The organism is Sediminitomix flava (assembly GCF_003149185.1).
Classification (GTDB): domain Bacteria; phylum Bacteroidota; class Bacteroidia; order Cytophagales; family Flammeovirgaceae; genus Sediminitomix; species Sediminitomix flava.
The window spans coordinates 115,343-167,230 of sequence record NZ_QGDO01000010.1; the positions used below are offsets into that span (position 1 = coordinate 115,343).

A 51,888-nucleotide genomic window follows, 5' to 3' on the forward strand; every position below is an offset into this window, starting at 1 on the left:
ATATCAACGATAGAAACCAGTATAGCTACGAACAATTTACTTCCAATAATAAGAATAAGTTTAAGTTATACTATCAAGCAAGAATCAACTATGCTCGTACTTTTGGAAAGCATGAAGTTTCTGCAATGGGACTTTTCGCTCGTGAAGAGAACACCGTACAAGCATTATTCCCAGTGAAGCTAGAGCAATGGGTTTCTCGTGCTACTTATAATTATGATAAACGTTATTTCTTCGAATTTAACGGAGCATACAATGGTTCTGAAAAATTCGGTCCAGAGTATAAGTTTGACTTTTTCCCTTCTTTCGCCTTAGGATGGAATATTTCTAATGAGAAGTTCTTTGAGCCTGTAAAAGAAGTAATGAACCACTTTAAAATCAGAGGTTCTTATGGTGTAGTTGGTAGTGATAAAGGTATTGACAAAAATTTGTACAGAGCTGTTTGGGATGAAGAGTATAACGTAAGAGGGCAAACAAATGGTTTAGTATTTGGTCAACCAAACCGTCAGCCAAGTCCTTACATCCGTTACACAGAAGGTAACCCAGGTAACTTAGATTTGCATTGGGAAGTTGCAAAGAAAACAAACATTGGTATTGAAACAGGATTTTTCGGTGATCTGATCACTTTGAATACAGATATCTTCTTTGACCGCCGTACCGATATATTTGTTCCTGCTGCTGATATCGTAGCTCCAATTTGGAATGGTGGACAGAATGGTCCTGCCAATCTTGGGGAGACTGAAGTCAGAGGTTTTGAAATCGAACTTAAAGTTCAGAAAAGCTTTACGCCTGATTTATCAGCATGGATGAATGCTAACTATACTTATTCAAGAGATATAATCATCAAGAGAGCAGATGCTCCATTGTTGGAAGAATATAGAAAACAAGCTGGGTATCAGATTGGACAAACACGTACAACACTGAATGATGAAATTATCTCAAACTGGGATGACATGTACACAGGTGTTCAAGGTTTGGCCAATGAGAACAACTTACCAGGTATGTTCAGACGAATTGACTACAATGCCGATGGTGTCATTGATGAAAGAGATATAGTACCTTATGGCTATCCAAACAACCGTCCGCAAAATACCTACAACTTAGCTACAGGTTTGTCATACAAAGGTTTCAGCTTAATGGCTCAATTCTATGGGGTTTACAATATCACTCGTAATATCAATCTTTCTTCTTTCTTCCAAGAGGCAACAATTGTACGTGAACGTGACTTGAACAGATGGACGCCTACAAACACAGATGCTGATTTAGCTCACCTAGGGTTCTTGAACTCAGCTAGTGATGGACAAGCTAATCTTGTAGATGCTTCTTATATCCGTTTGAAGACTTTGGAAGCAGCATACACCATTCAGAATTCACCATTTTTAGATAAGTTAAAAATCAGCAGTGCCAAGATATTTGTAAATGGTAATAACCTTTATTTCTGGTCAAACTTACCTGAAGATAGAGAAGGTGGAAGTTACGAACGTGATAACTATCCATTGGTAGCAAATTACAATATCGGATTCAACTTAAACTTCTAGGGAATGAAAACACTTACAAAATATATTTATTTAGTAGGGCTTCTTATAGGATTTTCTTCTTGTACTGAGTACCTAGAGGAGCCAGATAACTCATTACTGAATGAGGAACTCATTTTTGGTAATTATGCAGGTTATCAAGGTTTTTTAGATGAAGCATATTATCAAATTCCAGATCTATTTGATTGGGGAATTGTAGGTTCACCAAACTGGGCCGATCATACAATAGCTAAGTTAGGTTGGGGAGTACAAGTAGCAATGGGCGACAATGGCTTGTATAGAAATAATGCGAATAGCGCTTCTGCTTCACAGCACAATTTCATGTATTACAACCCAAATAACCGAAGTGAATGGGATGAAAAAAGAGGAGTTTGGTATGGTTCAATTAAAGGAATCCGTGTAGCCAATCTTGCCATTGATAAGATAGACCAATTGGTTGAAGCTACTGAGGAAGAGAAGAACTATATTTTAGGTCAAGCATATTTTTTCCGTGCCTTTTTCCATTTTGAGCTAATGCAATATTATGGTGGTGTACCATACGTTGATAAAGCTTTGACTGCAAGTGACGATCAGTTTTTACCTCGTTTGAGTTTCAAAGAATGTGCTGAAAAAGTAGTTGCAGATTTCGACGAAGCTTTAAAGTTTTTACCTGAAACTCGTCCTGCAAATGAATATGGACGAATTGTAAAGGGAATGGCTTTAGGTTGGAAAGCAAAAACACTTTTGTTTGCGGCTAGTCCTTGGGTACAGCCCGATAAGAAAAGCTATGATTTGGCACTTGCCGAAGAAGCAGCAAAAACTTCATTGGAATTAATTGCATTGGGTCAAAATACAGGAATGTATGGTCTTTTACCTAAAGAAGACTATGAGAAAATCTGGGTTTCACTGGATGGTAACTATCCTCATACCAAAGAGGTAATCTTCTTTTCGCCAAACCATAACACTAATTCTGGACAGGGGTATTTTGCAAACTCAATTGGTAGACGTTTCTTTCCAAACCATATCGCACATGGTAACAGAAATGCAGAATCGCCGACTCAGAACTTGGTAGAAATGTTTGAAACAGCAAATGGTTTGAACATTGAAGATGATCCTTCATGGGATCCAAATTCTGTGGCACGTTGGGAAAATAGAGATCCAAGATTCCATATGAACATCTTGCATCATGGTGTTGAATGGATTGAAAATCCGAATAACTCAAGAAGTAACTTGAAGACTTTAGATTTATGGAATGACGGTTCAACAGGAGGTATTGATTTCTCAATTAGTGACAAATCGGAAACAGGTTACTTGATGCGTAAATTTTGGCCAAAGGGATATAACCGTTTCGATGATGCCAACTATACCAACTATCGTATGATCATGCCGAGACTACGTTTGGCTGAAGTTTACCTTTGGTTTGCTGAAGCAGCTAATCAAGTAGGAGGTCCATCTAAGTCTTATACAGTAGATGGGGTATCACTTACACCAATAGAGGCTGTAAACACAATCAGACGAAGAATTGGTCACGTAGATGTGCATAATTCTTACCTAAATCAAGCTGATTTTACGAAGAAAATTGAGCAAGAACGTTCAGTAGAACTTTGTTTTGAAGGTTTAAGATGGATGGATTTGAGAAGATGGTACAAAGCTCACCTTCCTGAAAATAAGATCTATAGAGGTATCGCCTTTGATCAAGACTTGACAAACTTTAGAGAGGTTGTACATGCTAGGGAAAAAGTATTTGATGAGGGACGTCATTATTGGTTCCCATTCCCAGATGACCAAGTACAAATCTATCCAGGAATGTCACAGAATCCGGGTTGGTAAGAGTTGATCATTTATCAAAAAATGAAGTCATGAAAAAACAATTTAAATATATATTATCCTTGTCACTCTTTTTAGTGACATGGTCTATGACAATCTATTCCTACAGTCAAGACCAAGCGGGTAAAAATACGCTTGATGCTGTAGTGAATACTGAAGATGGACAGCCAGTTACTGGTGCATTAGTGTCCACGCAAGATGGTTATTTATCTACCTATACTGATATTGAGGGTAGATTCAAATTAGAAGTAGGTTCAACAGATTTAATTAGAGTTGAAAAAGAGGGTTATGATGTTATTTATCTTTCTGCAAACGACCTTCTGGCAAATAATAAGGTGACGCTAAAGTCGGTTCCATTTCATACCGCTCAAGAGGATATAGTGAATATGCCTTTTGGGAAAACGAACAAACGTCGTATTGTTGGTGCGGTTTCAAGTGTGAAATCTAGTGATGTTTTAGGTGGTGATGCAAGACAAGGAATTACAGCACACTTAAACGGACGTATCTTGAGTACGAGAGGAATTGGAACACCAATTGTTGTGATCGATGGAATTCCGAGAACGAACATCGGAGACTTGACCATGATGGAAATTGAGGAAGTAACAGTTCTTCAAGATGCCACAGCTAGAGCACTTTATGGCGCTAGAGCAGACGGTGGTGTAATTTTGATCACTACAAAAAGAGGTACAGCTCAAAAAAGAGAGTTGAATGCCTTGGTTGAAACAGGTTTTTCTAAGGCGGTTTCTTTACCTAATTATTTAGATGCACCAACTTATTTGGAATACCTAAATGTAGCTCAAACAAGTTCGGGTTTAGATCCGATCTACACTCCAGAATTCATTAATGGAGTAAGAGATGGTTCAATCTCGTATGTACCAAACGAGGATTACTTCAGTGATCGTTACATCAGAGATAACCTTCCTTTTACATCGATCATCACAGAGATGTCAAGCGGAAATGACAATGCCTCTTTCTACTTAAATACAAGTTACATGAACACAGGTTCGTTGTTGGCAGTAGATGAATTGGGAGATGGTAAAAAAGTAGGAACAGACAAGTTTAAAATACATGCCAATACTGATTTTAAGGTTAATGATAAAATTAGTGGTAGAGTAGATGTTCTTTTTAATCTTGAAAATAAAGTAGGTCCTCAAACAGATTTTTGGGATCAAGCCTCTAAAAGAAATCCTACAGACTCACGTGTTTTTATTCCTTTGTCGTCTCTTCCTGATTCACTTCAAGAATCCGCATATGTAATTGATGGTCAGTATGTACTTGGCGGTTCGGAGCAATTCAGAGATAACCTTTATGGAGATATGTACATCAAAGGTTATGACGAATACTGGTACAGAAACGGTCAAGTGAATGCAGGTTTAGATTTCGATTTGAGTGAGCTTACAGAAGGTTTATCAGCAACAGGTTACATGACTTTTAACCTCAGAAATACAAGTACTATTCGTTCAACAAACCAATATGCAGTGTATGAGGAGAATATGGTGCCTGATGAGTTAACGGGTGAGTCTAGCTTAGAATATACTAAAGTAGGTGAAGATCAGTTTACAAGAACTCAAACAGAGACAAACTTAGCTTTTATTCGTAGAATTGGTTATTACGGCACATTGAACTACGATCGTACTTTTAACGATAGACATGCTGTTTCTGCGACTGGTTTGGCTTATGCAACACGTACAGATTTCAATGGATCGCCTCAAGGCTTGAGAGATGTTCACTTTGCTTTACGTACAAACTATATGTTAGATAACAAGTATGTGGCTGAGCTTAGTGTAACTCGTTTGGCTTCTGTCAACCTTTCTCCTGAAAACCGTTGGGGTACATCATTTGCTGGTGGACTTGGATGGGTTTTATCAGAAGAAAGCTTCTTGAAGAATAACTCAGTAGTGAATTATATGAAGTTGAGAGCTTCTGCAGGATTGCTTAAAACAGACCTGCTCAATGGGGTAAATCAGTACCAAACAATTTTCTCAGAAGGCTTCAAATATAATTATGGACCAGACCAATCAGGTTTTGGTAACAATAAAATAGAAATCGAAAACATTGAGAATCCGAACCTTACTTTCGCTACTAGAAAGGAGTTTAATATAGGTCTTGATGCTTCGCTTTTCAACAATTCTTTATATGTAGATGTAAATTACTTCAATACATCCCTAACAGATATTCCTGTAGCGGTAGACGGAATCTATCCTTCTTATTTGGGCGGATTTACAATCGTACAGAACTATGAAGAATATAACCACTCAGGTCTTGAACTTACACTCAATTATGAAAAGAGTTTGGGAGCAGTGAAGTTAAATGCAGGGGGTACTTTCCGTTACATTCTTCCGAAGAACGTAAAAGTTGATGAGCCAAATTATCCTGAGGAATTGAGTTACTTGAAAAGATCGGGAGAAATTAGAGATGGAATCAGAGGTTTTGTATTTGAGAAGTATTTTGAAACGCAAGAAGAAATCGATAACAGTCCAACACAATTTGGTAGCTTATTACCAGGTGACTTGAAATATAAGGATGTCAATAACGATGGTAAGATTGATAACAATGACAAAGTGGTTATCGGTAATTCTTCACCAAGAACACGTATGGCATTCAACCTAGGAGTAGAATACAAAGGCTTGGAACTACAAGCAATTGGATCTTTACAAATGGGAGGTCAAGCACAATTCAGAAATGGATACATCTACCCATCATTAGGGGATAAGTATTCAGAGTATGTAAAAGATACATGGACTCCTGATAATACTGATGCAAGTCTTCCTAGACTTTCGACAGTGTACAGTAATAACAATAATCAAGTATCATCATTTTGGTTGAAATCTACAGACCATTTCAGATTAGATGTAGTGCAGCTTACTTACCATTTCCCACAAAGCATTGCTCAAAAGCTTAAAATGCAAGGATTTGATGTGTATGCAAGAGCATCGAACCTTCTTGCTGTGGGAGAAAACATTGACTTGATCGATTTGAGAATTGGGTCAGCGCCAAAAACTAGATCTTTTGCCGTAGGTCTGAAAACCTCTTTCTAAATAAAAGCATTGGATGATGAAAAAATATATTAGAAACTTAACTATTGGTGTCGGATTGCTCGCCTTTACAGGAGCCTGTAACGACTTTTTGGAACCTGAGCCAGAGAACACGCTTACTGAAGAGCAGATTCTTAGAGATCCAGCTCTAGCAGAAGGATTGTTATTGAATGCCTACACGGGGCTACCTAGTACGTACAAAGATTTGACGGATTATGGTACTGATGATTTAGTGATTAATCAAGTAGGTCATAACACTACCGCAATGGCAGTAGGAGGGTGGAATGCAAGTGATAATCCACAAGGAAAATGGGAGTCTTATTACAAGCAAATCTTTTATATCAATTACTTCTTAGAAAGATTAGAAAATGTGACTTGGTCATACCTTTCTGAGGATGAAAATACACTATACTTAAAGCGTTTGGAAGGAGAAGCAAAAGGCTTGAGAGCTTGGTATCACTTCGAATTGCTAAAAAGACATGGTGGTATGGGGGTAAACGGAGAGCTACTTGGTGTCCCTTATGTAACTAAAGCCTATGGTGTAAATGATGAATTCCAATTAGCTCGTCCTAGCTACGATGAAACAGTGACTTCAATTGTTAGTGATTTAACGGATGCTCAAGTATTATTGACACCAGAATATGCAGATATTGATCCTGTTACCTCAGTGACATCTATCTTGAATAAAGAAAAAGATGCTTATGAAGGCGAAAAAGGGGCTGCAATGTACGACAAAGCACAAGAACTATCAGATGCTGGAGCGTCATTAGAAGATGATGAAACACTAGCGCAGTTGGTTGATGATTATAATGCTTATGTGAGGGTTTACAATGTAGTTTATGGTGCACGTAATCAACACCGTCTGACAGATATAGGTGTTGATGCCCTTATGTCAAGAGTAACTTTGCACGTGGCTAGTCCGCTTTTCAATACAACAAATGATCAAACGAAATGGACTAAAGCAGCGCAAGAAGCTGGAATTTTGATTTTAAAGAATGGTGGGCTAGATGCAATTTCATCTACAGGACATCGTTTTTATCAAGATAAGGATGATTCTGAAGTGCTTTGGAGACATGAGCTTCCAAATCCAGCCAATACAATTGAGCAATTTCATTATCCTCCATCATTAGCAGGAAGCGGTCGTAGTAACCCTACTCAAAACTTAGTAGATGCATTCCCAATGTCAAATGGTTACCCAATTACTGATGTAAGAAGTGGTTATGATCCGCAAGACCCTTACTCAGGTCGTGACCCTCGTCTGACAGATTATGTTGTTTACAACGGGAATAATCTTGGAAGTAGAACGATCTATACGAATTTGGGCGAGGAAGATGCGAAAGGAGCGATTATTAATGCTTCTTCAATCACAGGTTATTATATGAAAAAGTTGCTCAATGATAACCTTGATTTTACAGGTATTAATGATGAAAAAGGAGAGTATTTTTATGCACTATTCCGTTACACGGAAGTACTTTTAAACTTTGCTGAAGCGGCCAATGAGGTTGGAGGTCCTGATGCAATGATTGATATTCCAAATAAAAATGGAGAGAAATTCAGCTTTACTCCTCGTGAAATTATAGAACGTATTCGTAATAGAGCAGGAGTGTCAAATGCTTATTTAAGTGAGCTTGACCAAGATGGTTTTAGAGCATTGATCCGCAATGAGCGTAGAATTGAGCTTGCATTTGAAGGCTTCCGTTTCTGGGATTTGAGACGTTGGGATCAAGACCTAAATGAGACTGTAAGAGGTATAAATGTAACAGGAAGCTTTGGCAACTATACTTATACAATTGATCCAGAAGTTCAGATTAGAGATTATGCTTCTTATATGAAGTATGGACCTATTCCACTTTCTGAGACTCAAAAGTATCCTATCATACAAAATCAAGGTTGGTAGTCAAGAAACATGAAAAGATTATGAAAAAGATTTTATCAATTATAACGCTTGGATTGGCACTAAGTGCTTGTTACCCTGGGAACCAAGAAAATGAATTTCCTGATTTCGATCAGCAGAATGTTTATTTCCCAATACAATCGCCTGTGAGAACACTAATCTTAGGTGAGGATTATTACGATAACTCTTTGGATCAGGAATACCGTTTTAATGTAGGTGTTGCCATCGGTGGCTTGAGAGAAAATACTAAAGACTGGACTGCAGATTTTCAAGTTGAAAATAGTTTGGTTGACAATCTTATTTTCGCAGAACCAGAAGATGATGCGAGTGACTATACCATGTTTGAGGCTTTACCTGCTTCATACTATGAGTTGGGTGTCACAGATCAAGTAACAATTCCTGCAGGAAGTTTTGTTGGTCTTATTCCAGTTCAGTTGACGGATGCTTTCTTTGAAGATCCAAAAGCAGTAGAAGGACGTTATGTGTTACCTCTAAAATTAACAGGTACATCGGCAGATTCGGTGTTGAGTGGTTTGCCTGCATCTGGGGTTGAAAATCCTGATTTGCGTTTGGATTCAGACTGGACAGTTTCTCCTAAAAACTACACACTTTTTGCAGTGAAATATATTAATGAATTGCATGGTGAATATTTGCGTAGAGGAAAGACAGTAGTAACTGATGAAGCGACAGGCAATGAAATTAGAACAGATGTATACAGAGCTGATTATGTGGTAGAAGATGCCCTTGTTTCAGCATCTACTTCTGGTAGAAGAACAATTGTTCTGAACAGTATGGGTAAGTATGTTGATGCGACTCATCAGCTTGCTGTCGAGTTTCCTTCAAGTGATGCTGAAGGTCAAATGAGCTTATCATTAAGTTCTGTTGAAGGTTCAACACCTGTTGAAGCTGTAGGTACAGCAAATGTATGGGTAAACGATGGCGATCAGTGGGGAGGAACACCTGATAATCCTACAAAAAGAGATGTTATCTATTTGAATTACACTTTTATGGATAACGACGGATATATCAATGAAGTATTCGATACATTAGTTTATCGTAATAATGGTATTGACTACGAAGAGTTCACTATCAGTCTGATGGAAGAGTAATCTTCAAATAACAGACTAATTCAAATTATAAAACCTACCTTGAGAACTGCTCTTAGGGTAGGTTTTTTTATGTTTTATGTTGAGGTTGATAGCATATCAAGTTTTAAATTTCAAGTAAAGATAGTCGTAAGCACCCTCAACAAATAGAGCAAAAGCAATATTTTTGATAACTAGGGATATTTAACTAATTCACCTCACTATTTCATATTCTCATCTTATATTAATTCAAATTTGAATTAATCAACATTTGCAAATGTTTTCTTCATTAAATAATCCTATTTCATTTAAAATTCTTATTAGATGAGGAAACTACTTATTATAATACTTGCCTTTAGTCTAAACTATGTTTTTGCTCAAGACAAGCCAAACATTCTAGTCATCTGGGGGGATGATATAGGCTACTGGAATATAAGTGCCTATAACCAAGGGATGATGGGATACAGAACGCCAAACATTGACCGTATTGGTAAAGAAGGCGGTATATTTACGGACCATTATGCACAACAGAGTTGTACTGCTGGTCGTGCCGCATTCGCAATGGGACAACATCCATTCCGTACTGGTATGCTTACAATTGGAATGCCTGGCTCTGAACATGGTATTCCAGACTGGACTCCAACTATCGCTGACTTATTGAAAGAGCATGGTTATGCCACAGCGCAACATGGTAAAAATCACTTTGGTGACCGAGATAAACACTTACCGACAAATCATGGTTTTGATCAATTTTACGGTAACCTTTACCATCTAAATGCAGAAGAAGAACCTGAAAGCTATTATTACCCTAAAGACCCTGAATTCCGCAAGAAATTTGGTCCAAGAGGGGTGATCAAGTCTACAGCCGATGGTCCAATCCAAGATACGGGGCCCATGACACGTAAACGTATGGAGACTGCTGATAATGAATTTATGGAGGCGACGCTGGAGTTTATGGAAAAAGCTCATGAGGAAGGTAAACCATTCTTTATCTGGCATAACTCAACTCGTATGCATGTTTGGACTCACTTATCTGAAGAGTGGGAAGGTAAATCGGGTATAGGTCTTTATGCCGATGGTATGCTAGATCATGATGATCAAGTAGGAAAGCTTCTTGACAAATTAGACGAATTGGGTATTGCTGAAAATACCATTGTCATTTATTCCACAGACAATGGTGCTGAGAAATTCTCGTGGCCTGATGGTGGTACTTCTCCTTTTTATGGAGAAAAAGGAACAACTAACGAAGGTGGTTTCAGAGTTCCACAACTTGTTCGTTGGCCTGGAGTGATCAAACCGGGTTCTCAATTTAACGAAATTATGTCACACGAAGACTGGATGCCAACAATCATGGCTGCAGTAGGAGATCCTGACATTGTAGAGAAGCTCAAGAAAGGCCATAAAGCAAATGGCAAAGATTTTAAGGTACATCTAGATGGCGCTAATTTCATGCCTTACTTCCTAGGTAAAGTTGAAAAATCACCTCGTGAAACCGTTTTCTATTTTACAGCAAATGGAGAACTGAATGCTGTCCGTTGGAATAACTTTAAAACAACATTTGCGACAATGGACGGAGGTATATCTACGACAACGAGACGAACTCCTAATTGGCCCGTTATTACGCATCTAAAAGCAGATCCTTTCCAAACTGCGGATAAAGAATCGGATATGTATCTAAAATGGTATGCCGATAATATGTGGCTCTTTGTACCTGTTCAGCTTAAGATTAAAGAGTTCTTAGGTACTTTTGAAGGTTACCCTTTTCAAGAAGGTTCATACCTAAGTGCATCTGGTATTTCTGGAAAAGCTATGCAGATGGAAAAAAGATTAAAAATGCTAGAGAAGGAGTAGTTCTGACTTTCTAATTATAGAAAACAAAATTATCTCTCTGCTGTCGCAAGTCTACGTGACAGCTAGTGTGACGGATTGACTTGTGGCATATATCAATTTTAGAACTTTATATATGTCACAAGTATTAGGATTAGGCAAGTGACTCATTGATTGTTGGGTTCCTTTTGCAAAGGATGGATCGTTTATAGGGATACTAATGCTTATTCCTTGCAATAAAGGTTTTCAAAGCTTGAAATATATGAGTGTATTATCGATCTAATCAGTTTAAAATTAATCCAAGAATATAACGATTTCCCAATTCGATCATTGTAGGTGAATTTTCACATATTTAGGTAAATATTCTGTGTTTTGAGTCTCTCGTTAGGTTTTAACTGGAGCTATTTATAGCTTTTAATCCATTTAAAATTTGGATTTAAGTTATGGAAATAGGATTTATAGAAAACATAGATAAGAAGTCAAAACCTAATCAAAATCAATTAGGCTTTGGGCAGCATTTTACAGATTATATGTTCGAAATGGATTACATAGATGGAGAAGGTTGGGTAAATCCAACTATCAAACCGTATGCACCTATTTCATTAGATCCATCAGCAATGGTTTTCCATTATGGACAATCTGTTTTTGAAGGTTTAAAAGCTTATCGAACCAAAGATGATCGTGTTCTACTTTTTAGACCAGAGAAGAACATTGAGCGTTTAAATAAATCAAATGCTCGAATGTGTATTCCAGAGATAGATAAAGAATTGATCTTAAAAGCTATTTCGGAATTGGTTAAAGTGGATAAAGATTGGATTCCTAATCAGAAAGGAACAAGTCTATATATCAGACCCTTTGTTTTTGCAACAGATTACTATGTAGGAGTAAGGCAGTCACATAATTATAAGTTCTTGATCATCTTATCACCGGTAGGAGCGTATTATTCTGAAGGTTTTAATCCTGTAAAGATATTTATTGAACAACAATATGTTCGTGCTGTAAAAGGTGGTGTAGGAGAAGCGAAAACAGCAGGAAATTATGCGGCAAGTATAAAGGCGCAATCAGAAGCAAAAGAAAAAGGCTTTTCTCAAGTGCTATGGCTAGACGGTGCTGAACATAAATATATCGAAGAAGTTGGCGCTATGAATATTTTTATCATGATCGGGGAAGAAATACTTACTCCTGAATTGACAGGAAGTATTTTAGATGGAGTAACAAGACGATCTACGATAGAATTATTAAGGGCTTCAGGTTATCAAGTAACAGAGCGAAAAATTACAATTGATGAAATCATTGAAGCTCAATTCAATGGTCGATTGAAAGAAGTTTTCGGAACGGGTACTGCAGCGGTGATTTCTCCAGTAGGTGAAATGTGGTTTGAAGGGCAGAAAATACTGATCAATGGAGGTGAAGTTGGAAACGTATCGCAAAAACTTTATGACCAGTTAACTGGTATCCAAACAGGGGACGTAGAAGATGAGTTTGGGTGGACAATAGACATTTCAAAATAATATAAAGCATTCATATACTATGTATTAGCCACTCTATTTATATGGAGTGGCTTTTTTATTTTATCATTAAAAAAAGTATGAATCAGGATTGACTTTTGATTTAAATACATCATCTCTAACCATCTGACTTTTAGAAAAAAGAAATCGGTGCTGTGAGCTTACAACACCGATTTATAGGTTTAGATTATCACTTGTTATTTAACACAATATTTGTTTGGGTAAATCTACATGGATCAAGTTGTTAATTTGGGATGATTCATGTTTTCCATAAGGTTTTTTCTTTCCAGATTAATTGTGGTTGTCGATTGGAACCTCCACAACATTGCCACACACTCCAATATTGGCGATAGGATGTTCAGTCTTGATAGAAGAATACTCTAGAAGGTCTTTAGCATCAAATCGGTCGATATGTGTATTTTGATTATAGTGCAAGTATGCAAACTTTTCACTAACACCGAAAGAAACATTCTTGTCAAGCGACCCTCTTAGTTTCACAGAAGCATTAGGAGTAAATGATTCAAAATCATAAACAGTCATGCTGTTTTCTGTAAGAACATAGATATCAGTAAGCATATGGTTGATCTCAAAAAACTTGATTCCTTCCGCATCGATTACTTTTGTGATAGTCCCCTCTACTGCATCAATTTGGAATACACCATGCTTATAATCAACTCCCAATAGTGTTTTAATTTGTGGATCCATAAAATCTTTTTGGAACTTTCTATAGATGAGCTGGTCAAACTTTGTACTGCCTTCTGGGTATTCAATCAAGTGATACTCTAATGAGATGTTAGAATCATCACCTCTATTTAGCAAAAGTCTTAGCAAACCTTTTTCTGTTGAAACTAAGCCATAGTTTTCTGACCAATGCTCACCAGTAAACATATTGGCTGAATAGATTTCTCCGAGATCATTGAAAGTGTGAAGTACCTCTGAAGTTGAAGTATGCATCACTACGATTCCATTATTCTTATTACTTAAAATAAAGAAATTTTCATCCATATATCCAGTACCGATTCTCACAGTATTTACTCCTTCTTTTGGTAAGCTAGAAAGAGAGATTTCTTCAGCAGGTGTACTATTTATGACTCCTTCTGAAGTGGTAGTGAATAGATTCCCATTTTCCTTTGAACGCCATATACCATTAAAGTCAGTCCAATCAGGTCTATCAGTTTGAGGAGTTGAAGTAATAATCTTTACTTCAGGTTCATAAGTATGGTAGTGGTCTCCATGACGATCTAATCCTGTGTATATTTTCGATACAGAGTTTTCACCATAGACAATCGCATTGGCAACTTTTGTACCTACTTCATTAGTAAACTTAGAACCGTTCTCAGCAACATAGAGAGAATCGATACGGTCGCTGTGTGGTTCTCTTAGTTCGACAAGCGGACTATTTTGATAAGTTACTAAGAGTTTTACTCCTTCATACTCTTCAAAAGATGGATCATCCAGATCTGGATCATCCGGTACTTCAGGGATATCCACATCATTGTCCTCGTCTTTTAAAACATCGTCAGAACAAGAAAATAATGCACTGCCCAAAAGCAATGCTAAAAGAAATTGTTTTTTCATTTGTTTGGATTATTTGTTTAGTATTTCTTTTGCACTGTTATTTCTAGTGTCTCTAGCTGTTGCTACCAAGATATATTCACCCTCAGGAAGATCAGAAGGCAATTGGATATGTTCATTGAACTCAATTCTCCTTGCCGAAATCGTACTGAAGTCGTAACCAATAGCCAAAAACTCTTCTCCTTGCTCATCTTTGAGCGTAATGATCAAGTCTTTTAGTGTATAGAAGCCATTGATGGTGAAACTTAGACCTATCTCTTTGCTCGCTTCTATGCTTCCTTCTAGCTCGATTTCATCAAAATAAATGATTGAAACAATTTCTAAAGGCCCTCCGTCAGAGGTTTCATTTCCTAGCTTATCTTTTACAATAAAATCTAACTGATAACTACCTGCTTCAAAATCAGAGGGAATTATGGGGTGCTCATGTACGTATGGGTTTCGGATGCCACGGTATTTTTCTGAATAATCATATTCGATATGCTCGTCTCCTTCCAATGACTGGATCGTAAGTTTAACCTCCTCGGTTAAATGATCTGCTATAATATTAGCTGCCAAGTGAAGATCAACTCCCGCATAACCAATCTGGTTGTTGCCATGTCCGCTACTTCCTTTCCCGTACTCTAGGTTTTGAATACTCAGTTCGAAGTGTTCTTCTTTTTCCTCACAAGAGAATAGAAAAAGAAGAAAGGGTAGATAAATTAGTTTGTTCATCAAAGTTTGTTATTGCAATAGAGTCGCGAATATAGAACGAGCAATGTATTTAAAAAAACATTCCTGAGAGGATTAGAATACGTTAAGAGTATAAGTCTTTTGAAATTAAATAATAAAAGGTTTATAAATAAATAAGTGAAAGTTTTAACCAAACTCTAAATAGTTTTGAGGGCTTTGTTGCAAAGTTTATTCAGACTCTGAAATTTCTTGTTTACTGGGGACTGGTAAATTTCGAATTACTTTTCAATTGACGGATTGATGAATCCTAATTGGACTTACTTGAAATCTCCATCTGACTTTTAGAAAAAAGAAATCGGTGCTGTGAGCTTACAACACCGATTTATAGGTTTAGATTACCCCTTGTTATTTTTTACAATATCTGTTTGGGTAAACTACATGAATCCAATTCTTAAACTCTATCTACTTGTTCATTTGAAACGCTTCTGTTCTTTTTATTTGCTTCTCCAAATCCCACGTTAAAGGATGTCTTCGGCTAGCCAAGAATTCTGCCATTGGAGCAAGCCCTATTTCAGCACGTCTTTTATCTACATTTTTAGGGTCGGCAATAGGCCAAACGTCAAAACTTTTGGTTTGAGGGTAGTATTTTATTTGTCCGCCATAAATTTGAAGCTCTCCACGATCAGTTGCCAATCGATCTTCTGCACGAGCCAATAGTCTTGGTGCTAAACCTTTTTCTGCAACCGCTTTTTTCATCATCGGAATATATTTTTTTCGAACTTCGATGCCTGAGTGTTGAAGCACATTGCAGATGGTCAAGTTGCCGCTCTCACCAATACTATTTACACTTGGCCAACCATGAGTATCCAATAGCTTAAGGATTTTCTTTTCGTTCACATCATGATTTTTATGGTAGATCTCATTCTGCTCATTAAATTCTTCTGACTCATAGCCATATACTCTACCCAATGAATCTCGTAACCTGATAGGTAGTTGTTCTGTTACCCAAATGGTGTCTAGCATAGCAACTAAGGCTTCTTGAGTATAAAGGCTCTCTTTTTGGAGTGATTGACTATCATTTTCAGCTTCTTTTTTAACACAAGAGCTAGAAAAAAATAAGAGGAGGATAAGTAATAGACTTTCGGTTTTCATGATTAATAAAATTTGTTGTTTTAGTTTGGCTTATAGATTTCTACAGCCTTTCGGATCACTTTCATTTGTGTTTGAATACTATTTCTTCTTCTGTAACGGCTTTTTGTTTTAAAAGCCAGAACAACATCTATTTCTGGGTAAACGGTAATGTTTTGCCCCAAAGCTCCTTGAGCAGAATAAGCATTTTTTAGTTTAGAGTCTTGTGTATTTTCTATCAGCCACCACATATAGCCATAGCCAAGGTCTAGCCCATCTTCTTTTAATATAGGAGCATTGTGCTGTGCTTCTGTATACGATGTTCTTTGTGTAATCATTTCTTTTACCCAAGCTTTCGGGATGACTTGTTTGTCGAGCCATTTTCCATTCCGTAACATCAGTAATCCAAGACGAGCCATATCTCTTGTAGAAAACCACATATGATATGCTGGAAATTTCGATACCTCCAAATTTCCATTTTTAAGTTGCAAAGACTTGTTCCAATCTTCCATTTGAAGAGGACTGGCTAACTGATCTTCTATTTCATTGTAGATGTCTTTATTGGTTTCTTGCTCGAAAATGTACCCAGCCAAATTAAAATCCCAATTGCTGTATAGCCAATAACTTCCGGGTTGTACAGAACCTCTTTCAGGAGCTAGTCGTCTGAAGTCTCCTCCGTTAGAACCAGATAAAAAGACACCCGAACGTGCCGCTATTATATCTTTTATCCTTGCCGATTTTTCGATTTCAAGAAAAGGTGAATGATCTTCTATCTTTAAATCTTCAAGTGTTTTGTCTAAATCAATCTGACCATTTTCTACATATTTACCGTAGAGCATAGACAGTACACTTTTTCTACACGAAGCGATGTAACTGTTTTCTTCGATGTCTCCATAGTCGAATACCACCTGACCTTGGTGGACAATTACTAGCCCTGTAATGTTTGTGCTATCAATGATGTATCGCTCAAAATCAGAACAATCTCTATCGTTCCAGCCAATGTCCGAGGCGTTTTCATTCACAAACCAGTTTTTATTTGGGTAAATTTGACATTCCCCAATACCGTGAATAAAAAAAGTAAAAATTAGAAGTACAGCTATAATTCTCATTTAAAAAGCTATGCTGATTGGTTATTGCTTTGCAAGTTAACACAAACGTAAGTTCAAAAATAGAATGAAATTAGCCTCTCTTATAATTTTTATATTTTTCGAATACGCTTTGGATTGAAACCTATATAGAGTTTAAAGATTCTGATCATATGACTATGGTCTGAAAAACCACATCTCAGTGCAATTTCAGTAATACTCATTTCGGTATGAAATAAGTAATACAATGCCCTATGTACTTTTATTCTTCTCATGTAATCTCCAAGTGTACCACGATAGAACTTTTTGAAGTATTTGGAGATAGTGACTGGGTGTATGTTCAGCGTAGCGGCTAGTTCATCCAAAGGGATAAATTCATCCCAACGATCTTCGATAATTTCTTGGAGCCTGTTTAACCAAAGCGGTTTGTTAGAGGATATGTTTTCTTTAATGAATAAGGATTGTAGTAAAGAATCAATTGTATCGATTGAGTATATATCGTTGATTTGAAGTTCGTAATAGACCTTGATCAAGGAAATATATGCTTTTTCATTTTCCCAATTCGAAAGTGTCAAAGCTGAGAAATCAGCCTCGTTTTTACTAAAGAAATCGCTCTTGAATTCAAGATTTAGATTTTTGGAAGGAAAAGCTGTAAATCTATTTCGATGAATTTCGCCTTGGTTATAAGCCATAATTCTCCCAGGACTCACTTGAACATCTTGATTCTTTCGTGACTCTAAATTCCCTCCTTGAAGAATCAGCGACAAATGAATATCCTCATGTGAGTGCCAATCTTCTGAGACAGGTTTTGTGTAGTTTACTAGAGAGATAGCACAATCAGAAACTTGAAACTTTTTATCTGTAGTGCCTAAAAAAATATTTTCTTTTAGCTTCAAAATGAATAGTTTGTCTTTGTTCTATAATGTTTATCGCATAAAAATGAAGGGAATAGGATTAAAGTAAAGAATAAGATTAAATATTTCATATGTTATTTATATTTTAGTTGTTTAACATTAGGAGCTGTACGTTCTCTAAGTGTACTAGATTCTTGGGTGTAGAAGTAAGATTATAGCCACAGAAAAGGTCTATGGAAAATACAAACAAGAGGTTTTGTAGATTAGCATTAGTATTAATTCTTATTATAACTTGTGATTCAAAAAATAATAGGTACCAAAGATATGTTCCAATAAGTGGAAATGTTAAGAAAACAGTCACATATAATAGCCGAAATGGTGCGATAAGACCCGAACAATCGCATTATCATTACAACGAATATGGTGATCTAATTAGTGAGCATGAGCTTTTTGAAAAAGACACTATACTGAGTTTATTTTATATATACGATACTAATAGAAATCCTGTCAATCTCATAGAAAACACCAAACATTATACAATATATGAAAGGTATGTTAATAAAGGTGTTATTGTAAGTGATTCAATGATTAGGAGAAACAACTTTGATCTTCCTGAGGCCTTAGGTTCAACACAAGAACTCTATAATTCAAAAGGCCTTTATATAAGTAGTTCTACAATAGATAGATTAGAAGATACTGTAAAAATATCAACATTTGAATATAATCAACATGATTTTCTCGAGAGAGAGAAGGTGACATACTTTGGTAATCAAAAGGTTTTGACTTTATACGAATATATATATAAATATGATTCCATAGATAACTTTGGAAATTGGGTATTTCGTCAGGAGATTCAGCTTAGTCCGTCGATTGATACTATTCTTCAATATAGATCGATTGAATATTATTCTAATTAATTGTTTAGTAGATACCCAAAAGCAAGAAAAAAACTACTCCCAATAGAGAGTAGCTTAAAAATATGTACTAAAAACAGAATGGTGTTTACTTTTTGATTTAGAGCTATATTGATCTATTTCAATGTAATATTACAGGTAAATTCTGGGTGAATGATAAAGTGTTTTCGATCCAAATGTTTCAGCTGTTGGCCATCAATCACGATGTTTTCAAACTGAATGTTACGGATGGGGTGGAAGCGATCATGCCCCATAATCAAGTTTTCAATTTGAGGTTTTCCATGGTAATAGAAATTCTTGAAGGTAAAATTGCTTAAGCTGCCCTTTTCAGGATTCCATTTTCCCCAACGGTTAGGCCGAGTGACTAAATGAAAAATCCGCCATTTTGAGTTGTCGATACGGATATTGTCAAATTCAAAGTCACTGATATTGGCTTTTCCTCCATGAATGGCGCATATCACCGCGAGGTTTTCATTATCCCAGTGGTGTTCTACCCGAATAATATCAATATCGCTTACCTTACAATTCCCGAAATCTTTAGAGCCATTCCAGCTGATCATGAATGGCGCACCATTTTCCAATTGCCAAATGGTACAACGACGAACCGTAGTACTGCTCTGATAAAGTTTGACCGCATCGTCATTTACTTTAAAGAAACAATCTTCGATCAAGGTGTTTTGTCCTGCTGAAATACCATCGGTACTAAACCACCATCCCATCATTTTCACATTATGGATATAATGATCTTTTCCTCTTAGCACCACCATAAATCGAGGAGAATGAATCATGGTAATGCCTTCGATTTCAATCTTATTAGCATTTTTCAGCTCAATCATATGATGATGCGTTCGGGGGGCATAATCTTCTCCAGACATAATTCCTCTCCCTCTGATGGTCACTTCATGACTCCCTTCAGAAACAAACTGTCCTTTTACGTACGCGCCTCCTTCGAGGTACACCGTTTTGCCTTTCGGAATTACATATTCGTCACCGATTTCATGCAGGCCTTTTCCAAAATAAATCACATTTTCATCTTCGGGACTCGGGATATCCTTCTCAAGTGGATTGGCAAAAATCAGTAGCGGATGTTCGATCAGTAAATCATCTTCAAACTCTACAGAATAATGTCCTGTATGTTCAAGTTCAAATTCAATTGTATTTTGATCAATAATTTTGGTCTCAATGCCTTTTGAAGCAGGTAAAATCTGTGCAAAATCAATCTCCTTGCGCAGGTGTTTGACACGTACTGTTACTTTTCCTTCAAATGAGAAATTGACCCACGAAGTCGTCTTCGAGTTATTGGTGGTGTGCATTGAATTCATACAATACACAAAATCTTCAATGATATGGTCTCCTTGTATTAAGCTGACTTTGTAATGGGGAGACGGAAAAGCAAATTTATTTTCGCTATTGATATGTTCGGCTACAGGGTAGCTGACCAATTGCGCAGAGGCAGAAAACACCCCAAGATACAGGAGAATTAGAAGTACTTTTTTCATCTCAATGCTACTTTTTGTTTTCTTTCTTTTGCTTGAATAATTGTGATTTGGTTACCTGACATCAGCACAGGTTCGATGCAGAGGTAAGGTTCTGAATATTTCTCAGAGCTGTGGTAGGCAATAAAGTAGTTGTCATTTTTCCCTCTGAAAAGTTGATTACTGAAAATGACCTGTGTAGGAGGAGCATAGCCATGAGTAGTTGGGTATGGCATTTTTACTTCCAAATCAGCTTCTGCTTCCAAAAAAGTATACAAAGGGTTGTCTGCTTCCCATTTCCAAGGGCCTAATGGATGTTTGGAAGTCATATGGTTTACTTTCACAACATATCCGCCATAAAACTGTGAGCAAAGCAGATGATAAGTATCTCCTTTTTTTGTGACTTGTGGCGCATCCAAATATTTGTAGTTTTTTGCTAAAGTACTAGGGCCAAGCAGTTCTTTGGGTTCAGCTTTCAATTTGGCATTTTCAATATCCAGTTCCACACTGTAGATTCTGCCATCCATATCATAAAGGATATACACGCTTCCATCGGCTGCTTCTACAAGCGTAGCATTGTTACATTCAAGGAGTGGTGCATCGCTTGTCAAAACTTGGTATAAACCATCAATTTTATCGGCAACGGCAAGGCCAAAGCCATGTTTTTTATAAGGATTGATCGTATTATTTCGTCCGTTAAAACTTAAATAGTACTTCCCTCTAATTTTATGTATTTCGGGTGCTTTCCATTCGTCTTTGTACCAAGCATTAGCGGGTATTTTTGCTTTTTCGATCAGAAGTTTAGCTACTTTCCAAGTATTGAATTGATCAGCTTTGTAAAGCTGAAGCCCCTCAGTGGCTTGGAAAGGGTCTGGGTATTCCGTTCCCACCATATAATAAGACTCGCCTTCTGGATAAATAAAAAAGTCTTTCATCCCATACGGGTTGATGCCTTCCCGAATTGGATTTTCCCAAACGATCTTTTGGTTTTCTTCTTTGTGCAAGGCACAAGATGAAGCTAATACAGCTCCCCAAAGAAGGAATTGGCTAATGTATTGATAAGCTGATTTCATTTTAGAAATACTTCGTGAAAAATACGTTCAAAATGCTCTTCTCTTTTTATTGAAATCTTGAGCATGAATAGCAATGTCTTGGATTTTATAAAGATATGATTGTCAAAAATGTCATTGCTTTAGTCCTAAAATTCAGTTTTTGAAGACGGAGACTTCTCCAAAGAGGAGAATAAACGAATTCGAGCAATGGAAACAAAGGGAAAGTCAAACGGACAATCGCGGCTTTTTACACTCGGCTAAATTGGGCGGAGTAAAGAGATGAAGATTATGAAAGGAAAACGTATTTATTTGTTTATTGCTTTGGTAGTTGGTTTGTTAGGATGGCGACCAGCTAGTGAGAAGCAAAAAGAACAACCAAACATTCTTTGGATTTATATTGAAGACCTAAATCCTGTATTTAGTTGCTATGGTGTTGAAAATAACCCCACACCATTTATTGATCAATTGGCAGATCAAGGGGTACTTTTTAGTAATGCATATACGCCTTCACCTGTATGTTCAGCAGCCCGTTCGGCCATTATCACCTCTACAATGGCAACGAGTTTAGGAACGCACAATCACCATTCGTCAAGAACGGTAGAAGATGCCATATTTTTGCCCGAAGGTGTAAAAACAGTTCCTGAGTTATTTAAAGAGGCAGGGTATTATACTTTCAATCATGGGAAAGACGATTACAATTTTATTTATGATCGGAAGAAATTGTATAGTGACCCGATCAAGCTAGATTATTGGTACACCTTTGCGGGAAAAGGAAATTGGATTGATTCGCTGAGTTCAGATCGTCCGTTCTTTGGGCAAATTCAATTAGCTGGTGGAAAATTAGCTCTTTCGCAAACCTATGGAAATCATGTCGATAAAATCACACCGATTGATCGAAATGCGGTAGAAGTTCCACCTTATTATCCAGACATTCCTTGGGTGAGAGAAGATTGGGCAAGGCATCATGATGCGGCTCGGTTGACCGATTTGGAAGTAGCAGAAATTATCGAGAAACTTCGCAAGAAAGGACTCTTAGACAATACATACATCTTCCTTTTTTCTGATCATGGATACAAAGGCATTCGTCATAAACAGTTTTTGTATGATGGAGGGACCAAGATTCCTCTGATTGTCTCTTATTTTGGCGATGACACTGAGCTGAAAAAAGGGAAAGAACGAAAAGACTTGGTGAATGGCATTGATATAGGAACGAGTTCTTTGCGTTTTGCAGGATTGCCAATACCTACATACATGGAAGGAAAAGACCTTTTTGACCGAAAAAACCAAAGAGATTATGTGATCACGACCAGAGATCGTTGTGATTTTTCGATCGATCGTATTCGAGCTGTGCGCACAGAGAAGTATAAATACATTCGCAATTTTATGCCACATCGTTCTTATACACAGCCTTCTTACCGAGATAAGCGAAAGGAATTTACGCAGATCAAAAAAGCCTTTGAAGAAGGTAAACTAAATGAGGTACAGGCTAAATACTGGCTACCCACAAAACCTGAAGAGGAGTTTTATGATCTGGAAAATGACCCGCATGAAATCCACAATTTAGCAACGGATGAAAGTTTCCAAAAAGAACTCGAAAAGCACCGTTTGATCTTAGAAAATTGGATAGAAGAAACCGATGATAAAGGGCAATATCCTGAAAATCCTTATGCCCTCAAGTTTATTTATGACCGTTGGGGCAAACGTTGTGTGAATGAGGAATATGAGGCGATTAAGAAAATAAAAGTTTGGAATACGCCTAAGAAGAATCTGAAGTTTTAATGACCATCGGATTTGCCGTATTGGTATCGCATTGTGATTCGAATGTATGCGCTTCATTTTTGAACAAAATAGCTGTACAAAAGAGCAAATTATTCATGAATGAAGCCTTTACATTGTTTCTACAAAGCTCAAAGAGAGCCTAAGTTTAGATAGTAGTTAACAAACAATATTTTCAATATGACAAAGCGCACGTACGAGATTTGGTTTGCTACAGGGAGCCAGCATTTATATGGAGAAGAAACCCTAAAGCAAGTGGCGGATCATTCATCACAAATTGTCAATTATTTGGATGCCAGTGAGAATCTATCCGTTAAATTAGTTTATAAACCAATCTTGACAACACCTGATCAGATATATCAGTTATGTCTTGAGGCCAACAATACGGAAGATTGTGTGGGTATTGTGACTTGGATGCATACCTTTTCACCTGCGAAAATGTGGATCAATGGTCTGAGAGCCTTACAAAAACCAATGCTGCATTTGCATACACAATTCAATAGAGATATACCTTGGGGTGATATCGATATGGATTTCATGAACTTAAATCAGTCTGCTCACGGTGATAGAGAGTTTGGTTTTATCAATACACGTTTGCGTTTGAATCGTAAGGTAGTCGTAGGTCATTGGAAAGATGAGCAAGTCATCAAACAAATTGACACTTGGGCAAGGGTAGCTACTGCAAAAGCAGACCTACAAGGTGGAAAGTTTGCTCGTATCGGTGATAATATGCGTTATGTGGCAGTTACAGAAGGTGATAAAGTATCGAGTGAAATCAAGTTTGGTTTCTCAGTGAATGGTTTTGGAATTGAAGATTTAACCGCTCATGTAGATGCGGTTTCAGACGCAAACGTATTGGCTTTGGTAGAACAATACGAAAGCGAATATAACTTAGCACCTAACTTGATGGCAGACGGAGAGATGAGAGCATCTCTGTTGGATGCTGCTCGCATTGAATTGGGCTTGAGAAGTTTCTTGGAAGAAGGGGAATTCCTTGGGTTTACCGATACCTTCGAAAACTTAGGTACACTAAAGCAGTTACCAGGTTTGGCAGTTCAACGTTTGATGGCTGACGGCTATGGTTTTGGGGGTGAAGGAGATTGGAAAACAGCTGCACTTTTGAGAGCTTCTAAAGTGATGGCGAAAGGCTTGAAAGGTGGAACTTCATTTATGGAAGATTATACCTATCATTTCAATCCAGAGAATCCTGCTGTATTGGGGGCGCACATGCTTGAAATTTGTCCATCTATTGCAGATGCAAAACCAAAATGTGAAGTACATCCTTTGGGTATTGGTGGAAAAGAAGACCCTGTTCGTTTGGTCTTCAATTCACCTGCAGGAGCTGGTCTAAATGCATCTCTAATTACGATGGGAGATCGTTTCAGACTTCTTGTAAACACTGTAAATGCAGTAGAACCAGAGGCAGATTTACCAAACCTTCCAGTAGCACGTGTACTTTGGAATCCGCTACCAGATATGAATACGGCACTTAAAGCATGGATTTTGGCAGGGGGAGCACATCATACAGTATATTCGCAGGCTTTGACGGCTGAGTTTATGGAAGATTTTGCAGATATGTTTGATATAGAATTAGTGACCATCGATGAGCATACAAGAATGCAATCGTTCAAAGAGTCATTAAGAGTAAATGATCTTTATTATCAGCTAAGAAAAGAATATTAAGGTTGTTGTAATTGTAAGTGAAAAAGACCTCTCTAGTTTTAGAGAGGTCTTTTTATATGCCTTAGCGTCTGATCTCAACGATTTGTATCTTTCTATTTATTATTGAACTACCTGACTAAGGGCTAACAATTCTTGCATCATTTTATTTGCATTATTTTTAAAAGCAGTTTCAGCATATCGTTCTTGCTCTTCAGTGATAACTCCGTTAGTATAAAAATCATTTAGGGTCAGACCATAATCTCCTAGAATGGTATAAAATGTCGCACAGTCTGAACCATCGGGACGGTTATACATAAAGTTAGATTCAATAAATAGTTTACCCATTTCACTAGTTAGAAAGGCTTGGGCATGCTCACCTTGTATGCCTTTTTTCCCGAAGAAAGGACGAGAACCCCCTACAATTCCGCCTTGACCTACAGAACCGACATCTACAAATCTGAATTTTGCTTGGGCATTTTGTGCTTCTTTATGCAAAAACTCACAAGCCTCACAGTCTTCATTACAGTTTGCGACTCCGTACTTCACTCGATCTTCTTCTAAAGCAGTACATTTGGATGGATTGTTATGTCTTAAAAAAGATGTTGTCCAGTGCGAAACCACAAAAAGGCGTTCCAAAGCGTCTGTATTTCCTTTTGCTTGCAAGTGTTTTACGGCCATTGCAGCTTCTGTCATCGGTCCCCAAACCAGTACATAAAGCGGATTTTCAGCCGAGTATTTATTTTTTTCCAATTCCTTGACTAAGGACTTTACTGTAGGTGCAAGGCTTTTAAAATCTGTATAGTTTTCGTTAGTGTCAAACTTTTGACCTTGTAAAGTAGTCAGTTTTGTTACTGCTGAAATTTCTTGTGCAGAAGGAAATCCCTTTGTGTTTTTGTTTGAATTCCAAAAAGAAATATCGTGCTCGTAGGCTGTCAAAATACGATTTTGAAACTCTGTCAATGGATTAGTACCTTTACTTTTATCAGCCCCGTCAGAGCCTAATACAATTTGTGCGGTATGAAATTTATTGGCATTCATGAGGTACATAACCATCGCTACGTAATCATCAGGGTCACTTACGGTATTGAGTTGTGACTGTTTATCATTCTGATGTCGAAATTCTATACCATCTTTTTTCATTCCTGTAAAATCCGTTAGAATCCAGATAGCGGGTTTGCCTTCTGACGGATCATCACATGCGCTAATTGTTAGACTTATACCAAAAATCAGACATAGACTTATAACACTAAGTCCTTTATTAGACTTTAGTTTATTGAAAAAATACATAGAAATGGGGTTTGATATTAGCTATATAATAGAAGAGAGACGTAAGCAATTTACGTCTCTTAAAAGGGGAACTTATCCAAAAAGTCGATTTACTTTACTACTTATTTTTAATGACTAAATCTGTATCAGTTTTCTCAGTTGTGGTTTTTATAGGGTGACTGATTAATGTAATTGAGACTGTTAGAAAACTGATAACGAAAGCTACGATTGTAAACTTGTAGCTTTTGAATGGTGCTTTATGTGGAAAATAGTACATACTAATATTGGTTTAGTTTTGACTTAGATTAAAAATTTCAATCTATTTGAAATTTTTAATTGTAGTATGTACAATATATCGAGAAGCATTGATGAGCAATAGTGCTATTGTCTCAGAAAATAGAATAGCTAACTCATTGGATAAAATAGGATATTTTTTGATCTGAAAAGGCAGAATGATCTTTTGAATGGAGGTTTAAGAAACCTTTTAAGACTTTTAAAATCCACTAAATTTCATTGTTTTTAGAATCAGAAATGTTTTAAAAATAGTATTTGTATCAATTAAAATATTAGAGAAGAGATTATTGTTTCATCAACTGAACAGTACCTGATCGTTCAAGGTAGTTTATTGCCAAAATCATATTTCTTTCCTCCCAGCTGTTTTTACTCCATTCTACCTTCCTATTATTTTTCTGTATAAAGACAGCCAAAACTGTCAATAAAATTAGATTTGATGTTTAGTTCTTCATCAAAACTTGATTCGATTCAGTAAAGAAATCTACATTAGTTTATAGCTTGTACTATTTGAATGTGGTTAATAAATAATGAAAATCGATATATGTAATGGGAAGAAGGTTCATTGAAAATTCAAAAAATTGTTCATTGGTGCATGCGATGAATATTCTTGGAGGAAAATGGAAGCCAATAATTATTTATTTGCTTGCTAATGGTAGCTTACGATTTGGTAAACTTCTTTTATTTTTACCACAGATTTCTAAGAAGGTGCTTACCGAACAGCTCAAAGAGCTTGAAAGTGATGGTATTTTGATAAGAACTAAGTTTGATGAAATTCCACCACGTGTAGAGTATTCGCTTTCTGAAAAGGGAATCAAACTATTACCTGTCTTGAAAGCACTTAGCGATTGGACTTTTGAGGTTTATAATGAAATGGAATTTGAGGAATGTAAAATTGTTACTCTATAGTTTTATGTGAAAGCAATGGTTAGATTTTCTCTCACTTCGAACTACATTAAGGAATAATAATACGGTTAGATCATTCAACAAATCGTGATTGAGATGTTGTAAATCAACTACGACTTGTTGATCATCTGAGTTTGATTTGTGAGGGAATTAATCATTCAGGAGTCTCTTTTATATTTTGAGATAATATCTACACAAAACCGCATTACTTCCCGACTTCTTTTATCCAAAGTGAAGCTTCGTATGATTTCACATCAGGCAACACATCCTCTGGATAAACATTTCTAAATTTGTGCTTATCAGCGGGGATCTTTTCAATCATAAAATCGATCATTCCTTGTGGGTCAAATTCAATTCCTCCATTGATAAACTGATCTTGAATTTTTTTAATTTCTTCAGGGTCAGTAAAGTGAACATTAGGATCAATCCATTGCAAAGCCGTATCATACATTCGGTGATTAAAGCCCGTGCTAAAAGGTCCTGGATTAATTGTAGCCACAGTAACTCCAGTATCTTCAAGCTCAAGTTGCATTGTCTGAACTAAACCTTCGAGTGCATGCTTAGATGCTACATAAGGCCCTAGATATTTAAATGTGAAAAACCCTGCAATTGAGGAAGTGAAAATAATCTTACCTTTACCTTTAGCTACGAAAATCTTAGAAAATTTTTGAGCGATCTCAATTGTCTTGAAAACATTGACATCAAAAACACGCTTGATCCTTTTGATCGGAATTTCCGCTACAGGTCCTGTTTCTCCAGTAGCAGCGTTCAAGCTTAATATATCTACTTTATCACCATACTTTCTGACGATTTCGTTTATGTCATCATCTTCCAAATAATCAAGTTTTTCTACCGTCAACTCGACTCCCGCTTCCTCAGCTTTATTTATTAAAAGTGTTTTTTGAGTCCAGTTTTCTACGGTTGCAATAACTCTATGCCCTTGTTTCGCTAAACCTATTACTACTCCTGCACCAAAGCCTGTTGCAGAACCTGTCATTAATATAGTCTTACTCATTTTTTTTGCTGTTAATAGTTAGATTATTTTTTTTCCTTTGTGCACAATCGGTTCGCTTGCAAATACTTCGTTTGCTTTTTTTAGTGCAGATTTAAGGTGTGGTGTATCCCAGTGCTTTTTTTCAGATTCTTCGTCTTGCCATTCTTCGACTGAAAGCAATGTGTTTTTTCGATTTTCATCTTCAATAAAAGAGTAACTAATTACTCCCTTCTCTTCACGAGTTGCTGAAGCTAGCTCACTGAAAATATCTTTCATCTCATCGAACTTACCTTCTTGAGCCACCAATTCTACTACTATGTGTATTGTATTATTCATAGTCTTCATATTTACTATCATTAAGAGAACTAGAATTGGCTAAAAAAAGAATCCCCTGACAAGGAAATTACTAAAGAAAGTGGTAACAAATAAGTAACCTACATTCAGTGTATTATCAATGAATATTGTTTTATTTTTAATGTATTTATTGGTCTTTAATGAGGCGGGTAAGTAGTAGAATGTTGAGTTGCGGAATTGTGAAAAGTTTAATTATTAAACATATTTTCAATTCCACAACTCAACTATTCAAGATTTCAAAAATAAGTAGTATTATCGTGGCTTAAAGTAGATCTGATTATTTTGAAATAAGTGATTCGATAAGGTCTCGAATTTTACGAGAGCTATCTTTTGGTAACTTTTTCAAGGCTTCTATCCCTTCTGGGCTTTTCCCCAATTGCTCGATGATATTCGCTCTTTTCTCAACATTCAAAGATTTTAATGCTTTAGAAAAAGCTTTATTTTTTGTCAATTCCACTACTAAATCACCAATCTGATACTGCTCATAATCAGCCATTATTTCTAATAAGTTAATCGTTGAGATATTTAAGTCTATCAGTTTTTGGAATATCCAATGTACGGCTTCTTCCAAATTTGTATCACGATCTGAACGTGCATACAAATAATCGGTAAAGCTTAATTGACCTGATATCACTTTACGTTCTAGGTATGCTTCGTCTAGCTTTGCATCAAACAAGTCAAAGGTTTTATGACTGTGATCAACGAATAATTTCAAGATGCGGTCTACTTTTTCTTCAGGCATAGCCCAAACAAATTGTTCAAACAGCGCTAAGGCACTTAGAGGATCTTTTGGATTGTCGAAATCTGATTTAGTGATATTTTCTTCAAAAATCAGCCTTGTTTCATCGTAAGAATTATTACCCTCAATATAGTTGGTAATTGCCGCTATGGTTTTCGTTAGTCGTAATTGATCAGTAGGCTTTTCTGAGAATATTTCTGTAAGTCTAAGAGTGGGAATGGAATCCTCTAAAATGAGAACTTTCATGTAGTAGAGTTCATTTATATCTTGAATATCCTTTGACTTAAATTGTTCACTTTGTAGTACAATATGAAGATTTCCTTCTGTCTGTTTAAGTACCAATAATTCTAATCCATGGATGTTTATTTTTGTGCTCGGGAGAGTAAGCGTGTTTTCATCGTTTACAATCGGACCTATAAGTGATTGTGGCAATTCATTTCGATAGCCATGAAATAGAATATGCTTTTTATCAAGCTTCTCAATGATCTGTTCCTCTAAACCTTTTAAGTTTTCTTTGACTACACGTTTTAAAACATTGTTAAAAATCTCTTCTTGTTTAAATGGAAACCTTGGATTTTGTAAGGCTAAATGTTTAAAAAAAGTAATTCTTTTTCGTTCATTGATAGCATGTAAGCCTTCGTCTAGTGCTATTGCTCTGTTTTTGTCTATGCGCTCAAACATGCTGTTTGTCTCCAAATCAATGTCACTATAACGCTCCAAAAAGCTGAGGTAAGCATTTTTATATCGATCTTCTTCCCTTCTTAGTTTAGATTGACAATCGACCATTTGAAAGGCTAAACTTTGTGCTAATGGTACCCCAGATTTTTCTAGTGTTTCATAATGTGCAATCTCTTCAAGTACATCATCAAACTCAATTTCAAAATAAAAATAGGTCAATGCATTGGTGACGAGCTTTATACAAACTTGTGGAGCTAAATCTAATAAAAGTGACCAAATTCGCTTTGCCAATTTCTGAGTTGGAAGCGGCAAAAGTGAAAGCCAAAAACAAGTTAAAAGCATACGCTCGCTGTATTCGTCTTCATAGCTGAACAAAGAAATTTGATCTTGTGAGGCATTGTATTTACCCTCTCCCGTCCTTAAATACTGACGCAAAAGACATATTGCTTCTGCTTGATCTATTTTTGGACTTTCTGATGTAAGGTAATCATGAATTTTATCTTGCTCTTCTTTTGGGCATTGTTTATCATCAAAGTGAGACACTGTAGTTGCAGCAACTACAGACGAAGCAATTGTATTGGAAAAGCCTTTCTGAACAAAGTCAAAAAGTTGTTGCGTGTATTGATCTGTTTTCCCATTTGTATAATCTCTGTAAAGTAGAAATGCTGCGAGGGTATAACTACCTATTTTTGTTGTAGACCAAGTACTACAATCCATCAAAGGCCTGTCGGTAAATAGATTTTCTGCTTCAGAAAAATTTTTCTTTTGGAGGTTAGTTTCCGAATAAAAAGTTGATAGTAAAGTCTGAACAGCTTCTTTTTTCCTCTTTACTAAAAGTTGTTCTTGAGCTAGGCCTGACGGATTAGCATAACGTAAATAATATTCATCGAGAGAAATGAGTGAAGCGTTCTTTGGATCAGCAATAATTTCTTTGATCTCGTCTGAGAATGGTTTTTTACCGAAGGCGAAATAAAATACATCCAATATGCGCAGATATCTTTCTTGCAACTGACGTTTCTCTTCCTCATTCACTGAAGGAGATGCTTTCTCGTTCTCTTTACGTACACGGAGTCGTGTAATTAGTCCATTTATTTTTTGCTCCTCTTCGTCGATCAAAAGACTTTCAAATGATAAGTGTTCGACGGTAAGGTCACTAATGATTTGGTGCAATTCCTCTCTCAGTTCATTTTCATCTCTATAGCCCGAAGTATAATAACACATTTGTTTATACAAGTTTGGTCGATGTGTTTTAGCTAGTTGAAGTAAGCCCATTTGTGGGAGACTATTCAAAACATCTTGAGGTTCTCCAGTAGCTATATACTCGCGTATTTTTGGCCCATTTGGTAAGTGTTCAAAGAAGGATAAGATTTCCTTGTATGCATCTCCAAATTTATAATTATCATTTAGTTCATCAATATCTTTCAGAAATTGCTCTTCCTTCAATGCACTTTCAGAGCGTTTGATCAGTGAAGTCTGTAGCTTTTCTTTTAACTCATTCTCTAAGTCTAAGGCTTCATTTTCGAGGGTATCAATAATGAACTTCTGTTCTAGTAGCGCTTCATTGCCTTCAATAGATTCGGCCCATTCCTCAGAGGAGACCAACAAACTAAAATAGATTTCTAAAAGGGGCTGAGCTTCTTCTTCTTGTTCATCGGCAAGTAAAACTAACTCCGTTTCAAAACGCTCATGTAAACATGCTTTGAAGAAAGTATAAGCTTCTGGATGGTGCTTTAAATAATCACCGAGAAGGTTGTCCTCCGAATGCATACTTTGGCGGAAGAAATGATTGTCGCACCATACAAAAGCTTTGATCATATCTTCACTCCATCCATTGATGATAAGTAGGGAGGCTAGATATTCCTCATAGCCAACGGCATGTTCATCATCCCAATAAGGAATTAGAAATTGTGCTAATAGATAGCTGTATTTTGGATATGTTCGGGCAATCATATAAAGTGCCTCTACACCAAAAACACGCATATCATCGACCCACATTTCAGAAGTATCATTGTGTGCTCTGCTCAGATGAGCCATAGCTTGAGCTGTTTCAAAAAGTAAGCTTTCCAGAGCAGGATACTCTAAGGCAACAGCAAAAAAAATAGCTTCAGATACATATATTTCATCACTTTCACCAATTAATTCGGGATAGTAATGACTTCCACCTTCCTGAGCTTTATCCAAAGCAGACTTCAAGAGTGCTCTATTTTTTGTATCTGCTACTTGCAAACGTCTGTGGCTTCCATCAGCTTTTTGAGCTACAAATTCAACATCAAAAAGATCATGAACGATCACAGTATCTTGTTCAAGGAGGCTTTTTTATTGGTGTAATGCTTCACGAATAGAGGCTTCGGAGCCTACCGTAAAACCTATTTTCTGATTTTTATCAAACTGGTTCATCTTAGTACAGGATTAATTTGGTGTAAATTAAACAGACTAGTACGTAAATGAATTACGTTATTCTCCTAAACACTATTAATAATTGTAAATGGATGAATTGCCAGATAGGAGTATTTTAAGTAGCATTGTATATACTAGACTTTTTCTGGTTTGAAAAACTTATGAATATCGAATGATACTTTTTAGAATTAGGTACTTGATAATTGGTATTATCTTTTTTGGATTACTTGGGAGTGATAGTACTCAGACTGTGTTTGTTCATCAAACACCATATCATACCTGTTTAAGTTTTATCGATGCCATCGAGAATAAAGAGAAGGAATTATTTTACCAAGTCATTGATCATAAGCGTCTTTACTTTAATTTGAATAAACAATTCAATTTTGATAAGAAACAAAGTTCTTCTTACGATGACATACATGGATTATTTTTTTTCTTCTATGCTCCATGGAAACAAAGTCCTCGTACTTCAAATAAAAAAATAGTAGAAAATAATATTTATTGTTTTCTATCTATGAATATTGATAAGCAAGCAAATACATTTATTTGTAATGTTTCTTGGAGAAAAAGTTGTTCATCAACTAATAAGAATATTTTACTAAAAATAGAAGAGAGTACTAATGGTTATAAGGTGATTGATGCTGACGTATCTAATTTTCTGAGGGACTTACAATAACGGTTTTATAGTTACAATCTAAAATGTTATTTAAAGTGTGAAGTTTTTAGGATTTTACTCAACATATCCATATGCTCTTAAATGATTTAACAATATCTCTTTAGATCGTTTTATACGCAATTTTGACCATTCAAAAAATTACTATAACAATACTTTTGTTAAAATGTATTTCAATTCATTATATTGAATGTGATTTTTAGAAAGATTGAAAATTTAGATGTAAGCTAAATTTTTTTACTTCGTCTCGTTGTTTATTTTTTACAGCTTTTTCCAAAAATGTGTGACTGACTTAACTATTACAAATTTGTAACACCTATTGTTGAACTACAATAGTATTTTATTTTTACCTATAACTTGTTATTATATTATCTAAATACATGTATATCCCATTTAAACCTTTTTACGAATTAAAAGGTCTTCAAAATACCGAACTATCGAATGCTCTTTTTTGTGAATATATCCCTCATCATCAAAATCTTTATTTTCCCAATCAAGGGACAACGTTAAAAGAAGACTGTGAAGATCAGAAACAGAAAATAGACAAGATTTTAGGTGCACAATCAGCTTACGAACAGTTTCTGAAAAAGAAATACCGAAAAGCCGTTTATGATATTTATGCTTGTTTTCAGCCTTTCAACGAAGCGAGCAAAGCCTTTTATCCTTTCATACAAAAACTCCAATCAGAACTAAAGCCCAATGATTACATTTTGAATGTTTGGGATCGTTCGGGCTGGATGACATTTTTGTTGGCAGGCTTGTTCCCCGAACAACAAATCATCACGATTTGGGAAGGAAATCACGATGTATTGGGCTATAAAGGTTTTCAGTATTGGATGGAAGAACAGCCGAATGTATCCGTCATTTTTATCGATCTGAATCAAGAACTTCCGCTTGATGATAAAAGCTTTAGCCTGATCATAGCTCCCGATACTTTGCATCGTTTTTCTTTGGCAAAATTCCTTTCTGAATTGACAAGAGTTGCTAAAGAAGATGCCGCGATTTTCTTTCCTCATGTGCATTTGGGCAATACACAGCCAGAACCATTTTTTGAAAGAGGAGGAAATCAATTGCACGGGAATACCTATACAAAACTCTTTGACCGTATGGAGTCAAAAAGCGAGTGGAAAGGAATGATCTTTTCTGAACCAAAGCTTTTTGTATTCAATGATTTTGTGAAATCGGAAGAGCAAGAGTCATTGTTCAAATCTGATCCTAGCATGGAGGATTACAATGCTCTGATAGCTATTCTACCCAAAAGTTGGCAAGCTGATACAATACAGCCTTTTTCAATAGAGAATCAAGAGCATGTAGGTGCTGCAAGGGTCATCATGAATCAGTTGCTTCAAATTGATTTGCACCAACAGAAAGTGACCGTAGACCGTAGGGCTTTTGATGGGCAGCTAGATTACCTTTTAGAGCGTCACCCGATTTATATAGAGCGAATCAAAGAATTGGAAGGTTTATCTTTTGATTCGGAGACTGCTCAAATCCTTTTCCTAGCAGAAAGAGCATACACTTTACAAGAGATTTCGACAAAGCTTCAGATATCGCTAGATAAAGTCATTTCTGTTTTGAGTGATTTAGAAATGCACGGGCTTTTACAGGTTTTGCCGATGTCCGAAAAAGGAATTCTGCTTCAAAATTACTTGATGACTCAAAAACTTAGATTGCCACACAAACGACACAATCTAGCAGATTTGTGGCAAAGTACCTTGGCGAGTTATGCAGAACAAACGGCTCTTTATGTGTTAGAAGATGAAAGCGAGTTGTCTTATATCGATTGTGAAGAGTTGGTGCAACTGATTGCTTCAGCACTGTTGAATCAAGGTTTGCAAAAAGGAGATCGAGTCTTGCTATCAAGTAATCTTCATGCAGAGGGTGTGCTTCTGTTTTGGGCTTGTATGCAACTAGGAATTGTATTTGTGCCTATTTCTCCAGAGTTGTCAAGTGCTGTTACGGCTGATCTGATTGTAAAAGCACAAGCTAAAATGAGCTTTGTGAGCACGACTGTTTTCAAAGAAAAAAATGCACTTTTTGAAAATAGTATCGTGTTGGATAGTGAAGAAGAGATTGAAGGAGAAGCAGAATATTTTTCTGATTGGTTAGCAGAAAACAGCGAGGAAGAATTGGAGTACAACACTGAGATTTTAGAACAAGATACGGCAGTGATATTGTACACTTCGGGGTCTACGGGAATACCAAAAGGAGTTGTGCTTTCTCATGGAAATCTGTTCAGAAGTTCTGAGCTATTAGCCAAGCATTTCAACTTTGAAAGTGAAGACCGTTACTTTGCTTTTGGAGGTTTGGAAAGCATGAGCGGACTCCGAAATGCCACGCTTTCAGCACTTCATTTTGGTTCAAGTGTAGTCATTCCAAGACAACAGAGTTTAGGAAACCTATTGAGTTTGACTGAGGAAGTTGAAGAAACAAAAGCCACTATTTTAGCTGCCAACCCTTCTTTTCTAAGACAATTAACCAAATACCAAGAGCGTGTAGCAGATCAGCTTCAAAGCATTAGAAGTCTGATGTGTACAGGCAATGCCTTGTCTACGGACTTGCGGATAGCCTTGAAAGATGCGTTTGATTTGGAAGTGATCAATTATTATGGTCTGACCGAAACAAGTGGTATCTGTACTTCGGAATCAGAAGGAGATGAAAAGAACGAGAATAGCATAGGAAAAGCAGTTGATTGTATTGCACAAGTGGTTGACGAATATGACCGAGTTTTACCACAGGGAGAAGTCGGTGAACTCAGAGTTTTTAGTGAAAACCTTATGCTTCATTATGATCAAAATGCTACTCAAACTGCAGAGGTAATCAAAAATTCATGGTTCTATACCCAAGATTTAGCTCTAATCAATCAAAATGGAAATATAGAATTGCTAGGGCGTAAGAAAGCCTTTATCAAAACCGCAAAAGAAGAAATAATTTACTTAGATCATTTACAGTCTTTTATCGAAACTCAGCAAGAAGTTGAAGATGTAGCACTTTGTACGAACAGAGAGCAGGACACTGAAATCATTCATGCTTTTATTGTGATCAAAGCAAGTGAACTAACACTTGAAGAAATCACGAAACAGACCAAAGAACGTATACATAAGGCATTTGGAAAGGCAGCAGTACCAAAATACATCCACTTCAAAGAAGCCTTACCTTATAGCGAAAACGGAAAACTCTTTAAACAAAAACTCACTGATGAAGCCTCAAAATATACAAGAACTATTCACGCAAATTAGTCAAGCAGGAAAGAAAGAATTTGCTAAAGTTGAAGGAAAAAAATATACCTATAAAGACTTTTTGACCCAAGTACAACAACTACAAACTTTGTTTAATGAGAAAGGACTAAAAGAGGGAGACAAAGTCATTCTTTCTGTGGATGATGATTACTATACATCTTTGTTCTTTTTAGCATTCTTAAAATGTGGCATCACTACGGTTTTTATTGACCCGAATGTTCCTGTGTTGAGAGCGAACGGCATTATTGCCCAAATCAATCCTCAAGCCTTGGTGATGGACGAAGCACTCTTTGAAGAAAGAAAAATTGAAGAGAAAGAAGGCGTGTTCTCACTAAAGGTAGGGAAGCAGAAACAGCGTAAAGGGATGTTGATGAAAAAGCTGTTCAAGAGTAAGAAAACAGATGAACAGTCAAGTCAGCTTTTCCCTGCTATCTTGGATGGCTTAGCCATCAGTGAAGAAGAAAAGGAGGTTTCACCAGAGACAACAGCTTATATCATTTTCACATCTGGAACAACGGCTGCTCCAAAAGGTGTCATGATTTCACACATGAGTTTATTTCACCATTTACAGACCCTTTCTAAGGTCTACGGAATGGATGAAAATACGCGCATTCTCAATATTTTGATGCTTTATCATGCGGATGGTTGTATTCAAGGACCTCTTTTGACGGCTTTCACTCAAGGTACATGGTTGAAACCTTTCCGTTTTGATATGTCACATATCAGTGAGATTTTTCACCTTATTTACAAAGAGAGAATCACGCATTTTATCACTGTACCAACTATTTTATCTTTCTTAAACGCTTATTCGGAAGATGAAGAAGACAGCTTTCAAACAGAGGATTTCCAATGTGTGGTGTCCGTTGCTTCTAAGCTAGAAGAACATCTTTGGACTAGTTTTGAAGAGAAATTTAAGACAACAATTGTCAATGTGTACGGACTCACAGAAACAGTTGCAGGAGGTCTTTTTAGTGGATTTAAAAACACAGCTCGAAAGCGAGCAACAGTAGGTGTTCCTGTCGATTGTGAAGCCAAGATTGTAAATGCAGAAGGTGCTGAAGTTCCTTCAAATGAGGTCGGAGAGCTTTTGGTGAAAGGAGAAAACCTATTTTCAGCTTATTATGAGAATGAAGAAGCAACACAAAAAGTGATGCAAGACGGTTGGTTCAGTACAGGAGATTTAGCCCAAAAAGATGAAGAAGGTTTTATCACGATCAAAGGGCGTAGCAAAAATACGATCAACTCTGGAGGACTGAATGTTTACCCCGAACAAGTAGCGGAGATGATCAACCGTCATGATGCCGTACAAGAGTGTGTTGTGGTCGGGATGCCCGATACAGAATTTGGTGAAAAAATTACGGCTGCGATTGTACGTAAAACTGGTCAAAATTTAGAAAAAAACGACCTTATACAGTTTCTTCGTCCACTATTGGAAGTCAACCAAATGCCTAAAGCCTATCACTTTTTTGAGAACTTACCAAAAGGCTTGTCAAGCAAAATACAGTTGGATGAAGTGAAGCGATTGATTGCCAAAAAGACAGAAGATTCTGAAGTCGTAGAAATGACACATGATGTTTCGGCATTGGTGAAAGAAAGTGCTTCTAAAGCTTTTGGAGTAGAAGAATCTCAGATTTCTTCAGATGATAACTCACACAGTTTAGACGGTTGGGATTCGATGGCTCATCTTGATTTTATCACTCAACTCGAAAAACAATTGAATATCCGATTTACGACTGCTGAGATGATCACGATGAACAGTATTCAAAATACAGAGAACATCTTGAAGCGAAAATTGAAGTAGTATGGACGGAATGAAGGATAGACCATCGCTCAAAATTTGGCTTTGGACAATAGGCTTATTTGTAGTTTGGGAAATATTTGCCTTTTCATTCTATAAACTCAAATTGAAGGAAGAAATCTTGTATTTTTTTACTCCTCAAATTCAAAAAATAACAAATGATTATGCCTTGTATCAAAGAGGTCCTGAAGAACCATTAAAAGTAGTGGTAATAGGTTCTTCGCTTTTTATACATGGTATTCAAGATTTAGAAAGTATTGCACAATATTCAAGGAAAACGCACGGTAAAACAGTCCAGCTTCATAAAATTGTTCAAACGGGAGATCCTTTCAAAGATTTTGTAACGAAGTATCAATTATTTGAAAAGCTAATTGAATTGAAACCTGATCTCATTTGTATTCAGACTGAATTGGCGGGGATAAAGTTAGGAGGAAAAAAGCGTAAACTTAAGGCGGTGTCAAAAGATGAAAATCCTCTTTTTATCAAAGTTGTCTATGCATCAAATGTCAATATGAATGTTATAACACACTTTACTGGTTTATTTGAAAGTTTTGATTCTAACTTAAAAGAATTAGATACTTTGAACCACACACCATCGAAAAGAAGAGTGAAGTCACTAGAGCAGTTAGAATATGTATTGGACTCTTACGCAAAACTTCAAGAACACTCCATCAAAACTGTCATTGTGGATATCCCAAAGCCAAAAGCTGTTGAAGATGTAGTTTATACCACAAGTTTTAGAGACTCATTGGCTCAATTTTTAGAGATACATAAAGAACGATATGGTATCTCACATTGGAATTATAATGGCCCTATCATGTATTATCAGCACTATATAGATTACGGGCATTTAAATGCCAAGGGTAGAAAAATCTATACGGAGTGGTTAGTTGACAAAATTATAGAAGAAGAGCAGCACTAGGATGGAAGTATTGATTGTAATTTTAGCAATGGGAGGGATTACTGTTCCCTTGTCGTGGTTGCTCAAAGAAGAATGGCAATTATTGCCCGTAACTATTACTACGGCTGTTGTACTATTCTTATTTTCACCAACCTCACTGATTTTATTGTTTATTACAGCTTTTTTGTCTTACTACCTAATGCAGAAGGTCGAACAAAAAAGTATGGCAGTAATTACTATTGTTATTCAACTGCTTTCTCTCTTCTTATTTTTCAAGTTGGAGTATGGATACCTTTTAGGAATAGAAGCAAATCGAATTATGCCTTTGGGTTTATCCTATTATGCTTTCAGACAAATTCATTACGCAATAGAGGTTTATAAAGGTAAAGTAGCAAGACACAGCCTTTTCCATTATTTGTCATACTGTTTCTTTTTGCCGACTTTATTGGTTGGACCAATTAATCGCTTTTCACCGTTTCTAAAGGATTTGAAAAGAAGACGTTGGGACAGTACTTTATTTGCCTTTGGCTTAGAACGAATCTTGTATGGATTTTTCAAAGTTGTAGTTCTTGGCAACTACTTCTTTTCGATTAAGCTACTTCAAATTTCAGATGGAATGTTTATGCAAGGAGATTGGGGAGAAGCATATTTTAATGCTCTAAGCTTTGCAGGAAATGCCTATATGCAGTTTTCGGGTTATTCTGATGTCGCAATTGGTTTTGCTTGCTTGATTGGTTTTCGAGTAGAAGAGAATTTCAATCATCCTTATCGAGCAGAGAACATTGTAGATTTTTGGAACCGCTGGCACATGACACTATCTAATTGGTGTAGAGATTATGTATTCTATCCATTTTTGAGTATGACACGAAGCGGAAGACTTAGTATTATTGCTTCTATGATTGTGTTAGGTAGTTGGCACGAATTGTCTTTAAGATATTTTCTTTGGGCAGCTATACACGCTGCTGCAATTTCAATTTGGCATCTGTACAATCGAACAAAGGTTTTTGCCGTATTGAGTACTTTTCCGCTATTTCAACAATGGTTAGGTCGACTGATTACGTTACACTTCGTGATGTATAGCTTTGTCTTGATCAAGGAAGATGATCTATTTGAAGCTTTTCGTATTATTCAAAAACTGGTATTCCTTCAATAAATAGGTGATGTATATATTTTTAAAACGGAAACTCGGAAAAACGGTGGCGGATACTATGATGGTGATTTGGTATTTGAGCTTACTTTTTTCAATTGCTATATTTTTTAGACTTGAAAGTGGTATGTTCCGTTACTTAGAGTGGTAGTAATTTCAATTAACTATTTATGCTTATTAGGCGTAAGATTTAAGTTATGACTAATAATAATATGTATGATGAAGTTTTGTATCAAGCTTCTGATTCGTGAGCAAATGCAACACATAAAATTAATAATAGCTATTTATCAAAAAGATAGCCCCTTGTAAAAGCTTTTGAGTTCAAAAATGATTATGAATAAGGCTTGAAAGAGCGTTTATGGGAAGGCTTTGTATGATTTTTAAAAAATAGGGTATAGTTATGCTGCCCTGAGTTTTGAACTAGGGGAGTGGTATGTTCGAAGTTTATGGGAAGTTATGATCGGATATTTTTTGAAATAATACTTAAAACCAATATCAACTTTTAGACTTTGGAGTTTCTTTCCTTGATGCTTTTCTAAAAATTGATAGAATACATAATCACTCATAAAAAGGTATTTTTTATAACCTAAACGATTTCTGTATCGTCGGAATACCCCTTTTAATCGTGACTTTGTTCTGCCTTTTTTTCTACCCAATTTGGTATCTGAAAACCAGAGTATTTCTCTACGATCTCTTATAAATAGGTAAGGATATCTTCTTTTGGGCTTATAAGATTTATGTTTGCTCATACTTCCAACTCGCTTTTTACGGGCGATAAAAAGCTTATGAGCACGTCTTGCTTTATAACTCGCTTTTCGAAATGAGTTTCTTTTGATTTCTCGGTATATCGTGGAGGGAGCAAAACGGAGTATTTTAGCAATCCGTTTGATCGAAAGCCCTAGTGAAAGGTATCTTTCTAGTAAGACTCTATCTGAATATTCGAGGTTTCTCATGAAGTAGCACAACTGTAGAGCTAAACTACAAAAATGATACAATAAATAAAATATAAGCTAAAACAAAATAGATAATATTCTAATTAAGGTAGGTTGTTGTATAGAGGTTTAGTGACTTAAATGGTTCTATCTGACAAACTCTATATTTTTTTAAACTTTAATTTTACTTTTTGGAGGCTCCACTAAGGATGATTGGTAAGTCTTGGATTAAAATGATTTAGCGAGTTCGTTTTCAAAAAATATTGGATAAAAGTAGCCCTAGTTCTTGGTATGGAACTAGGGCTGTTTTTTATAGGCAGGGATATGACGATTCCTAAGTTTTTTAAAAGTTATCGAGCTTATTGTGTATGATCTTATTTACCCAAAGCTTGAATCTTATTTTGAAGGGCTGAAAAGTCTTCATGACCATTTGCAATCTGAAGATCTAGGGCTTTTTGGTATTCGTTAAATGCAAGTTGATCCAAACCGTAAAGAGCAAAGTAATCTCCTTTCAATGTGCGGTTTTCTACGGTCTCTTGGGCCTTGATCGATTGCTCAATCCAGAGGTATGCTTCTGACATATTTTCTAGATCAGTTAGGCAAATTTGAGCAGCTACAAATGGTGTGTTCCAGTCTGAGCTATTAGCAGCGGCTACTTTGGTCTTTAAGCTTTCATATTTGTTTGTTTTCTCATTGTATAAATCGTTTGAGGCAAAAGCAGAAAAACTAGCTGAAATACTCAAAGTAATAAGGGCGATAATTGTAGCAAATTTTCTCATGGTCTTCGTTATTTTAATGTCTTTATAAGTTGATTTGAACACTGAATCTGTTCTTTCTAATTGTTTAACACTGAATCTATTAGATGATGAAACTTTATCACCTAAGTACCTTTGTGGTACGCTTAAGGTAAATGCCAAAGCTGTGCCGGAAATTTGTAAGTAGTTGATTATTAATTGATAGTGTTTGTTGTGAACTGTTTTTATGGAAAAATAGGTATTCGGAAAAAGGACAGTTATGTGCGAAATCGAACGTTAGGGAATGAAGATTTGGACTGATTTGTTTTATGATTGTTGTATTTGAACGATCTAATATTAGAAATATGAGTGATGTAGGAATTTGTCCAACTTGTGGGGCTAAGTCAAAAATTAGTGATAAAGGTGGTGTGATAACTTATAAAGCGGTTCAAGATGAAGAAGCGTTTAAGAAAGTAGAACAGATGAAGAAAGCAATGCTGAAGTATAAAAATGAAGTTGAACGCTTGGAGAAAGAACTGAAAGCGTTAAAAGAGAAACTAACTTGATGATCCGAAATTTATTTCGGCTTGTCACGCCCTAAACCTTTTATATAGCTTTTGAGAATCATATTGTGGTTGTGAACGCCTCTTTACATTAATCGTAGAGCAAGTGTCTAAGATCTAGTAGATTATATGGTTTAACATAAATGGATTGGTACTTGTTTCGATTTATTATACTTTTGAGTTTGAATTAAATTTTTTAAAACTAAACTAATAAACCGATGTATCAATTTTTACGCAGTCCATTTATTCTAGGGCTATTTTTGTTTTTAAGTATTCAAGTACAAGCGCAATATGTTTTACAAGATGAAGATGTAAGTGTAATAAAAGGAGCGATTACAAGGTGTACTTACAAGGGGAATGACATTATTATACCTTCTTCTTTACAAGGGCAAGAAATTACTAGTATTGGAGCTAGTGTGTTTTCTAACCAAAAACTTATCTCGGTAAAACTTCCTGAGGGTCTTCAGAATATTGATTACAATGCGTTCTCTCATAATGAACTTACAACAGTGAAGCTTCCAGAAAGTCTTAAGGATATTGGAGATCATGTTTTCTATGAAAATAAACTGACCTCAGTAGACTTTTCTAAAAGCCTTGAAAATATAGGGAGTAATTCTTTTACTAATAATGAACTGACTTCAGTAGATTTACCAACAAACCTTCAAAGTATTGGACGTAGGGCTTTTTATGGGAATCAATTAATATCTTTGGAGTTACCAGAAAACCTCAATAGTATTGGGGAGGAGGCTTTTATGCTGAATAAACTTACTTCGGTAGAGTTTTCAGAAAACCTTCAACGTATCGGAAATCGCTCTTTTTACAAGAATGAATTGACATCTTTAGAGTTACCAGAAAATCTAAAAAGTATTGAGGATGAAGCTTTTTATGCGAACCAATTGATCACTGTTGAATTACCAGGAAATCTTGAGAGCATAGGGAATAAGGTATTTTCCAATAACCAACTGAAATCAGTAGACTTTCCTGAAAGCCTTCAAAGTATTGGAAACTGGGCATTCTCTAATAATAAGTTGACTTCGGTAGTATTTTCTGAAAACCTTGAAAGTATTGGAAGAAATGCTTTTGCATTTAATCAACTGACTTCAGTTACATTTTCAAAAAGCATTCAAAGTATCGGAGAAGAAGCTTTTTATACCAATAAGATTACAGCGATAGAGTTGCCAGAAAATCTTAAAGCTATTGAAGACATGACCTTCTCTGATAATCAATTGACTTCAGTTGTATTTCCAAAAGGCCTTGAAAGTATAGGAGATGATGCTTTTTCAAGTAATCAATTGACCTCTGTAGAATTGCCTGAAAACCTTCAAAGGATCGGAGAGTGGGCCTTTTCTAAAAATAAACTGACTAACGTTATATTCCCCAAAAGTCTTCAAACTATAGCGAGCTATGCTTTTGAGGAAAATCAGCTTGGTTCTGTAGAATTACCCGAAAATCTTCAAAGAATTGGAAGAAATGCTTTTGGGTACAATCAATTTAGAGAAATAAAGTTGCCTGATTCTAATTTAGAAGGACAATGGTATGATAGAAAAGGAGATGTTCATCAGAAAGGAAGTATGGTGTTTGTGAATAGTAGCTATACATTCAAATAAAACTGACAGTCTTTAAAGTGTATGTACTAAGTTTATTTTCACAAAATCAGGTGTTTTGAGAAGAGACTTTTCACCGATCTAAAGTCAGATATACTCCTAAGAAATAAAAGAGCAGACCATAGTTATACATGGTCTGCTCTTATAGTTTTAGAGAGAAATGCATATAGTCATGTTTCTAGAATCGTTGTTGTATTATCATTGAAAGAATGCTTTGGACACAAGAGTACGGATTTTGTGATGCAATAAGAAATTGGAAATAAGCACTAAGACAGTTGTTATCTAGATAAAACTTAACTGATTTATGTTTAGCTACTATATTCTATTTGTTATACTTTTGAATTTGAACTAAAATTTTTAACACTAAACTAATAACCGATGAATCAATTTTTACGCAGTTCCTATTTATTGGGGCTATTTTTATTTTTTAGTCTTCAAGTTCAAGCACAGTATGTTTTACAAGATGAAGATGTACTTGTAGAAAGGGGAGTGCTTGTAAAATGTTTTTATGGGGGTACTGACATTATAATTCCCTCTGAATTAGATGGGCAAAAGGTGATCAGTATTGGATACAGTGTTTTTGAAGGGAAGAAATTGACTTCAGTACAACTGCCTAAAAGTCTAAAAAGTATTGAGATTAGTGCCTTTAAGGAAAATGAGTTGACATCTATTGTATTGCCAGACAGTCTTGAAAGTATTGGTGGTCTAGCTTTTTTGAAAAATAAACTGACTTCTGTCGTATTTTCTGAAACTGTTCAAAATATTGATAATCGTGCTTTTATGGGAAATGAACTGACATCAGTCGTATTTCCCGATAATCTTGAAATGATTGAAGGTCTAGCTTTTTCGGAGAATCAATTAGCATCTGTTGCATTCCCTAAAAATCTCCAAAAGATTGGATATAAAGCTTTTTCAAATAATCAACTCACTTCTCTTGAATTACCAAGAAATCTCCAAAGAATTGGTGAAAGTGCTTTCGCTGAGAATCAGTTGACATCTGTTGTATTATCAGACAGCCTTAAAATTATTGATGAACGTGCTTTTTTGAAAAATCAGCTGAGGTCTGTTGTATTTCCAAAAAAACTTAAGCGAATTGGAGGAGGAGCTTTTATGGAAAATCAACTGACATCTATCGTATTACCTGAAGAGTTGCTCATAATTGAAGATTATGTTTTTGAAGAGAATCAAATTCAATCAATCATACTTCCCAAAAATCTTCAAAGCATTGGATATAAGGCTTTTTCGGAGAATCAGTTGTTATCTATTGTATTACCAGACAGTCTTGAAAGTATTGGCAATTATGCTTTTTCAGAGAATAAATTAAGCTCTGTTGTATTACCAAATAGTCTTGTGAGTATTGGTCATTATGCTTTTTCAGAGAACCAGTTGACATCTATTGTACTACCAGATAATCTTGAAAGTATTGGCAATTATGCATTTTATAAGAACAGACTTGTTTCTGTAGAATTACCAGACCGCCTGGAACTAATTGGAGCACGTGCTTTTTGGGTTAATTATTTCACTGAAATGAAGTTACCCAATATAAATAAAGAAGGAAAATGGTATGATTTTGATGAAATAGTCCATGAAAAAGGAAGTGTAGTGCCTACGGATAGTAAATATACTTTTAAATAAAAAGACAGGCTTTTATTCTTACACGTACAAAGTCACCATTCTTTATATAAAAAGCTATAAAAGAGCAGACTGTAGATATTTAGAGTCTGCTCTTATCGTTTCAAAGAAAAATCATAAACATTCTTTTTAAGAAAGAATATCTTAAACACATAAAACTAATTCTTTGTGATTCAATAGGTATTTGGACATAACTGCTTTAAAGTTAGCTACCATAATGACACACATTGCGAAGTGGGTTAACTAATTATTACAATTGAAGTTAGTAGATGAAAAGTTGATGAATTTTATGTTAATGGATGAGAGCTTGTTTCTATTTAATCTACTTTTGAATTTGAATTAAATTTTTTAAAACTAAACTAATAAACTGATGAGTCATTTTTCAATCAGCACCTTTATCGTAGGGTTATTTTTGTTTTTTAGTATACAAGTACAAGCGCAGTATATCTTACAAGATAAAGATGTTACTGTAGAAGATGGAGTGCTCAAGTCTTGTAGTTATGACGGAACTGAGATCGTGATTCCATCTCATTTACATGGGCAACAGATTACTAGTATTGACGATGGTCTTTTTTTTAATCGGAAACTTACTTCAGTTGAGTTACCCAATGGTCTTAAAAGTATTGGTAATAGTGCATTTAAAAATAATAATCTCACTTCAATCGAGTTACCATCAACCATTAAACGTATTGAGCCTGTTGCTTTTTCAGAGAACCAATTGACCTTTTTAAAAATACCTGAAAGTATTGAGTATATCGGCTTTGGCGCTTTTTCAAAGAACCAATTGACTTCTGTTAAATTACCAAAGAGTCTTAAGCGTATTAATGAACTAATTTTTCATAAAAATAAGCTCACTACTATTGAGTTACCTGAAAATTTGGAACGCATTGATACAGATGCTTTTTACGATAATGAATTAACTTTTGTGGAATTTCCTGAAGGTCTTAAACGTATTGGGAAAGGTGCCTTTTCTAATAATCAATTGACTTCTGTGGAGCTTCCAGATAATCTTCAATACATTGGTAGTATGGCATTTATTAGAAATCAACTGACCTCAGTAAAATTACCAGCAAATCTTAAACGTATCGAGGATTGGACTTTTACTAGCAATCAATTGACTTCTGTAGAATTACCAAAAAATCTTCAGAGTATAGGTTTGGAGGCTTTTAGCAATAATAAGCTTACTTCTGTAGAATTCTCAGAAAGTCTGCAATTTATTGGACTAAGAGCTTTTTCTTCTAACTCCATCACAGAGATTACTTTACCAAATTCCAGCAAAGAAGGGAAATGGTATGATCATGATGAAAAAGTCTTTGAGAAAGGAAGCATAGTACCTATAGATGGTAAATATACTTTTAAATAAAAAGACAGTATTTCTTGAGCTTTAATCAAATCTATTCTTAAAATAAGTATTAGGGATGAGGCTTATATTCCCGCACATTCAAGGTTACAATACTTAGAGTAAAAAAGCTAAAAGAGCAGGTCGTAGTTAATTACGGTCTGCTCTTTTAGCATGAATAGAGATCCTTTCAATCTATGTTAAGAAATTTTAGAGCTTATTTAAATCAAACTTTATGTATAAAACAAGATATGATTTGTTCTCTAAAAAGAGGAGGTCATTCTGTCAAATTCATTGAAGAAAAACTATCCATCCTCATATAGATAAAGCTATTATCTAGATTGCAGCTGCACCAGCCTCAGCTACTGCATGATCATTTTCAACCGTACTTCCACTTACTCCAATAGCTCCAATGATTACATCTTCTGCATTTTTGATGGGTATCCCTCCAGGAAAAGTAATCAATCCGTTATTTGAGTGTTCTATATTATACAAAGACTGCCCTGGTTGGGATAATTCTCCAATTAGACCAGTGTTCATATCAAAATAACGAGCTGTTTTTGCTTTTTTTATTGAGATATCTAACGAACCTAACCAGGCTCCGTCCATACGAGCAAATGCGAGTAAATTCGCTCCTGCATCTACAATAGCAATATTCATTTTAGTATCAATTGCTGTAGCTTTTTGTTTAGCTGCTGCGATTACTTTTTCTGCTTGTTCTAAGGTAATATTCATAAATATTTACGTAAGTTTTACTACTAACAATAATATAAAGAAGGGGGATTATCCTATCAGAAAAATAAAGAAATGATGAATAATCGATTGAAAAACAAGATGGTAGGTTTTTTAGTTTGGCAGCCTTAAATCGAAGGTTTTTACCCATTGTTGATACTATGAATTTAGTGATTACCATTATTTATTTTCGATTAATACCTCATATGTTCTCAACGATTTGAATAACAAATTAGCTTTAAGGTCAATAAATATATGATAAATTTAAACCTGTTTTTTTCACTGATATAGTAACTAATATATCACTTAAGAGCGTATGAATAAATGATGCTTGAGAGGTCTGTTAGCGAAGAACAGACCAAATTTTATTATAGAGGAAGAATTATTCTCAGCAAATTTATATGTGTTAGCTTGATCTAAGTAAAGCATTGCCGATTAAATTAAGTCGATGTAATCTATATCAAAGTGAAGGAAGTTTGGTAATTATCATACTGAGCTATTGAGATTAGGAAAAGAACGATTAATTTTCATGCGTTTCTTATTGCTTAGCAAACTAAAAATAGTTTAATTTAAACTGAAAAAGATAATATGACTTTTTAAAAAATGTGAGTCAGGTGGCAAAGCTGTATCTAAGTTTTAGTATTTAGGTTAATTTGAGTGATGGATTCATATATTCTTGCCATTGTACCAAGACATATTTTTCTTTTTGATGTTCAATTTTTTTGTTGAAACCATATTCATAAACAAACAGATAAACATCTCCTTTTTTGTTTTTCCAGTAATGCGTAAAGAAATTTGGGTCAAAGCCTTCCGCGATTAGCGTTTCCTTTCGGACGGTTGATTTTCCCGCTTTATTATACACTTTAAGGATCGAGCGATTTTTTCTCAATTTTTTATCTACCAAAAAGTAGATACTTGGTGTGTCTTCGAGCCTTCTTTCATATTGATGACGACTTTTACAGTACTGATCACAGTATTTTTTTCCTTTTCTTCCGGTCAAAACTTTTCCACAGCAAAGACAATTTGATGGTGATTGATCAATCATAATAGGTATTTCAAAATCTGGTAAATGGTTAAAAGTATTCTATACGAATAATCTCCGAATCCTATCCGTATAATCTACCGTTAAGACTATTATTTTCGCTTTATTGCTATAAAAAGTAAAATGAAGTCTTCTGGTCTTTATATTACCTTAAAGCATCTGTGGATCAATGAGCAGCGTTGTATCGGGATACAGTTTTATCCTAATAAGCTGATTCAAGCACTGGTGAAAGAACTGCCTTCGCCCAAGTGGAGTGTGCGTTACCAGATGGTTTTTATACTGAATACTCCATCTAATGTAAATGCAATATTTGACAAATTTAGGGGCGTAGCCTGGGTAAATTGTTCTCATTTTTTCCCAAAGAGTACACTTTTTTATGAAAATAAGCCGCTTTCATGGGATTGGTTTTATAATCGGGAGTTAAAGAAAGGTTACAGGGCCTGTCCGAATGAATATATTCAAAAACTGGAAATTAAAAGATATGCATTAAATACTGCCAAGATATACATTATGTGTTTTGAGCGATTTATCAATCACTACAAGACATATGAGTTGATGCAAATAGATGAGGATATGATTCATGCATATTTACAGCAATTGGTAAAAAAGCAGAAATCACGATCTTATCTGAATCAAACAATTAATGCGATCAAATTTTATTATGAAGTGGTCAAGGAGATGCCAAATCGCTTTTATAAAATTGATCGACCTAGAAAAGCAGACAAATTACCCACAGTTTTAGCAAAAGATGAAATCAATCAGATGCTAGCCTGTAGCGGTAACCTTAAAAATAGATGTATCATAGGGCTATTATATTCTGCAGGCTTAAGAAGAAGTGAATTACTTCAATTAAAGTTACAAGATATTGACAGCAAGCGAATGCTTATTAGAGTAGAAGGTTCAAAAGGTGAAAAAGATCGCTATACATTGCTTTCTGAAAAGCTACTGATTGATTTGCGGAGATATTATAAGTTTTGGAAACCTAAAACATATTTGTTTGAAGGCCCTGATGGAAGAAAATACGGTGTTACGAGTGTAGGTAAAATAGTGAAAAGAGCTGCAGAGCGCGCAAAAATTAGCAAGAACGTGACCCCTCATATGTTACGCCACAGTTTTGCGACACATCTGTTGGAATCAGGAACAGACTTGAGGTATATTCAAGCGCTCTTAGGGCATAGTAGTACACGTACAACAGAAATCTATACCCGAGTAGCAGTAAATAAGATTACAAAAATAGAGAATCCATTGGATTCCATAATTTAACAAATATACAAGGGGTGTATGTGCCACTGTGGAAAAAGACTATGGTATATACTCCATTGTTGTGCCCAATTAGCCAAGTATGAAACTAAAAAGACGAAAATTATAAATCTTTAAGTTTCTATAAATGAGGGATAAATAATTAGATTTTAAGATTCAAAAGTGATTTTTTCGATAATCAAATACTTCGATTTTTGGATTACAAACGGATTTTAATTTTTTAGATTTTCTATAAATTTCCTCAAATATAAGTGGACTTAATCTTCCTGTTTTGCTAATTGGATTTGTTAGCTTAACAGATTTTCTTGAAGATTTTTGATTGCCTATAAATCTTCGATTAGCGTAGTTGGATTTAATATTTCAGAGTCAAAACTTAGGATTTTTTATAAGGGATTTGATCTGCAAATTTTGAGAAATCAGATTTTGAAAACTGTCTGCAAATTCAGATTTATGAAAATGGATTTGTTAGCGTAAAATAAGAAATGAACGTTTAGCGGAATTTGAAAAGTTTTAAGTTCAAAACATTCTGCAAAAAGCGAGAAAATAAAAGTAAAAACTAGGCACAACAAGGGGCATAGTTCACAGGCATCTGCGACGCAATCTGCCTGCGACACCATGCCCGAGCCGTTGTGCTGAATAAGAAAAATGGAAATAATTTTAATCATTTCGATTTTACTAGGACTCTGGATTATTAGTCTCTGTAGATTATATAAATGGACGAAATTTTCGATGTTTTTTGTGATTAACTTTGTAATCTTAATTGGATATATATTTGTGTTAACACAGTTTCAATTAAGTTTTTTAGGCCATGATGAATATGGTTTAGCTAAGTTATTTTTAATTATCTCAGTAATTTCGATTCATATAACTGCGGTATTTGTTTTTGCTATTTTTAAATACAGACGATTAAAGTAATTATAACTTTGTTGATGAGTCTAAATAGAATATTCGGAACAAATTCAAAAATTCGATTAGAGTAAAGCAGATTTGAGATGATTGAAGTTTTAGTTGAATCGCAAACGGTTAATTGAGCTTAACCTTAGCTAAAATTGTATTGTAATTTCCCCCTTATAATCCATGAAACGAACTTGAATTTTAGAACATTAAGTGTTAAATAATTACTCGTGAATTATAAAATTAAAAGCAATCTCACTCTAAAGCAGAAAGTGAAAATGACTCTGTAAATGTGTGTGATTGTATTACAAAAAATAAAAAACTCAGCACAACAAGGGGCATATTCCACAGGCAGCTATGCGACGCAATCTGCCTGCGATACCATGCCCGATTCGTTAGGCTCCATTAAGTGGGCAAATTTTTAGAACAAGAAAAAATGAGTTTTTTAGATTTTCCCTTTTGCTGAAATCTTCATGGAATTTGATTTTCACAACGAACGAATTTTTAAGCAAACTGGAGTTATAAATGCGATTCTAAGGCTTTAGCTTTCATCCCAGTATAGCGTCATCGGATTCGACCTTAATTCATACCGATCTTTCCATTTTATTGGATAAAACCCAAGCGTAAATTGGGATTGAAAAGAGAATAGAATTTGAGAGCGCAATGAAATCGTTGGCATAGGATTTAAAAAATAAAAGTTCTGCGAGTGCGGAACAGGTAAAAGTTAAAAACGGAGCCTAACAAAGAGCATAGCCCACAGGCAGCATGCGACGCTATCTGCCTGCGATACCATGCTCGGGGCGTTGGGCATCATGTATTTTTAGTAATATAATATGGCAATTAAATTAGATGAATTTGGTCGAACACTTCTTCATAATGCAATCATAGACCAAGAT

The 51,888-nt window shown here is 35.7% G+C and carries 36 protein-coding genes (1 of these 36 running past the window's edge); 21 read left to right on the top strand and 15 right to left on the bottom strand.

Annotation, left to right across the window (positions count from 1 at the left end; all coding sequences use genetic code 11):
- The 7 genes from BC781_RS23880 to BC781_RS23910 form a co-directional block, all read left to right on the top strand.
- Positions 1-1,535, top strand: partial view of a SusC/RagA family TonB-linked outer membrane protein gene (locus BC781_RS23880; protein ID WP_109622782.1) — the 3' portion only. Its footprint begins 1,594 nt before the window's first position; the window shows 1,535 of its 3,129 coding nt (coding positions 1,595-3,129); the start codon falls outside the window, past its left edge; the stop codon is at positions 1,533-1,535.
- Between the two features lie 3 nt (positions 1,536-1,538).
- The gene (locus BC781_RS23885) at positions 1,539-3,341 is read left to right on the top strand and encodes a RagB/SusD family nutrient uptake outer membrane protein (protein WP_109622784.1); all 1,803 of its coding nucleotides are present in this window, start codon (positions 1,539-1,541) and stop codon (positions 3,339-3,341) included.
- 29 nt (positions 3,342-3,370) lie between these two features.
- On the top strand, positions 3,371-6,376 hold the full coding sequence (locus BC781_RS23890) for a SusC/RagA family TonB-linked outer membrane protein (RefSeq protein WP_146201771.1): 3,006 nt from the start codon (positions 3,371-3,373) through the stop codon (positions 6,374-6,376).
- A 13-nt stretch (positions 6,377-6,389) separates the two neighbouring features.
- The gene (locus tag BC781_RS23895; protein ID WP_109622788.1) at positions 6,390-8,270 is read left to right on the top strand and encodes a RagB/SusD family nutrient uptake outer membrane protein; all 1,881 of its coding nucleotides are present in this window, start codon (positions 6,390-6,392) and stop codon (positions 8,268-8,270) included.
- A 20-nt stretch (positions 8,271-8,290) separates the two neighbouring features.
- The gene (locus tag BC781_RS23900) at positions 8,291-9,376 is read left to right on the top strand and encodes a BT_3987 domain-containing protein (protein ID WP_109622791.1); all 1,086 of its coding nucleotides are present in this window, start codon (positions 8,291-8,293) and stop codon (positions 9,374-9,376) included.
- Positions 9,377-9,676: 300 nt separating this feature from the next.
- On the top strand, positions 9,677-11,203 hold the full coding sequence (locus tag BC781_RS23905) for an arylsulfatase (RefSeq protein WP_109622793.1): 1,527 nt from the start codon (positions 9,677-9,679) through the stop codon (positions 11,201-11,203).
- Positions 11,204-11,622: 419 nt separating this feature from the next.
- On the top strand, positions 11,623-12,690 hold the full coding sequence (locus BC781_RS23910; protein WP_109622795.1) for a branched-chain amino acid aminotransferase: 1,068 nt from the start codon (positions 11,623-11,625) through the stop codon (positions 12,688-12,690).
- A 288-nt stretch (positions 12,691-12,978) separates the two neighbouring features.
- On the opposite strand, the gene BC781_RS23915 is transcribed toward BC781_RS23910, so the two are convergent.
- The 5 genes from BC781_RS23915 to BC781_RS23935 form a co-directional block, all read right to left on the bottom strand.
- Positions 12,979-14,265 carry a hypothetical protein gene (locus BC781_RS23915; protein ID WP_109622797.1) on the bottom strand — a complete coding sequence of 429 codons (1,287 nt, stop codon included), beginning with the start codon at positions 14,263-14,265 and terminating at the stop codon, positions 12,979-12,981.
- Positions 14,266-14,274: 9 nt separating this feature from the next.
- Entirely contained in the window at positions 14,275-14,973 is a 699-nt protein-coding gene (locus tag BC781_RS23920; protein WP_109622799.1) for a DUF4625 domain-containing protein, read from the bottom strand.
- A 420-nt stretch (positions 14,974-15,393) separates the two neighbouring features.
- Positions 15,394-16,083: a DUF6624 domain-containing protein gene (locus BC781_RS23925; protein WP_211323974.1), complete on the bottom strand. Its 690-nt coding sequence runs from the start codon at positions 16,081-16,083 to the stop codon at positions 15,394-15,396.
- A gap of 20 nt (positions 16,084-16,103) precedes the next feature.
- Complete coding sequence (locus BC781_RS23930; protein WP_109622801.1) at positions 16,104-17,168, bottom strand: serine hydrolase domain-containing protein; 1,065 nt, start codon at positions 17,166-17,168, stop codon at positions 16,104-16,106.
- A gap of 89 nt (positions 17,169-17,257) precedes the next feature.
- Positions 17,258-18,040 (bottom strand): helix-turn-helix transcriptional regulator, encoded by a 783-nt coding sequence (locus tag BC781_RS23935; RefSeq protein ID WP_109622803.1) that lies wholly within the window; start codon positions 18,038-18,040, stop codon positions 17,258-17,260.
- Positions 18,041-18,231: 191 nt separating this feature from the next.
- Here BC781_RS23935 and BC781_RS23940 point away from each other — a divergent pair, with 191 nt between their 5' ends.
- Complete coding sequence (locus tag BC781_RS23940; RefSeq protein WP_109622805.1) at positions 18,232-18,915, top strand: hypothetical protein; 684 nt, start codon at positions 18,232-18,234, stop codon at positions 18,913-18,915.
- Positions 18,916-19,028: 113 nt separating this feature from the next.
- Here BC781_RS23940 and BC781_RS23945 read toward each other — a convergent pair whose 3' ends face one another.
- Entirely contained in the window at positions 19,029-20,411 is a 1,383-nt protein-coding gene (locus tag BC781_RS23945) for a glycosyl hydrolase family 28 protein (RefSeq protein WP_109622807.1), read from the bottom strand.
- Positions 20,408-21,460 (bottom strand): glycoside hydrolase family 43 protein, encoded by a 1,053-nt coding sequence (locus BC781_RS23950; RefSeq protein ID WP_109622810.1) that lies wholly within the window; start codon positions 21,458-21,460, stop codon positions 20,408-20,410. The genes BC781_RS23945 and BC781_RS23950 overlap by 4 nt, the downstream gene beginning before the upstream one ends.
- A gap of 258 nt (positions 21,461-21,718) precedes the next feature.
- Between BC781_RS23950 and BC781_RS23955 the strand changes: the two genes are divergently transcribed.
- Both BC781_RS23955 and araA read left to right on the top strand, forming a co-directional pair.
- A complete protein-coding gene (locus BC781_RS23955; protein ID WP_109622812.1) occupies positions 21,719-23,218 on the top strand; it encodes a sulfatase family protein in 1,500 nt (499 codons plus the stop codon).
- A gap of 177 nt (positions 23,219-23,395) precedes the next feature.
- On the top strand, positions 23,396-24,898 hold the full coding sequence (gene araA, locus BC781_RS23960; protein ID WP_109622814.1) for an L-arabinose isomerase: 1,503 nt from the start codon (positions 23,396-23,398) through the stop codon (positions 24,896-24,898).
- 99 nt (positions 24,899-24,997) lie between these two features.
- On the opposite strand, the gene BC781_RS23965 is transcribed toward araA, so the two are convergent.
- Positions 24,998-26,164: a nucleoside hydrolase-like domain-containing protein gene (locus BC781_RS23965; protein ID WP_109622816.1), complete on the bottom strand. Its 1,167-nt coding sequence runs from the start codon at positions 26,162-26,164 to the stop codon at positions 24,998-25,000.
- A gap of 819 nt (positions 26,165-26,983) precedes the next feature.
- On the opposite strand from BC781_RS23965, the gene BC781_RS23970 reads away from it, so the two are divergent.
- Positions 26,984-27,343, top strand: a complete 360-nt coding sequence (locus tag BC781_RS23970; protein WP_109622818.1) for a winged helix-turn-helix transcriptional regulator — start codon at positions 26,984-26,986, stop codon at positions 27,341-27,343.
- Between the two features lie 202 nt (positions 27,344-27,545).
- Here BC781_RS23970 and BC781_RS23975 read toward each other — a convergent pair whose 3' ends face one another.
- From BC781_RS23975 to BC781_RS23985, 3 genes are all read right to left on the bottom strand, one after another.
- On the bottom strand, positions 27,546-28,355 hold the full coding sequence (locus BC781_RS23975; RefSeq protein ID WP_109622819.1) for an SDR family oxidoreductase: 810 nt from the start codon (positions 28,353-28,355) through the stop codon (positions 27,546-27,548).
- Positions 28,356-28,373: 18 nt separating this feature from the next.
- Positions 28,374-28,670 (bottom strand): putative quinol monooxygenase, encoded by a 297-nt coding sequence (locus BC781_RS23980; protein WP_158281575.1) that lies wholly within the window; start codon positions 28,668-28,670, stop codon positions 28,374-28,376.
- A 295-nt stretch (positions 28,671-28,965) separates the two neighbouring features.
- Positions 28,966-32,397, bottom strand: a complete 3,432-nt coding sequence (locus BC781_RS23985) for a hypothetical protein (protein ID WP_109622823.1) — start codon at positions 32,395-32,397, stop codon at positions 28,966-28,968.
- A gap of 277 nt (positions 32,398-32,674) precedes the next feature.
- Between BC781_RS23985 and BC781_RS23990 the strand changes: the two genes are divergently transcribed.
- The 5 genes from BC781_RS23990 (at position 32,675) to BC781_RS24010 (ending at position 40,266) form a co-directional block, all read left to right on the top strand.
- Positions 32,675-33,178, top strand: coding sequence for a hypothetical protein (locus BC781_RS23990; protein WP_109622825.1), 504 nt, complete (start codon positions 32,675-32,677; stop codon positions 33,176-33,178).
- A gap of 377 nt (positions 33,179-33,555) precedes the next feature.
- Positions 33,556-36,414 carry an AMP-binding protein gene (locus BC781_RS23995; protein WP_109622827.1) on the top strand — a complete coding sequence of 953 codons (2,859 nt, stop codon included), beginning with the start codon at positions 33,556-33,558 and terminating at the stop codon, positions 36,412-36,414.
- Entirely contained in the window at positions 36,374-38,215 is a 1,842-nt protein-coding gene (locus BC781_RS24000; RefSeq protein WP_109622829.1) for an AMP-binding protein, read from the top strand. Before BC781_RS23995 ends, BC781_RS24000 begins: the two co-directional genes overlap by 41 nt.
- Position 38,216: 1 nt before the next feature.
- A complete protein-coding gene (locus BC781_RS24005) occupies positions 38,217-39,134 on the top strand; it encodes a hypothetical protein (protein WP_109622831.1) in 918 nt (305 codons plus the stop codon).
- 1 nt (position 39,135) lies between these two features.
- A complete protein-coding gene (locus BC781_RS24010) occupies positions 39,136-40,266 on the top strand; it encodes an MBOAT family O-acyltransferase (protein ID WP_109622833.1) in 1,131 nt (376 codons plus the stop codon).
- 392 nt (positions 40,267-40,658) lie between these two features.
- Here BC781_RS24010 and BC781_RS24015 read toward each other — a convergent pair whose 3' ends face one another.
- Both BC781_RS24015 and BC781_RS24020 read right to left on the bottom strand, forming a co-directional pair.
- A complete protein-coding gene (locus tag BC781_RS24015; RefSeq protein ID WP_109622835.1) occupies positions 40,659-41,213 on the bottom strand; it encodes a helix-turn-helix domain-containing protein in 555 nt (184 codons plus the stop codon).
- Between the two features lie 353 nt (positions 41,214-41,566).
- Positions 41,567-41,971, bottom strand: coding sequence for a hypothetical protein (locus BC781_RS24020; protein WP_109622837.1), 405 nt, complete (start codon positions 41,969-41,971; stop codon positions 41,567-41,569).
- 284 nt (positions 41,972-42,255) lie between these two features.
- On the opposite strand from BC781_RS24020, the gene BC781_RS24025 reads away from it, so the two are divergent.
- The 4 genes from BC781_RS24025 to BC781_RS24040 all read left to right on the top strand — a co-directional run bounded on the left by BC781_RS24025 (position 42,256) and on the right by BC781_RS24040 (position 47,088).
- Positions 42,256-42,492, top strand: coding sequence for a hypothetical protein (locus BC781_RS24025; protein ID WP_109622839.1), 237 nt, complete (start codon positions 42,256-42,258; stop codon positions 42,490-42,492).
- 215 nt (positions 42,493-42,707) lie between these two features.
- Positions 42,708-44,096 (top strand): leucine-rich repeat domain-containing protein, encoded by a 1,389-nt coding sequence (locus tag BC781_RS24030; RefSeq protein WP_109622841.1) that lies wholly within the window; start codon positions 42,708-42,710, stop codon positions 44,094-44,096.
- A gap of 375 nt (positions 44,097-44,471) precedes the next feature.
- Positions 44,472-45,728 (top strand): leucine-rich repeat domain-containing protein, encoded by a 1,257-nt coding sequence (locus tag BC781_RS24035; protein ID WP_109622843.1) that lies wholly within the window; start codon positions 44,472-44,474, stop codon positions 45,726-45,728.
- Positions 45,729-46,095: 367 nt separating this feature from the next.
- A complete protein-coding gene (locus BC781_RS24040; RefSeq protein WP_109622845.1) occupies positions 46,096-47,088 on the top strand; it encodes a leucine-rich repeat domain-containing protein in 993 nt (330 codons plus the stop codon).
- 312 nt (positions 47,089-47,400) lie between these two features.
- Here the strand turns inward: BC781_RS24040 and BC781_RS24045 are convergent, their stop codons facing one another.
- Together BC781_RS24045 and BC781_RS24050 are read right to left on the bottom strand one after the other, a co-directional pair.
- Positions 47,401-47,799: a GlcG/HbpS family heme-binding protein gene (locus BC781_RS24045; RefSeq protein ID WP_109622847.1), complete on the bottom strand. Its 399-nt coding sequence runs from the start codon at positions 47,797-47,799 to the stop codon at positions 47,401-47,403.
- Positions 47,800-48,439: 640 nt separating this feature from the next.
- Positions 48,440-48,841 carry a hypothetical protein gene (locus BC781_RS24050; RefSeq protein ID WP_109622849.1) on the bottom strand — a complete coding sequence of 134 codons (402 nt, stop codon included), beginning with the start codon at positions 48,839-48,841 and terminating at the stop codon, positions 48,440-48,442.
- A 120-nt stretch (positions 48,842-48,961) separates the two neighbouring features.
- Here BC781_RS24050 and BC781_RS24055 point away from each other — a divergent pair, with 120 nt between their 5' ends.
- Positions 48,962-50,101: a tyrosine-type recombinase/integrase gene (locus BC781_RS24055; RefSeq protein WP_109622852.1), complete on the top strand. Its 1,140-nt coding sequence runs from the start codon at positions 48,962-48,964 to the stop codon at positions 50,099-50,101.
- Positions 50,102-51,888: the final 1,787 nt, after the last annotated feature.

Bases quoted from the DNA above. Each gene is read 5' to 3' on its own strand.
- BC781_RS23900 (WP_109622791.1), top strand. From the start codon at position 8,291: ATGAAAAAGATTTTATCAATTATAACGCTTGGATTGGCACTAAGTGCT.
- BC781_RS23980 (WP_158281575.1), bottom strand. From the start codon at position 28,670: ATGAATAATACAATACACATAGTAGTAGAATTGGTGGCTCAAGAAGGT.
- BC781_RS23910 (WP_109622795.1), top strand. From the start codon at position 11,623: ATGGAAATAGGATTTATAGAAAACATAGATAAGAAGTCAAAACCTAAT.
- BC781_RS24055 (WP_109622852.1), top strand. From the start codon at position 48,962: ATGAAGTCTTCTGGTCTTTATATTACCTTAAAGCATCTGTGGATCAAT.
- BC781_RS23890 (WP_146201771.1), top strand. From the start codon at position 3,371: ATGAAAAAACAATTTAAATATATATTATCCTTGTCACTCTTTTTAGTG.
- BC781_RS24045 (WP_109622847.1), bottom strand. From the start codon at position 47,799: ATGAATATTACCTTAGAACAAGCAGAAAAAGTAATCGCAGCAGCTAAA.
- BC781_RS23925 (WP_211323974.1), bottom strand. From the start codon at position 16,083: ATGAAAACCGAAAGTCTATTACTTATCCTCCTCTTATTTTTTTCTAGC.
- BC781_RS23915 (WP_109622797.1), bottom strand. From the start codon at position 14,265: ATGAAAAAACAATTTCTTTTAGCATTGCTTTTGGGCAGTGCATTATTT.
- BC781_RS24040 (WP_109622845.1), top strand. From the start codon at position 46,096: ATGAGTCATTTTTCAATCAGCACCTTTATCGTAGGGTTATTTTTGTTT.
- BC781_RS24035 (WP_109622843.1), top strand. From the start codon at position 44,472: ATGAATCAATTTTTACGCAGTTCCTATTTATTGGGGCTATTTTTATTT.
- BC781_RS24020 (WP_109622837.1), bottom strand. From the start codon at position 41,971: ATGAGAAAATTTGCTACAATTATCGCCCTTATTACTTTGAGTATTTCA.
- BC781_RS23970 (WP_109622818.1), top strand. From the start codon at position 26,984: ATGGGAAGAAGGTTCATTGAAAATTCAAAAAATTGTTCATTGGTGCAT.
- BC781_RS23905 (WP_109622793.1), top strand. From the start codon at position 9,677: ATGAGGAAACTACTTATTATAATACTTGCCTTTAGTCTAAACTATGTT.
- BC781_RS24025 (WP_109622839.1), top strand. From the start codon at position 42,256: ATGATTGTTGTATTTGAACGATCTAATATTAGAAATATGAGTGATGTA.
- BC781_RS23990 (WP_109622825.1), top strand. From the start codon at position 32,675: ATGATACTTTTTAGAATTAGGTACTTGATAATTGGTATTATCTTTTTT.
- BC781_RS23920 (WP_109622799.1), bottom strand. From the start codon at position 14,973: ATGAACAAACTAATTTATCTACCCTTTCTTCTTTTTCTATTCTCTTGT.
- BC781_RS23930 (WP_109622801.1), bottom strand. From the start codon at position 17,168: ATGAGAATTATAGCTGTACTTCTAATTTTTACTTTTTTTATTCACGGT.
- BC781_RS24015 (WP_109622835.1), bottom strand. From the start codon at position 41,213: ATGAGAAACCTCGAATATTCAGATAGAGTCTTACTAGAAAGATACCTT.
- BC781_RS24010 (WP_109622833.1), top strand. From the start codon at position 39,136: ATGGAAGTATTGATTGTAATTTTAGCAATGGGAGGGATTACTGTTCCC.
- BC781_RS24030 (WP_109622841.1), top strand. From the start codon at position 42,708: ATGTATCAATTTTTACGCAGTCCATTTATTCTAGGGCTATTTTTGTTT.
- BC781_RS23955 (WP_109622812.1), top strand. From the start codon at position 21,719: ATGAAGATTATGAAAGGAAAACGTATTTATTTGTTTATTGCTTTGGTA.
- BC781_RS23940 (WP_109622805.1), top strand. From the start codon at position 18,232: ATGGAAAATACAAACAAGAGGTTTTGTAGATTAGCATTAGTATTAATT.
- araA (WP_109622814.1), top strand. From the start codon at position 23,396: ATGACAAAGCGCACGTACGAGATTTGGTTTGCTACAGGGAGCCAGCAT.
- BC781_RS23885 (WP_109622784.1), top strand. From the start codon at position 1,539: ATGAAAACACTTACAAAATATATTTATTTAGTAGGGCTTCTTATAGGA.
- BC781_RS23895 (WP_109622788.1), top strand. From the start codon at position 6,390: ATGATGAAAAAATATATTAGAAACTTAACTATTGGTGTCGGATTGCTC.
- BC781_RS23975 (WP_109622819.1), bottom strand. From the start codon at position 28,355: ATGAGTAAGACTATATTAATGACAGGTTCTGCAACAGGCTTTGGTGCA.
- BC781_RS24000 (WP_109622829.1), top strand. From the start codon at position 36,374: ATGAAGCCTCAAAATATACAAGAACTATTCACGCAAATTAGTCAAGCA.
- BC781_RS24050 (WP_109622849.1), bottom strand. From the start codon at position 48,841: ATGATTGATCAATCACCATCAAATTGTCTTTGCTGTGGAAAAGTTTTG.
- BC781_RS23945 (WP_109622807.1), bottom strand. From the start codon at position 20,411: ATGAAAAAAGTACTTCTAATTCTCCTGTATCTTGGGGTGTTTTCTGCC.
- BC781_RS23950 (WP_109622810.1), bottom strand. From the start codon at position 21,460: ATGAAATCAGCTTATCAATACATTAGCCAATTCCTTCTTTGGGGAGCT.
- BC781_RS24005 (WP_109622831.1), top strand. From the start codon at position 38,217: ATGGACGGAATGAAGGATAGACCATCGCTCAAAATTTGGCTTTGGACA.
- BC781_RS23995 (WP_109622827.1), top strand. From the start codon at position 33,556: ATGTATATCCCATTTAAACCTTTTTACGAATTAAAAGGTCTTCAAAAT.
- BC781_RS23965 (WP_109622816.1), bottom strand. From the start codon at position 26,164: ATGTATTTTTTCAATAAACTAAAGTCTAATAAAGGACTTAGTGTTATA.